This is a genomic window from Micromonospora sp. KC723, from assembly GCF_004348595.1.
Classification (GTDB): domain Bacteria; phylum Actinomycetota; class Actinomycetes; order Mycobacteriales; family Micromonosporaceae; genus Micromonospora.
The window spans coordinates 1-56,697 of sequence record NZ_SMKD01000001.1; the positions used below are offsets into that span (position 1 = coordinate 1).

Annotated in this window: 52 protein-coding genes and 3 pseudogenes (1 of these 55 only partly in view); 30 read left to right on the top strand and 25 right to left on the bottom strand. The window is 70.6% G+C overall.

The features are described from left to right. Positions 1-485, bottom strand: a 485-nt coding sequence (locus tag E1165_RS00005) for a hemerythrin domain-containing protein (RefSeq protein WP_132386358.1), incomplete at its 3' end; no start/stop codon positions are given. Then, complete coding sequence (locus tag E1165_RS00010) at positions 478-1,695, bottom strand: hypothetical protein (RefSeq protein ID WP_132386360.1); 1,218 nt, start codon at positions 1,693-1,695, stop codon at positions 478-480. The genes E1165_RS00010 and E1165_RS00005, both read right to left, overlap by 8 nt. Before the next feature lie 406 nt (positions 1,696-2,101). Between E1165_RS00010 and E1165_RS00015 the strand changes: the two genes are divergently transcribed. Continuing rightward, positions 2,102-5,029 carry a hypothetical protein gene (locus tag E1165_RS00015; RefSeq protein WP_243704506.1) on the top strand — a complete coding sequence of 976 codons (2,928 nt, stop codon included), beginning with the start codon at positions 2,102-2,104 and terminating at the stop codon, positions 5,027-5,029. A gap of 61 nt (positions 5,030-5,090) precedes the next feature. Here the strand turns inward: E1165_RS00015 and E1165_RS00020 are convergent, their stop codons facing one another. Continuing rightward, a complete protein-coding gene (locus E1165_RS00020) occupies positions 5,091-7,919 on the bottom strand; it encodes a BTAD domain-containing putative transcriptional regulator (protein WP_132386364.1) in 2,829 nt (942 codons plus the stop codon). Positions 7,920-8,086: 167 nt separating this feature from the next. Between E1165_RS00020 and E1165_RS00025 the strand changes: the two genes are divergently transcribed. Next, the gene (locus tag E1165_RS00025) at positions 8,087-8,548 is read left to right on the top strand and encodes a hypothetical protein (protein ID WP_132386366.1); all 462 of its coding nucleotides are present in this window, start codon (positions 8,087-8,089) and stop codon (positions 8,546-8,548) included. Between the two features lie 226 nt (positions 8,549-8,774). Here E1165_RS00025 and E1165_RS00030 read toward each other — a convergent pair whose 3' ends face one another. Beyond that, positions 8,775-9,416 carry a maleylpyruvate isomerase N-terminal domain-containing protein gene (locus E1165_RS00030; RefSeq protein ID WP_132386368.1) on the bottom strand — a complete coding sequence of 214 codons (642 nt, stop codon included), beginning with the start codon at positions 9,414-9,416 and terminating at the stop codon, positions 8,775-8,777. After that, positions 9,413-10,297 (bottom strand): NAD(P)-dependent oxidoreductase, encoded by an 885-nt coding sequence (locus E1165_RS00035; RefSeq protein WP_132386371.1) that lies wholly within the window; start codon positions 10,295-10,297, stop codon positions 9,413-9,415. Before E1165_RS00035 ends, E1165_RS00030 begins: the two co-directional genes overlap by 4 nt. 129 nt (positions 10,298-10,426) lie before the next feature. On the opposite strand from E1165_RS00035, the gene E1165_RS00040 reads away from it, so the two are divergent. Then, positions 10,427-11,455 carry a helix-turn-helix domain-containing protein gene (locus E1165_RS00040; protein WP_132386373.1) on the top strand — a complete coding sequence of 343 codons (1,029 nt, stop codon included), beginning with the start codon at positions 10,427-10,429 and terminating at the stop codon, positions 11,453-11,455. 91 nt (positions 11,456-11,546) lie between these two features. Here the strand turns inward: E1165_RS00040 and E1165_RS00045 are convergent, their stop codons facing one another. Beyond that, positions 11,547-12,044 carry a DinB family protein gene (locus E1165_RS00045; RefSeq protein WP_132386375.1) on the bottom strand — a complete coding sequence of 166 codons (498 nt, stop codon included), beginning with the start codon at positions 12,042-12,044 and terminating at the stop codon, positions 11,547-11,549. 579 nt (positions 12,045-12,623) lie between these two features. Here E1165_RS00045 and E1165_RS00050 point away from each other — a divergent pair. Both E1165_RS00050 and E1165_RS00055 read left to right on the top strand, forming a co-directional pair. Continuing rightward, on the top strand, positions 12,624-13,067 hold the full coding sequence (locus tag E1165_RS00050) for an MmcQ/YjbR family DNA-binding protein (RefSeq protein WP_132386377.1): 444 nt from the start codon (positions 12,624-12,626) through the stop codon (positions 13,065-13,067). A gap of 83 nt (positions 13,068-13,150) precedes the next feature. Further along, positions 13,151-13,381 carry a preprotein translocase YidC gene (locus tag E1165_RS00055; RefSeq protein ID WP_132386379.1) on the top strand — a complete coding sequence of 77 codons (231 nt, stop codon included), beginning with the start codon at positions 13,151-13,153 and terminating at the stop codon, positions 13,379-13,381. A 131-nt stretch (positions 13,382-13,512) separates the two neighbouring features. On the opposite strand, the gene E1165_RS00060 is transcribed toward E1165_RS00055, so the two are convergent. From E1165_RS00060 to E1165_RS00080, 5 genes are all read right to left on the bottom strand, one after another. Next, on the bottom strand, positions 13,513-14,151 hold the full coding sequence (locus E1165_RS00060; protein WP_132386381.1) for a GNAT family N-acetyltransferase: 639 nt from the start codon (positions 14,149-14,151) through the stop codon (positions 13,513-13,515). An 80-nt stretch (positions 14,152-14,231) separates the two neighbouring features. Beyond that, positions 14,232-15,113: a Gmad2 immunoglobulin-like domain-containing protein gene (locus E1165_RS00065; RefSeq protein WP_243704507.1), complete on the bottom strand. Its 882-nt coding sequence runs from the start codon at positions 15,111-15,113 to the stop codon at positions 14,232-14,234. Then, a complete protein-coding gene (locus E1165_RS00070; protein WP_132386384.1) occupies positions 15,110-16,570 on the bottom strand; it encodes a HAMP domain-containing sensor histidine kinase in 1,461 nt (486 codons plus the stop codon). The genes E1165_RS00065 and E1165_RS00070 overlap by 4 nt, the downstream gene beginning before the upstream one ends. Positions 16,571-16,582: 12 nt before the next feature. After that, entirely contained in the window at positions 16,583-17,263 is a 681-nt protein-coding gene (locus E1165_RS00075) for a response regulator transcription factor (RefSeq protein ID WP_132386386.1), read from the bottom strand. A gap of 87 nt (positions 17,264-17,350) precedes the next feature. Then, a complete protein-coding gene (locus E1165_RS00080) occupies positions 17,351-17,932 on the bottom strand; it encodes a hypothetical protein (RefSeq protein WP_132386388.1) in 582 nt (193 codons plus the stop codon). A gap of 234 nt (positions 17,933-18,166) precedes the next feature. Here E1165_RS00080 and E1165_RS00085 point away from each other — a divergent pair, with 234 nt between their 5' ends. The 3 genes from E1165_RS00085 to E1165_RS00095 all read left to right on the top strand — a co-directional run bounded on the left by E1165_RS00085 (position 18,167) and on the right by E1165_RS00095 (position 21,560). After that, positions 18,167-18,865, top strand: coding sequence for a response regulator transcription factor (locus E1165_RS00085; protein WP_132386390.1), 699 nt, complete (start codon positions 18,167-18,169; stop codon positions 18,863-18,865). Further along, positions 18,862-20,565 carry a cell wall metabolism sensor histidine kinase WalK gene (locus E1165_RS00090; protein ID WP_132386392.1) on the top strand — a complete coding sequence of 568 codons (1,704 nt, stop codon included), beginning with the start codon at positions 18,862-18,864 and terminating at the stop codon, positions 20,563-20,565. The genes E1165_RS00085 and E1165_RS00090 overlap by 4 nt, the downstream gene beginning before the upstream one ends. Before the next feature lie 92 nt (positions 20,566-20,657). Continuing rightward, positions 20,658-21,560, top strand: a complete 903-nt coding sequence (locus tag E1165_RS00095; RefSeq protein WP_132386394.1) for a phytanoyl-CoA dioxygenase family protein — start codon at positions 20,658-20,660, stop codon at positions 21,558-21,560. A gap of 191 nt (positions 21,561-21,751) precedes the next feature. Here E1165_RS00095 and E1165_RS00100 read toward each other — a convergent pair whose 3' ends face one another. The 4 genes from E1165_RS00100 to E1165_RS00115 form a co-directional block, all read right to left on the bottom strand. Then, positions 21,752-22,732 (bottom strand): serine protease, encoded by a 981-nt coding sequence (locus E1165_RS00100; protein ID WP_371687284.1) that lies wholly within the window; start codon positions 22,730-22,732, stop codon positions 21,752-21,754. Between the two features lie 1,156 nt (positions 22,733-23,888). After that, positions 23,889-25,613: a class I adenylate-forming enzyme family protein gene (locus E1165_RS00105; protein ID WP_132386398.1), complete on the bottom strand. Its 1,725-nt coding sequence runs from the start codon at positions 25,611-25,613 to the stop codon at positions 23,889-23,891. After that, a complete protein-coding gene (locus E1165_RS00110; RefSeq protein WP_207916321.1) occupies positions 25,597-26,910 on the bottom strand; it encodes an aminotransferase class I/II-fold pyridoxal phosphate-dependent enzyme in 1,314 nt (437 codons plus the stop codon). Before E1165_RS00110 ends, E1165_RS00105 begins: the two co-directional genes overlap by 17 nt. Before the next feature lie 19 nt (positions 26,911-26,929). Beyond that, positions 26,930-28,267, bottom strand: a complete 1,338-nt coding sequence (locus tag E1165_RS00115) for a phenylacetate--CoA ligase family protein (protein ID WP_132386400.1) — start codon at positions 28,265-28,267, stop codon at positions 26,930-26,932. A 505-nt stretch (positions 28,268-28,772) separates the two neighbouring features. On the opposite strand from E1165_RS00115, the gene E1165_RS29630 reads away from it, so the two are divergent. Together E1165_RS29630 and E1165_RS00130 are read left to right on the top strand one after the other, a co-directional pair. Next, complete coding sequence (locus E1165_RS29630; protein ID WP_243704508.1) at positions 28,773-29,696, top strand: hypothetical protein; 924 nt, start codon at positions 28,773-28,775, stop codon at positions 29,694-29,696. Positions 29,697-29,789: 93 nt separating this feature from the next. Next, positions 29,790-31,070: an MFS transporter gene (locus E1165_RS00130; RefSeq protein ID WP_132386402.1), complete on the top strand. Its 1,281-nt coding sequence runs from the start codon at positions 29,790-29,792 to the stop codon at positions 31,068-31,070. A gap of 32 nt (positions 31,071-31,102) precedes the next feature. On the opposite strand, the gene E1165_RS00135 is transcribed toward E1165_RS00130, so the two are convergent. Next, the gene (locus tag E1165_RS00135) at positions 31,103-32,485 is read right to left on the bottom strand and encodes an XRE family transcriptional regulator (protein WP_132386404.1); all 1,383 of its coding nucleotides are present in this window, start codon (positions 32,483-32,485) and stop codon (positions 31,103-31,105) included. Positions 32,486-32,895: 410 nt separating this feature from the next. Between E1165_RS00135 and E1165_RS00140 the strand changes: the two genes are divergently transcribed. Genes E1165_RS00140 through E1165_RS00150 form a run of 3 tightly spaced genes read left to right on the top strand, consistent with a single transcriptional unit; the run spans position 32,896 to position 36,376 of the window. Next, positions 32,896-33,228, top strand: a complete 333-nt coding sequence (locus E1165_RS00140; protein ID WP_243704509.1) for a chorismate mutase family protein — start codon at positions 32,896-32,898, stop codon at positions 33,226-33,228. A 17-nt stretch (positions 33,229-33,245) separates the two neighbouring features. Next, the gene (gene pabB, locus E1165_RS00145; RefSeq protein WP_132386405.1) at positions 33,246-35,402 is read left to right on the top strand and encodes an aminodeoxychorismate synthase component I; all 2,157 of its coding nucleotides are present in this window, start codon (positions 33,246-33,248) and stop codon (positions 35,400-35,402) included. A 47-nt stretch (positions 35,403-35,449) separates the two neighbouring features. Next, positions 35,450-36,376 carry a prephenate dehydrogenase/arogenate dehydrogenase family protein gene (locus E1165_RS00150; protein ID WP_256370624.1) on the top strand — a complete coding sequence of 309 codons (927 nt, stop codon included), beginning with the start codon at positions 35,450-35,452 and terminating at the stop codon, positions 36,374-36,376. Positions 36,377-37,017: 641 nt separating this feature from the next. Here the strand turns inward: E1165_RS00150 and E1165_RS30285 are convergent. Further along, positions 37,018-37,536 carry a GNAT family N-acetyltransferase gene (locus tag E1165_RS30285; protein ID WP_132386408.1) on the bottom strand — a complete coding sequence of 173 codons (519 nt, stop codon included), beginning with the start codon at positions 37,534-37,536 and terminating at the stop codon, positions 37,018-37,020. On the opposite strand from E1165_RS30285, the gene E1165_RS00160 reads away from it, so the two are divergent. After that, positions 37,519-38,172 (top strand): dihydrofolate reductase family protein, encoded by a 654-nt coding sequence (locus tag E1165_RS00160; protein ID WP_132386409.1) that lies wholly within the window; start codon positions 37,519-37,521, stop codon positions 38,170-38,172. The genes E1165_RS30285 and E1165_RS00160 overlap by 18 nt on opposite strands. Before the next feature lie 93 nt (positions 38,173-38,265). Here the strand turns inward: E1165_RS00160 and E1165_RS29340 are convergent, their stop codons facing one another. Next, positions 38,266-38,655 (bottom strand): PLP-dependent transferase, encoded by a 390-nt coding sequence (locus E1165_RS29340; protein WP_207916327.1) that lies wholly within the window; start codon positions 38,653-38,655, stop codon positions 38,266-38,268. Here E1165_RS29340 and E1165_RS29345 point away from each other — a divergent pair. Next, positions 38,642-38,797: pseudogene (locus E1165_RS29345) on the top strand (RNA polymerase subunit sigma-24); the annotation flags it as partial. The gene E1165_RS29340 and the pseudogene E1165_RS29345 sit on opposite strands and share 14 nt — an antisense overlap. A 12-nt stretch (positions 38,798-38,809) precedes the next feature. Here the strand turns inward: E1165_RS29345 and E1165_RS00175 are convergent. The 4 genes from E1165_RS00175 to E1165_RS00185 form a co-directional block, all read right to left on the bottom strand. Then, positions 38,810-39,253 carry a DoxX family membrane protein gene (locus E1165_RS00175; protein WP_132386411.1) on the bottom strand — a complete coding sequence of 148 codons (444 nt, stop codon included), beginning with the start codon at positions 39,251-39,253 and terminating at the stop codon, positions 38,810-38,812. Between the two features lie 21 nt (positions 39,254-39,274). Next, positions 39,275-39,430, bottom strand: coding sequence for a hypothetical protein (locus E1165_RS28710; RefSeq protein ID WP_165945080.1), 156 nt, complete (start codon positions 39,428-39,430; stop codon positions 39,275-39,277). Positions 39,431-39,465: 35 nt separating this feature from the next. Further along, positions 39,466-39,960 carry an iron chaperone gene (locus tag E1165_RS00180; RefSeq protein WP_132386413.1) on the bottom strand — a complete coding sequence of 165 codons (495 nt, stop codon included), beginning with the start codon at positions 39,958-39,960 and terminating at the stop codon, positions 39,466-39,468. 168 nt (positions 39,961-40,128) lie between these two features. Continuing rightward, positions 40,129-40,485, bottom strand: a complete 357-nt coding sequence (locus tag E1165_RS00185) for a VOC family protein (protein WP_132386415.1) — start codon at positions 40,483-40,485, stop codon at positions 40,129-40,131. Between the two features lie 284 nt (positions 40,486-40,769). On the opposite strand from E1165_RS00185, the gene E1165_RS00190 reads away from it, so the two are divergent. From E1165_RS00190 to E1165_RS00195, 3 genes are all read left to right on the top strand, one after another. Then, entirely contained in the window at positions 40,770-42,548 is a 1,779-nt protein-coding gene (locus E1165_RS00190; protein WP_207916330.1) for a hypothetical protein, read from the top strand. Next, a complete protein-coding gene (locus E1165_RS29350) occupies positions 42,523-43,281 on the top strand; it encodes a hypothetical protein (RefSeq protein ID WP_207916333.1) in 759 nt (252 codons plus the stop codon). The genes E1165_RS00190 and E1165_RS29350 overlap by 26 nt, the downstream gene beginning before the upstream one ends. Before the next feature lie 116 nt (positions 43,282-43,397). Beyond that, complete coding sequence (locus E1165_RS00195; RefSeq protein WP_243704510.1) at positions 43,398-44,177, top strand: DJ-1/PfpI family protein; 780 nt, start codon at positions 43,398-43,400, stop codon at positions 44,175-44,177. Between the two features lie 147 nt (positions 44,178-44,324). Here the strand turns inward: E1165_RS00195 and E1165_RS00200 are convergent, their stop codons facing one another. Next, the gene (locus E1165_RS00200) at positions 44,325-44,867 is read right to left on the bottom strand and encodes a DapH/DapD/GlmU-related protein (protein ID WP_132386417.1); all 543 of its coding nucleotides are present in this window, start codon (positions 44,865-44,867) and stop codon (positions 44,325-44,327) included. A gap of 244 nt (positions 44,868-45,111) precedes the next feature. Further along, positions 45,112-45,211, bottom strand: a pseudogene (locus tag E1165_RS30560) (ATP-binding protein); the annotation flags it as partial. 68 nt (positions 45,212-45,279) lie between these two features. Here E1165_RS30560 and E1165_RS00210 point away from each other — a divergent pair. From E1165_RS00210 to E1165_RS30565, 9 genes and pseudogenes are all read left to right on the top strand, one after another. Continuing rightward, positions 45,280-45,432, top strand: coding sequence for a hypothetical protein (locus tag E1165_RS00210; protein ID WP_207916335.1), 153 nt, complete (start codon positions 45,280-45,282; stop codon positions 45,430-45,432). Positions 45,433-45,606: 174 nt separating this feature from the next. Then, on the top strand, positions 45,607-45,807 hold the full coding sequence (locus E1165_RS00215; RefSeq protein ID WP_132386419.1) for a hypothetical protein: 201 nt from the start codon (positions 45,607-45,609) through the stop codon (positions 45,805-45,807). A 743-nt stretch (positions 45,808-46,550) separates the two neighbouring features. Next, positions 46,551-47,756, top strand: coding sequence for an aspartate aminotransferase family protein (locus tag E1165_RS00220; protein ID WP_207916339.1), 1,206 nt, complete (start codon positions 46,551-46,553; stop codon positions 47,754-47,756). After that, complete coding sequence (locus E1165_RS00225; protein WP_132386423.1) at positions 47,753-48,817, top strand: zinc-binding dehydrogenase; 1,065 nt, start codon at positions 47,753-47,755, stop codon at positions 48,815-48,817. The genes E1165_RS00220 and E1165_RS00225 overlap by 4 nt, the downstream gene beginning before the upstream one ends. Beyond that, positions 48,810-49,964, top strand: coding sequence for a glycosyltransferase (locus E1165_RS00230; RefSeq protein ID WP_132386425.1), 1,155 nt, complete (start codon positions 48,810-48,812; stop codon positions 49,962-49,964). Before E1165_RS00225 ends, E1165_RS00230 begins: the two co-directional genes overlap by 8 nt. A gap of 1 nt (position 49,965) precedes the next feature. Beyond that, on the top strand, positions 49,966-50,823 hold the full coding sequence (locus tag E1165_RS00235) for an inositol monophosphatase family protein (protein ID WP_132386427.1): 858 nt from the start codon (positions 49,966-49,968) through the stop codon (positions 50,821-50,823). Beyond that, positions 50,820-52,445, top strand: coding sequence for a glycosyltransferase (locus E1165_RS00240; protein ID WP_132386429.1), 1,626 nt, complete (start codon positions 50,820-50,822; stop codon positions 52,443-52,445). The genes E1165_RS00235 and E1165_RS00240 overlap by 4 nt, the downstream gene beginning before the upstream one ends. A 121-nt stretch (positions 52,446-52,566) precedes the next feature. After that, positions 52,567-53,439 (top strand): LLM class flavin-dependent oxidoreductase, encoded by an 873-nt coding sequence (locus E1165_RS00245; RefSeq protein WP_132386431.1) that lies wholly within the window; start codon positions 52,567-52,569, stop codon positions 53,437-53,439. A gap of 378 nt (positions 53,440-53,817) precedes the next feature. Continuing rightward, a pseudogene (locus E1165_RS30565) lies at positions 53,818-53,988 on the top strand (hypothetical protein); the annotation flags it as partial. A gap of 78 nt (positions 53,989-54,066) precedes the next feature. Here the strand turns inward: E1165_RS30565 and E1165_RS00255 are convergent. Next, the gene (locus E1165_RS00255) at positions 54,067-54,969 is read right to left on the bottom strand and encodes a LysR family transcriptional regulator (protein ID WP_132386433.1); all 903 of its coding nucleotides are present in this window, start codon (positions 54,967-54,969) and stop codon (positions 54,067-54,069) included. A gap of 129 nt (positions 54,970-55,098) precedes the next feature. Here E1165_RS00255 and E1165_RS00260 point away from each other — a divergent pair, with 129 nt between their 5' ends. From E1165_RS00260 to E1165_RS00270, 3 genes are all read left to right on the top strand, one after another. Continuing rightward, positions 55,099-55,464, top strand: coding sequence for a DUF1801 domain-containing protein (locus E1165_RS00260; RefSeq protein WP_132386435.1), 366 nt, complete (start codon positions 55,099-55,101; stop codon positions 55,462-55,464). Further along, the gene (locus tag E1165_RS00265; RefSeq protein WP_207916346.1) at positions 55,461-55,850 is read left to right on the top strand and encodes a VOC family protein; all 390 of its coding nucleotides are present in this window, start codon (positions 55,461-55,463) and stop codon (positions 55,848-55,850) included. Before E1165_RS00260 ends, E1165_RS00265 begins: the two co-directional genes overlap by 4 nt. A 183-nt stretch (positions 55,851-56,033) precedes the next feature. After that, positions 56,034-56,697, top strand: partial view of a helix-turn-helix domain-containing protein gene (locus E1165_RS00270; protein ID WP_132386437.1) — the 5' portion only. The gene runs 47 nt beyond the window's last position; the window shows 664 of its 711 coding nt (coding positions 1-664); it begins with the start codon at positions 56,034-56,036; its stop codon lies beyond the right edge, outside the window.

Below are 56,697 nucleotides of genomic sequence, written 5' to 3' on the forward strand. Positions count from 1 at the left end.
GGTCGGGTGGGGGCTGTCGCTTCGGCGGCCCGCACGGCGGCGGCGAGGCCGCGCAACTGGTCGGCGGGGACGTGTTGGCGTAGCCGGGGGAACTCGTAGCGTTCCTCGTAGCGGGCGTGCGTGAGCACGGCGTCGCGCAGCAGGATGACGCCGGTCTCGAAGCCGTCGGCGTCCACACCGCCCGCGATCAGCGTCCGCAGCGTCTCCTTGGCCTGACGTTCCTCGGCCAACCGCTCGTCGACCATCGCGTCGCCGCCACCCCCGGGCAGGCCTCGGGCCAGCGGATGGACAACCTCCTCCTCGGCGGTCTCGTGCGCCGCGAGCAGCCTGACCAGGTCGTCGAAGGCTTCCCGTCGGGTGTCGCCGGTGCCGCCGATGACGAGCAGGAACAGTTGCTCGATCCGCGCGTGCTGGGCGAGCAGCAGATCGACCACGTCCTCCTCCCCCGGGGAGTTCGGCGTGGCCGGGGCGCCGGTGTCAGTCATGGCTGCCTCCGTCTCCGGCGCGCAGACCCGCCACCGGGTGCGGGCCCTCGGTCTCGATCCGGTACTCGTCGCCGAAGCGGTCCCGGTGCATGTCGATGACCTGCTCGCTCGGTGGCTGCTGGCCGTCGTGCAGCTGCCGCTGCATCCACTCGAAGCGCTCGTGCGCCTCCCGTACGTACCCCTCGCCGAGCTTGGTGAGGTCGATCTGGGTCGCCAACAGGTGGCGTAGGTACTCCTTGTTGGGTTCGAAGGTCAGCGGCTCGGGCAGGCCCGTGCCGCCGACGATCTCCTCCGGTTCCCGGCCGTCGTGCCGGCGCAACAGGTCGGCGGCCTGCTGGAGGTGGGCCAGCTCCATCTGCAGGTGCAGTTCCCACACCGCCTTGATCCGCGGGTCGCTCTCCTGCTGGAGGAAGGAGTAGTAGAGCCAGCATTCGTTGTACTCGTGGGTGAGCAGCCGCTCCCACCAGGTCTCGCCCGGGTCCACGAGGGACTCGTAGTGGGTGACGTGTTCCTGTTCGATCAGGCTGATCTCCTGGTAGAGCTGGCGGGCGATCGGCTCCATGTACTGCGGGCCGACGTTCATGTAGTAGAACATCACCTGCTGCTCGGCTGACAGGATCGTCAGTGCGTTCAGCTTCGACCGTGGGTCGACGCCGTTCCGGTCGTAGGGGGTACGGACCTCGTCGAACGGGTGTCGGTGCTCCCGCACGGTGGGTCGACCCGGCATGACCTCGGTGAGCCCGTCGACGACCTTCTCAGCCTTGCGGCGCTCGACCATCTCGTACAGGTTGGCGTAGCGGTACAGATGGTCGAAGTCCTCCAGGACACCGAACTCGTACGCCTGCTTCAGGTACGGGTCGGGTTCGTGGCGGGCAACCCAGGCGGTCAGGTCCACCGCCACCTGTTCGTAGCCCAGGGTCGTCTCCAGCACGCTGGCCACGCCGGGCAACAACCAGTTCACCACCCGCTGCTGCTGGCTCTCGACGTACCGGACGTACGCCAGCTGGCGGCGGACCTCCTGGTCGGGGCAGTTGCGGGCGAACTGGTGCTGGAAGTTGATCGCCTCCACCTCGATGCCGTTCATCGTGATGATCCGACAGCGGGTGTAGGGGTCGACCGCCTCCGGGTCGATCGGTTCCACGTTCAGCTCGCGCCAGTTGCGGATCTGGTTCTCCAGGGGAATCCCCTTGTGGTCCAGTGGATTGAACATCGCCTCTCCGTTCACTTCGGGGTCTACCAGGGCGTCACCGGCCTTGCTCCACCTTGGGTCCTACCCACAGTGATGTGTCTTACACGAAGAGCGTCACCGCACGCCGGAAGCCAGTCCGGCGATCCCTACGTGGGGCCCACCCGACGAGGTGCGGAAAGGACCGTGAGGTCAGCGGATTTTCAGTGGTCGATCAGCGGTGACCGGTACGTTCCGTCGGCCCAATGGCGGGCACGCCAGTTCCGCACCACCAACGCTCCGTCGACATCGGCACGGGCCGGGCCTTCTCGTCGAGGCAATGAGGTCCTGACGTCAGCCTTCCCCCGCGCGGACCCGACGGTGTCCGGTGCCGGTGCGCCCGCCTCGCCCACCCCCGGCAGCGAGGAGCAGCGTGAGACACATCCTGGCAATGGGTACAGCCGCGGTCACCCTGGCCGCGACCGTACTGGTCGGCGGCCCGTCACAGGCCACACCGCCCGACGGCGCCGCACGCCCCGTCGGCGCCCGACCGGCGCCGTCGGCGCCCGAACCCACGCACGACACCGGCCAGTACGCGCCGCAGCGCGCGAAGCCGTACCAGCCGGTGACCCCGGACCGCAAGGCCAAGCGGCCGAAGGCGAGCCCGCCGGACTTCGGGCCGCACGAGAGGATCGTCCGCGCCTACCACCGTGGCCAGCTCTCCCTCGACGAGACCGTGCGGTACGGCACGATGTCGATCGACTCCCCGGCTTCGGTGCCCGCGCGCCTGCGTCCCACCGGCCCCGTCAAGAACCCCACGACGTACCTGAAGTACCTGTCGATGCTGTCGGCCAGGGCGACGCCGGACGCGTCCCGCGCCATGACACCGACGATCACCGCGCCCGCACCCGCCGCCGCGGCCGCCGCGTACGACGACTGCGGGGCCGAGGACTACGAGTACCTCGACGTCAACTACAAGTGCCGGGCCAGCGCCGGCGAGTTCCTCATCCTGTACAACGTCGCCGGCGGCGGCCAGCCCGGCATCCCGCCGGTGTACAACCCGAACGGGCGGCCGGAGGCCGTGCAGCACATGCTGAACTCGCTGTCGATCGCGGTCGGCGAGTACCGGGAGATGGGGTACCCCCTGCCGGTTCGCGCCGACAAGCCGTACGTGCTCGTGTACGGCGTGGACAAGCTCGGCCGGGCGGAGGTCACCGCGCCGATGGTGTTGCCGTTGGGCATGAACCAGCAGCCCACCATCCTGGTGCCGACCAGCGAGACCGAGTGGGACTACATGCCCCGGCACGAGCTGTTCCACGTCATGCAGTACCAGTACTGGGACCGCTCCGACGTCGTCGCGGACTGGCTCTGGGACTTCGTGGGCGGCAAGGAGTTCGGCTCGATGAACTGGTGGATGGAAGCCACCGCGGAGTGGGCGGCCCACCAGACCTACGCCCGCACCGGCGGGTGGAGCCCGCTCGGCGAGGACGACCTCTACGCCCGCAACGTGCCCGACGTGCTGAGAAAGCCGGGGCAGGCACTGAACTCGTGGGGCGGGCTCGGTACCGGTTCACAGTACGGATCGTTCCTGCTTCCCGCGTATCTCACCGAGCGAACCGACGGCGCGTTCGTTCGGCACACCTGGGAGAGCGTCCGGGACCACGACCACCTGCCGATCGAAGCGATCCGTAACGCGGTCGCGGGCTACGGCATGAACTTCAAGCACATGCTGCTGGGCTACCACATCGCCAACTACCGGCTGGCGAAGGCGAACAATCCCTCCCTACCGACCCCGCCGGGCAGTTGGGACCTCTACGGCTACCAGGACTCCGACTCCACCCTGTGGCGGTCGAACCTGTACGGCTACACCGAGACCAACGACGACGGGTTGGGTGATGCCCGGCCGGCGCGCAAGAAGCACACCGTCGCGGCCGGTACGCACACCGAGTACCAGGACATCCTGCGCAAGGGCGGCGCGGTCTACCACGACTTCTGGGCCAAGGCGCAGTCCGGCGACCCGAGCTGTGGTTACTGCTCCACCCTGCTGGTGGACACCACCAAGGACCCGAACCGCAGCTCCGCCATCATCATCTGGTCGCCCAAGGGCAGCCCCGGCTCACTGGCCGAGTACCCGACCATCGAGACGGTGAAGTACCCCGACGCCGGCGGGCTCATCACGGTGTCGAACTTCGCGTACCCGATGGTGGCCACGCTGGTGACCACCTGGACCGAGCTGGAGGTCCACTCCCAGGACGCCGCCGACTCCCCCAAGACGTTCAGCACCTACATGGAGACCACGCTGCCGCTGAAGGAACGGCAGTGCTCGCTGCGGGCCCCCAACGTCACCAGCCTGAGTCTGAACGTCGCCCCCGAGTCGACGTTCAACAACTACGCGGCCAGCACCCCGGACGGCTGGACCGGCGGCGACTCCACCTACTCGGTGAAGCTGCCGGACGGCCGCATCATCTGGCTGTTCTCCGACACCTGGCTCGGCCCACTCAACGCCAACGGCACCCGGCCAACGACGGCGCCACTGGTGAACAACACGTTCGTGGTGCAGAACGGCAACAACCTCACGACGTACCACGGCGGGACGGCCGGGGCGCCCAGACCCATCATGGGCCCCACCTCCACGACCACCTGGTTCTGGATCGGTGACGGCCACCTCTCCGGCGGCCGGTTGCAGGCGGTGTACCAGGAGTACCTGAAGTTCGGCCCCGGGTCGTGGGACTTCCGGTTCAACCGCAACGTCGTGGCGGACTTCGACCTGAGCAACCTGCGCACCCCCGTCCGGGTCCGCGACCTGCCCTCGGCCAGTGGAGTGGCGTGGGGTTCGGCGCTGTTGCCGGCGAGCCGAAGCGGTGACGGCTACACCTACATCTACGGCGTCGACGACTCGCCGACGCACAAGCAGATGCGCATCGCGCGGGTCCAGGGCGACGACCTCGGCTCCGGCACCTGGCAGTACTACACGCCCTGGGGCTGGTCGTTCCGGGAGCAGAACGCCCGCAACACGCTCACCGGCATCGCGAACGAGTACAGCGTGACGCCGTGGAACGGCCAGTACCTGCTGCTCAGCCAGGACAGCACGGAGGCGTTCAGCGGCCGGATCATGGCGTACACGTCGTGCTCGCCGTTCGGGCCGTTCACCAACCGCACCGAGGTCTACCGGATGCCCGAACCGGGCCCGTACGGCAGCTACTGGGACGGTGACATCATCTCGTACAACGCGCACGTCCACGCGTCACTGAGTTCGGGCAACACCTTCGTCGCCTCGTACAACGTGAACAGTATGGACACCAGGGTGAGCCCCGAAGGGGACCACTACCGGGACCCGGGGATCTACCGCCCGAGGTTCTTCCGGTTCACGCTCGGATAGCTCGGCCGGCGGTGTGGCGGCGCGGGACCCGCGCCGCCGCACCGCCGCCGTGGCCGACGGGTCATCCCGGCCCAGTCTGCCGGGCCGGAGGCCGGGGTGCCTCCTCCGACACCCGGGCGGATCCCTGCCGCGACAACCGCCGCATCCGCTCGGCCAGCGCGGCGGCCGCGGCGGCGTCCAGGCCGTGCAGCAGGGCCAGCGCCCGTCGCCACGCTCGCCCGCACTCGGCCACCTCGCCGGCGGCGAGCCGGCTCTCCCCGAGGCTGATCAGGGTGCGCGCCGAACCCATCCGGTCGCCGCACTCCTGCCACATCTCCAGGCTGTGCTCGTAGCACCGGATGGCCAGGGAATACGCGCCGCGCTGGTGGTGGATGTACCCCATGCTGTCCCATCCGGCCGCCTCGCCGTGGCGGTCCGCGCTCGCCCGGAGCAACGCCAGCCCTGCCCGGCAGTGCACCAGCGCCTCACCGTACTCGCCGAGCTGGGCGTGCTCCCAGCCCAGCGCGGCGAGGGTCCGGGCCTCGCCGACGTCATCGCCCTCGGCGCGGAACAGGTCCAGGGCGAGCTTCAGATGGCCGACCGCCTCCCGGTGGCGGTTCTGCCGGTCGCGCATCCTGGCGACGTCCAGTTGCACGTGCGCCTGCCCGGCCCGGTCGTCGACCGCCCGGTAGCGGTCGAGCGCGTACCGGTAGTTCGTTTCGGCGTCGTCGTGCCGACCGAGCCGGTCGTAGCCGTCGGCCAGGTACCGGTACGCCACCGCCTCTGCCGCGGTGTCCCCGACCTTCGTCGCCATCGCGACCGCCGTGCGCTGGGCCCGCACCTGGTCGTGGCGGTGCCACTGCCGGCTCAGCCACGGCTTGATCGCCCAGGCGAGCTGCCAGGCGTGGGCGGCGAACCCCTCGGCCGCGGCGCGGTCGATCGCGGCCAGGACCGCCACGCGTTCGGCGGCGAACCACGCGAGGGCCTGCTTCCGGTCGGTCGGTTCGTCGACGTGCACGTCGTCGACGCGGGGCTCGAACCGGACCGGCGGGCGGTTCGGCTCCACGAGCGTGGCGACGTGCCCGGCGCTGTGCAGGTAGTGGTCGAGGAGCCGGCGTAGCGCCCGGCGGCGGTCCTCCGCCGGCTCGGTGGCCCGCGCCAGTTCTTCCGCGTACGCCCGGAGCAGGTCGTGGAACAGGTACCGGCCCGGGGTGTGCTCCTCGATCAGGTGTGCCCGGATCAGCTCGCCGATCAGTGCCCGCGCCCGCGACACCGGCAGCCCCGTGAGGTTGGCCGCCGCGGACAGGCTGATGTCGGGGCCGATGTGCAGGCCGAGCCACCGGAACACCCGGGCGGTCGCCGGCCCGAGCGACCGGTAGGACCAGGAGAAGACGGTCCGCACGTCGGTGGCGGAGTCACCGTTGGCCAGGGCGTCGAGGCGGCCACGGCTCTCCCGCAACTCGGCCGCGAGCGAGGCCAGCGTCAGCCGGGGATTGGTGGCGGCGCGGGCGGCGACCACGGCCAGCGCCAGATGCAGCCGCCCGCATGATTCGACGATCTCCGCGGCTGCCCGCGATTCGCCGGTCACCCGCTCGCCACCGAGGCGCTTGGCGAGGAAGGCTCGCGCCTCCACCGCGGAGGGGCGCCCGAGCGGAAGCGGGGTTGCGCCGTGTCCGGCCACCAGTCCGGCCAGCTGGTCACGGCTGTTCACCAGGACGAAGCAACCCGGCGCTCCCGGCAGCAGCGGGCGGACCTGCGCCGCGTCCCGTGCGTTGTCCAGCACGATCAGGACGCGTCGCTGCGCGACGACCGTGCGGAAGAGGGTGGACTGCTCGTCCACGCTCGCCGGAAGTCGTTTTGCCGGGACGCCCAGGCCGGCCAACAGCCGGCGGAGGGCCTCCGCCGGATCCATCGCGGCGTCCCTGGTGTCGAAGCCGCGCAGGTTCACGAAGAGCTGCCCGTCCGGGAAGCGATCGACGACCCGGTGGGCCCAGTGCACGGTGAGTGCCGTCTTGCCCGCTCCGGGAGCGCCACTGACCACGGCGATCGCGACACCGGCGTGCCGCGACTCCAGCAGCGCGTCGAGCGCGGCCAGCTCGGCGGTACGACCGGTGAAGTGGGGTACCTCCGTGGGCAACTGCCGGGAGCAGGGAGTGTCCCGGACCGGCGGCGTCACCGGGAGATCGTCTGCCAGCACCGCCTGATGGACGCGGTGTAGTTCGTCGCTCGGCTCGATGCCGAGATCCCTGGTCAGCCGGAGCCGGGTTTCCCGGAACACCTCCAGAGCTTCGGTACGCCTGCCCGCGCGATGCAGCGCGGTCATCCACAGCGCTACCGCGTTCTCCCGCATCGGGTGCTCGGCGACGACAGCGGCCAGCCGGGCCACCGCGTCGGCGGTCCGCCCCGCGCTCAGCTCGGCCCGGGACAGCTCCTCGATGGCGGCGACCCGCTCCTGCTCGAGCGTCTGCCCGAGGGTCGCCGGCAGCCACTCGCCGGCGACGTCGGCGAACGCCGGACCGCGCCACAGGCCGACGGCGGAGCGCAGCAGTTCGTCGGGCGAGGTGAGACCGTTCTGCGCCTGCTCGACCAGCCCCCTGAACCGGTGCAGGTCCACCGATTCACGCGGCACGGTCAGCTGGTAGCCGTGACCCGCCGTCGCCAACTCCACTCCCGGGATGCCCCGGACGAGCCGACGGAGTCGGGACACGTGCCCCTGGATGGCGTTGCGCGCGGAGGCGGGCGGACCGTCGCCCCACAGCGCGGTGACCATCTGGCCGAGGGGCACCACGTGCCCCGGGGCCAGCAGGAGCATCGCCAGGATGGTCCGCTGCTGCGCGTTCGTCGGACGTAGCTGTTGCCCGTCCCGCCACGCGCCGACCGGCCCCAGCACCCGGAACTCGACACCGTCCACCGTCCCCCGCTCCCGAGCAGACCGCCTCGAGCGGCTCAGCTTACTGTCCACACCCGATTCGGCGTTGGCCCGACCGCGTCATGTTCAGCGGGATTTCAGGGCCCTTTCACGGGTCGCCGGTACGGTTCCGGCGATCCAGATCGGACACCGACCACGGGAGCACCACTATGACTTTCCGTACCCTTCGTCGTGCCGGCGTGCTGGCCGCCTGCCTCACCACCCTGGGTGCCGCCAGTCTGGTCACCGCCGGTCCCGCCCAGGCCGCGGTCTCCTGCTCGGGCACCGTGACCTTCAGCAAGACGGTGCCGAGCAGCAACCCCGTCGGCGAGCTGGTCATCTACTACAACAGCAGCAACGGTGGCACCAACAGCGCCTGCTTCTACCACCGGGGGGCCACCTACGGGAACTCCGCGTTGACCGGGGTGCAGATCGCGCGGTGCACGCAGCGCTCGGGTGAGGGACGGCCCTGCGACTTCGCCGCGATCTCCGCCCCGGACGAGGGCACCTACGCCTACCACGCCGGGCCGGTCGGCGTCACCGGCACCGCCAACTACTGCGTTTCGGCGAAGGGCTGGATCGCGTGGGGCGGCCGGGTCCACTCCGTGGACAGCCTCACCCAGGGTTGCTGACGAGCGCCATCTCGCACGCCCGCCGGCAGCGGCTCCCAGACGCGGGGCCTACGTCAACGACGTGGAGGTGACCGCTGACTCCGACGCCACCGTGGGACGCGACGCGTCGACACCGAGGGCACCGCCCCGCGTAGCCACTGCGGCGGTGCCGGCTCGGGGATGTCGACCTCCCGCGAGGTACGGCGACCAGCCCACGCAACTCCCCCGACGGGCCAATCAGGTCACGTCAACCGGCGATCCCAACCCGTCGCCCGACACCTGGCGGGCGAGGTGGCCCGCCTGGCCGTCGCTGCACCCTCCCGTTCCACTGCCACTGCTTGCGGCGACCGAGGTGGGGCAGGGCGATCCGACCGGTGCACCACAGCAGGGTGTCGGCGGCGGTGGGACCGGCCGGGGCGTCCGGGAACAGCCGCTCGACGGCGGGGCCGCACAGCCAGTCCGGTGGCGTCCAGTCGAGTTCGAGGGCCCGGGCGATGTCATGGGTGTGCACGACCAACTCGACGATCCCCATCGCGGCGAAGCCGGTGCCGTCGGAGTGCCCCCACGGGTGCCAGGCGCGGACATCGGGGGTCGCCTCGCGAACGGCCCAGGCGAGGACGGTTCCGGCGATCCGGAGGCCTTCCAGGCAGACCGGGGTCGGTGCGTGCGGGTCGAGCGAGGCGAAGAGCGCGATGTACCGGTCGGCTGGCTGGGCGATGAGCAGCCCGGCGTAGCCGACGACGCCGAGCGCCACGTGGTCGAGCGTCTCGCGACAGGTCCACTCCAGTCCGGCGGCGTTACGGGACCAGTCCTGGTCGGTCGCCTTCTCCAGCACCCGGATGCATTCGCCGGCCGCCGACAAGACCAGGTTGGGCCAGGAGTTGTTCATGCCCGGCGTGCCGGCGCGAAGTGCTCGACGATGCGCGCGTAGCTGTCGAGGGCATGACCGTCGGCGACCGCCTCTTCGACGAGCCTCTTGGTGTACTCGGCTGCCGTGGCGTCGATGCCCCGGGCCCGGCTCTCCTCGATCAGGTGCTCGACCGGGGAGAGATGGGTCTCCAGCGTGGCGTCGCTCGCCGGGTAGTCGCCGGTGTCGATCTGCTCGGCGTACGGCGTGAGGAACGAGGCGACTCCGGTGAGCCACTGCCTGGCCAACGGCAGGAAGGCGGTCGCCGGGACGTTCTCGCTGCCCACCAGCGCCGCGGCGTGCATGAAACCGTTGAAGGTGCTCCACATGATGCCGAGCAGCGCCACGTCGTACACCGACGCGAGACCCACGTCGGCACCCAGGTGAGTGGTGCCACCGCCAAGGGCCGTCAGCGCCGGCCGGTGTGCCGCGAATGTCTCCGACGGACCGCTGTAGAGGATGAGCGCCTCCGCAGTGCCGATGCCCGGTGGGGTCATCATGATGGCCCCGTCGAGGTATCCGGCGCCGCGTTCGGCGGCCCAGCCGGCCATCGCCCGCGCCTGCGCCGACGTGCCGGACGTCAGGTTGACCAGCACCCGGCCGGCGAGGGTATCGCTCACCGGGCCGAGGATCTCGTACGCGGCCTGGTAGTCGCGTACGCAGACCACCACCAGCGGACTGGCCGACACGGCGGCGGCGACGTTGTCCGTGCTTGTCGCTCCGGCGGCCACGAGTTCCTCGGCCCGGCCAGCCGTACGGTTCCACACCGTCGTCGGGTGCTCGCCGGACAGAAAGGCCCGGGCCAGCGCCCGGCCCATCATGCCGAGGCCGATCACCGTCACCGGCACACGTCCGTCACCCATCTTCATGTCCCCACTTCGTACGGGGCCGCTTTCCGGCCCGGCGGGAACAACGCTCGCATCGGATCACCTCGCCGGACAGTGGCAGGCCTGACGACATTCGCCAGTTTCCTGCCAACTACTCTGGCGATCATGAACCGGCACACGGTGGCGGCATCCGTCATCGACGACGCACCCCTGACCCCGTGGGACGTGTACGAGTTGGGCATCGCGTGCGCGGTCTTCGGCGGGTCGCACAACGACCTGGCCGACCCCTGGTACGACTTCCGGCTGTGCGGGATCCGACCGGGCAGCGCCCACGGCGGGCCGGGCCTCGTGGTGAACACCAACCACGGCATGGCCGAGCTCGCCGACGCCGACACCGTGATCGTGCCGTCGGTGCCGGACGACTGCGTCACCGGCGACCGACCGTTCCCACCCGAACTGATCGAGGCGCTCCGTCGCGCCGGCACCGCAGGGGCGCGGATCGTCTCGCTGTGCAACGGCGCATTCGCCCTCGCCGCCGCCGGCCTACTCGACGGCCGTCGGGCCACCGCCCACTGGGCCCACACGGAGTTGCTGGCGGAACGCTATCCGGCGGTCCACGTCGACGACTCCGTGCTGTACGTCGACGAGGGGCAGGTCCTCACCAGCGCCGGGCTCAGCGCGGGGCTCGACCTTTGCCTGCACCTCGTACGGCGCGACCTCGGTGCGCACGTCGCGAACCAGTTGGCCCGCCGCATGGTGGTCCTCGCCCATCGGCCCGGCGGGCAGGCGCAGTTCATCGAGCGCCCGGTCATGCCCAGCGACGACGACAGCCTCACCCCGGTGCTGCACTGGGCCATGGAGAAACTCGACCGGCCGCTGTCGGTGGATGCCCTGGCCGCGCGGGCACGGATGAGCCCCCGCACCTTCCACCGCCGGCTGCTCGCCGCAACCGGACTCACGCCGATGAAGTGGCTGCTCACCCAGCGCATTGCCCGGGCGCAGGCGCTGCTGGAAACCACCGACCTACCGATCGACGAGGTCAGCCGGCGGGCCGGGCTGGGCACCGCGAACAATCTGCGCCGGCACTTCTCCCTCCATGTCGGGCTGTCACCGACGGACTACCGGCGGGGGTTTCCCGCTGCCGGGGAGCGCCCACCGCCGCCGGTCGTCATGGCGGCGCTCCGGGCCGCCTGAACCAGGGCGAGCGGGAGCGGGCCGGCCAGCCACACCGGCAGGCGATGCCCGCATCGTTCGCCGGGCCGGAAGATGTCCCGACGACGGCGCGCTACCGGTGCGACAGCTGCTCGCGCAGGATGTCCGCGTGCCCGCAGTGCTGAGCGAGCTCACGCAGCACGTGGAGGTACACCCAGCGCAGCGGGAGCGGGCCACGCCGGTTCCCGTGCACCGTGTCGTCCAGCCCGAGCGACGACGTCGCGCGACGGGAAGCCGCACACGCTTCACGATGCGCGTGCTGGACGGTGGCGATGGTGTCGTCGTCGTGCAGGACAAAGGACTCGTCCGGCGTGGCCGGAATGCCGATCTCGGTACGCGGCCGGCACGTGATGGCCTCGTCGAACCAGACCTTCTCGACGAACGTGGCGTGCTTGACCAGGCCGAGCAGCGTGGTCCGGGAGGGCACCAGGGACCGGCGAGCCTGTTCCTCGGTCAGCCCGTCCAGGCAGTCATGCAGCGCCCTCCGGTGCTCGTCCAGGAACGCCTCGAACTGAACCCGGGCCGGCTGACCGATGACGTCTTCGGCGAACGTGGCGGGTGGGGAGGACATGCGGGAAGCATCGCAAAGGCCTTCGCCGCAGAGCAACTGCTGCCACCGACCCGCCCATGGACGTCGGGCACTCCCGGTCAACCCAGAATGGGCGGTCGCAGCACGGGTCAGTCACTCAGCTGCCGCACAAGACCCGCCCGGTCGATCTGCATCCAGTACTGCGTGATGACTCCGTCCTCCACCTGGTAGACGACGGAGTTGATCTGCCGGACGACCTTTCCGTGGCGGCATGGCCGTCGACGGTCGCCAGGTGACGCCCGGTCTGCGTCACCCGAACGTACGCCCGCGCGCCGTCCACCAGAAACTCGTCGGCTTCGAGGCGGAAGTCGCCCCAGGCCGTCCGCGTGAGTTCGACGCCGGTCAGGTACCACCAGGCTTGCGCCGACATCGCACCGCGGTCCGGCGAACGCCGCCCAGGTCGTCACCGCGACCAGGGGAGCGCCGAGGCCGACCGCCACCGGGGCGCGAGAACACCCCGGACAGTCCGCTCCCCGCAAGGCCATCAGAGGTGTCCCTGTGGTCACGGGGAGAACAGCTAGGCTGTGCGGGTGCGTGCAGTGGTGTCCTGGAGCGACCTCGATGACTGACGCCGGGGATGTCCGCCGGCTGGCGCTGGCACTGCCGCACGTGGTGGAGATCGACAGTGACGGCTTCGACTTCCGGGTCGCCGACAAGGGCTTCGTCTGGTCCTACCCCGAGCGCCGGCCCGGGATGTCGCGCCGCATCCGCACCGACATCGCCGTGCTGTACGTCGGCGACGAGGCGGAGAAGCAGGCGTTACTCCTCGGCGAGCCCGAGCTCTTCTTCACCACTCCGGCGTACGACGGGTCTCCCCTGGTCATGCTACGGCTGGCAGCGGTGAGCGTTGACCGCCTGGCGGAACTCGTCACCGACGCGTGGCGCATGCGAGCCCCGGAGTCGCTCGTCGGTGACCTCAACGATGGAGTGGACGGGTCAACGGGTCCGGACAAGCCGTTGGTCGCCATTGCTCCTGCCGCCTATCCGCGTGCCGATCCGGGCTGACCCTGCGCCCGAAATCGACGTTTCGTCGCGATGCTCCCGGGTAGCCCCACGACGGACGACACCGACGCAGCGGGAGGTAGCGCATGGGATATCGGGCGCGCGACGGTGAGCTGCCGGTCGACCCGGAGCACGCCGAGGACGAGGCCGGCCAGGCGCGGCTGGTCCAGGTCGAAGCGGACACCGAGGTGCCGACACCGGACGGGGCGCAGCCGGACGTGGTCACCGAGGACGACGGCTCAGGTGTGGCCGGTGGCGCCTCGGGCGGCAGCGGCGGCGGCTCCAGCATGCCGGGGCACCCGGACGCCGCCCGCTGACGACCGGCAGGACCGTGGACGTCGGCGAGGCGGTGGGCATCATCGCCGCCGGGTCGATCCGCGGTTCGACCAGCGCGGCGACGAGCCGGCTACCGCCGCCATGATCCTGCCCGGTCTCGCCGGGCGGCGGGCTACCCGGTGGTCGGCCGGCCGAGGTAGGTGACCGGGCCCGGATCGGGCACCGGAATCTCGTGGAAGCCCAACCGGTCGTAGAAGCCACGGGCCCGCACGTTCGCGGTCACCATGCCGACGTGCAGTGCGCCCGCCCCGGCCCGCGCGACGGCGGCGAGGAACGTCTCGATCAGCCGGCGACCGTGGCCCCCGCCCTGGGCCTCGGGCAGCAGGTCGATGTGCAGGTGGGCCGGGTAGTCGGCCAGTTGCGGCAGCAGCATCCGCTCCGGCCGGTGGTGCAGGGCGATCATCTCCTCGTCAGGCGTCCGGGGCGACCGCGTGGGTGCCGGGTACCGGTGGGCCAGTCGGGGAATCCACTCCGCACGGCAGGCGCGTACGAAAGAGGCGGTGTCCGCCGTGCCGAGGACGTACCCGACGACCCGCTCTCCCCGCGCCAACACGAAGGCCAGATCCGGTTCGAGATGGAGGTAGGGGCCGGCGAACAGATCGGGCATCAGGTCGTCGCTGGCGTACTTCCCGCGGGCGTCACCGCCCGCGTCGGCGGTGCGGACGCAGATGTCGTAGACCGCGTCGTGGTCCTCGTTTCGGTATCGCCGGATCACCGTGACCGGCCGTTCGCCCAGCGGCGTGCTGTCCATACGGGGACCGTAAGCGGTGTAACCGGTTCCAGCGCAAGCGGCTGATCGGCGCCGGCAGGAGGTTTCCCGACCCCCGACGGTCACCGACTCGCGGTGAGCCGTACGGGCACCGCGACGAGCTTGGTCCGTGACCCGTCCGCCGGCGACACCTCGTAGACCTCGACCGTGCCGGCCTGCTCCCGGTCGAGCCGGTAGCCCACGGAGACGTGGTAGTCGCGCCGGCAGCCGGTGCCGCAGGTGGCGGTGGTGAACGTGGTGGCGATCTCGCGGCCGGAGGCGTCCAGGACGCGGACGTTGACGGTGGCCTCGAACACGTCCGCCGTCCCGGCCACCGTGACCGGGCTGGTGACGAGCGCGCCGATCGCGGGCGTGGCCACGACAATCGGCGGAAGCAGGTCGGTGTAGTCGGCGCGGTCCACCGGGGCGGCGGTGCCGAAACGGACCCGCCGCACGGTGGGGAACTGGGTCAGCGTCCAGACGATCTGCGCCTCGCGCAGCCGTGCCGCGGCCGGCCCGCCGGGCGTCGGCACCGTCGCGAGCAGCGCCGTCCCGTCGGTGATCCGGGTGACCTCGACGCCGGCGGGCACCAGCGTGCCCAGCCCGACGGACGCCTCCACCGCCGTCGGTCCGGCCGCCAGTTCGTCCAACGCCAGGCGGGAGGTGGCCAGGGTCGCCGGACGGGTACGCCGGGTCGGCGTGATCCGCCCGTCCCGGACGTACCACAGCTCGACGGCGACCGTACCGGCCGGCGGCCGGGGCGGAGCCGGCGGCGTGCTGCGGGCGGTCGGGCGTGACGGTGCGGGTGGGCTGGTTGGCGGCGGTTCCGGGGTCGCGGCGGGCGGCATCGACGTGGTCGCCGGCGCCACCGTCGGGGCCGGCCCGAGAGAGCCCGACCGGGGCTCGCCACACCCGCCGACCAGGACCAGGGTGACGACGCCCAACGCGACCGCCGCGCGCCTCACGGCGCACCTCCCGGCCAATCGGCGCGCGGTTCCCCGACGGTAGTGTCCGGAGGGCCCGCGGTGGGGAGCGCGAGCCGGAACAGGGTGCCGCCGCCGGGTTCGCTGTCCACACTCAACCGCCCGCCGAGCAGGCGGGCGTTCTCCCGGGCGATCGCCAGTCCGAGCCCGCTGCCAGGCCCGCAGCGGGCCGGGTCGACCTTGTAGAAACGGTCGAAGAGCCAGGGCAGGTGCTCGGCGGGGATGCCAGGGCCCTCGTCGGTGATGTCGAAGACGACGTCCGCGCCGGCGCGGCGGGCACCGACGCGCACCTCGCCGCCGCCGTGCTCGACCGCGTTGGCGAGCAGGTTCCCGAGGACCCGTTCCAGCCGGCGGGGGTCGGTGCGCAGGTCGACGCGGGCCGCGTCGACGGCCACCCGCTCGGTCCAGCCACGGGCGCGCAGGATCGATCGCAGCAGCGCCGAGGCGTCGACCGTGGTCACGGCCAGTGGTTCCCGGCCCGCGTCCAGGCGGGAGATCTCCATCAGGTCCTCCACCAGTCGACGCAGCCGGACCACGTCGGTGACCAGCAGCTCCCCGGCGCGCCGGGTGTCGGCCGGAAGTTGGTCCAGGTGCTCGCGCAGCAGCGAGGCGGCGGCCACCAGGGCGGTGACGGGGGTACGCAGTTCGTGCGCGACGTCGGCGGTGAACCGCCGTTCCCGGGCCTGCGCCCGGGACAACGCCTCGATTTTGGTCTGGAGCGCCTCGGCCATCTCGTTGAACGAGGCCGCCCAGACGCTGAACTCGTCCCGACCGCGCACCGGTAGCCGGGTGGCGAGCAGCCCCTCGGTGAGCGCCCGGGCAGCCCGGCTGGCCCGGCCCACCGGGTCGAGGGTGCGGCGGGCGAGGGTGTGCCCCACGGCGGCGGCGAGCAGCACGACCAGCACCCAGCCGGCCAGCAGCGCGGTGCGGAGCTGGTCGAGTTCGACGGCGATCTCGTCCTCGACGGTGACCACGTACAGCTCGGCGGTCGAGCCGGGGACGCGACCGCCGACCACGAGCAACCGGGGCCGGGCCTGCGGGGCCGCGCGTTCGTAGCCGAGCTGTCCGGCCGCCACGGTTGCCCGCAGCCGTCCGCCCAGCGACGGCGCGTACCCGGGGTTCGACGGGTAGGTCCCGCCGTCGACGAGTACCACGTGCCGGCCGCTGCCCTCGAAGCTGTTCAGCAGCTCACTCCGACGCTCCGCGGTGAGCGGCACGAACTGCGCGGCGAGCACCAGCCGGTAGCGAGCGTCCGCCGCGGCCTGCTGGACCGACGCGTCGAACCGGGCCTGCCGCAGCAGCGTGTACGACCCGCCGGCGAGCAGCCCGGCGGAGACCCCGGCGACCAGCACGAACGCCACGGTCAGCCGGCGGCGCAGGCGATCGGGGACGACCGGATCCGCTGTCGGGTGCCCGCTGCTCTGCTGCCATCCACGCACCGGGCACCTCCCTCACGCCGGCGACAGCTTGTAGCCGACACCCCGCACCGTCCGGACCAGCCGCGGGTGGGCCGGGTCGTCCTCGACCTTGGCGCGCAGGCGCTGCACCGCCACGTCGACCAGCCGGGAGTCGCCGAGGAAGTCGTGTTGCCACACCCGCTCCAGCAGCAGTTCGCGGGTGAAGACCTGGCCGGGCCGGCGGGCCAGCTCCAGCAGGAGCCGGAACTCGGTGGCCGTCAACGCGAGGTCCCGCCCGTGCTTACGGGCCACGAAACTGGCCGGGTCGATCTCCAACCCAGCGACCTCGATGGCGGTCGGTGCGGGCGGCTCGGTGGCCCGACGCAGCACCGACCGGACCCGGGCGACCAGCTCCGGCAGGTCGAACGGCTTGCGCAGGTAGTCGTCGGCGCCGCACTCGAGCCCGACGACCACGTCGATGGTGTCCGTACGGGCGGTCAGCATGAGGATCGGCACCCGGCTGGTCCGCCGGATCTCCCGGCAGACCTCGAACCCGTCCAGGCCGGGCAGCATCACGTCGAGGACGATCAGGTCGACCGGCCTGGCCCGCCACCCGGCCAGCCCCGACCGACCGTCGGCGGCGGTGTCCACCCGGAAGCCGGCGCGTCGCAGGCCGAGGGCGGTGACCTCACGGATGGAGGCGTCGTCCTCGACGATGAGCACCCGGCCTTCCATGCGCTGAGCGTAGCCCGGTGAGCCTCCCCGCTGACCTGCCGAAACGGTTGGCGTGGCGGGCCCGGTCGGGACCGGGCCCGCCAGTCGTCACTCCTGCCACTGGTGGGCGACGTCGAGCGCGATCCGGCTGTGCGAGCCGGGGCCGGCCAGCACGAGCACCCGGAACGGCAGCCGCGCCCGCACCCCGACGGCGAAGGTGGTGTAGCCCTCGAAGCTGCCGCCGAACACCACGTCCCGCAGCGTCCGGTGGCGCAGCACGTTGGCCGTGTGCTCGCCGACCCGGTAGGGGACGGTGGCGGCGTGACCGTCGTCGTACGCCGGGGCCTGCAACGAGACCCGCAGCAGCTCGTCCCCGGCGGTGTACGGCGACAGCGGCAGCCCTTCGCCCTCGGTCCACGTCTCGCCGTAGGTGACGGTGTAGCCGCTCACCGGGCCGGCGAACTCGAAGACCACCCGGTCGAAGCAGTCGTGCCGGCCCGTCCGCACCTCCACCAGGGCGGCGCTGCTCAGCGAGCCGGCCGCCTTCGTCCCGCTGCCCCAGGTGATACCGCAGTACGGCGAACCGGTCGCCGCCTTCGCCGTCGCGGCGGTGCGCGCGGCCGTGCCGGTGCCGGCGACCAGCCCGGCGGTCACGACCACCAGCACCGTGAGTCCACTCCTGATCCGCATCTGTCTCCTCCTTGTCCGGTCCGTTCCGGCACCGAACTCCGTCGCTGCGGCACCGTGGGTCCACGATGGAAACGGTTCACGGCAGCGACTTCGCCGGGGCGTAACAGCCGGGTAACAGCCAGTCGGCGGCGTCGGGTCCCTGATCCGGCGCGGGCGGTCTCGCCTGGGGCGTGTCGTGGGGCAACCTTCACGACTTCTTCACCCCCGCCGCGGTCCCGCCGGCCAGAATGAGGCATGAACGCCCGGATCCTGATCGCCGAGGACGATCCCAAGCAGGCCCGTCTGATCCAGCTCTATCTGGAACGGGAAGGACACCGCACGCTGGTGGTCGGCGACGGCCGCTCCGCACTCGAGCAGTGCCAGGCCCGCCGCCCCGACCTGGTCGTGCTCGACATCATGATGCCCAGGGTCGACGGGCTGGACGTGTGCCGGAGGTTGCGGGCGGAGTCGGACATGCCGGTCCTCCTGCTCACCGCCCGGAGCACCGAGGACGACGTCCTGCTCGGCCTCGACGTCGGGGCCGACGACTACGTGACCAAGCCGTACAGCCCACGCGAGCTGGTGGCCCGGGTGCGGGCTCTGCTGCGGCGCTCCGGAGTGGTCGGCGCGGGCAACCGGGAGGTGCTCGCCGTGGGCGACCTGGAGGTCGACGCGGGCCGGTTCGAGGTACGGGTGGCCGGACGGCCGGTGACGCTGACGGCCAAGGAGTTCGGCATCCTGGAGGTGCTCGCCGCGGCCCCGGGCCGGGTCTTCACCCGATCCCAGATCATTGACAAGGCCTTCGGGTTCGACCACTTCGTGCTGGAACGTACGGTCGACGCGCACGTGATGAACCTGCGTCGCAAGATCGAGGCGGACGTCTCCCGACCGCGCTACGTGCAGACCGTCCACGGTCGCGGATACCGGCTGGCGGAGCACAGGCCATCCCGATGAGTTTCCGCCTCCGGGTGCTCGCGCTGGTGGCGCTCGTCGCGTTGACCGCCACCGCCGCGACCGCGTGGCTGGTCCTGCGACAGGCGTCGCAGCAGATCACCGAGTCGGTGACGGCCGACCAGAAGACCACCGCGATGATCACCGACGAGCTTCGTGGGTACGGGATGCGACACGGCACCTGGGAGGGCGTCGCCAGCGTCGTGGAGCGGCTGCACGGGCAGACCGGGCAGCGGATCCGGCTCATCACCGAGGGTGGCGAGGTGTTGGTGGACACCGACCACCTCCAGGGGAGAAGGGCCCGCGAGGTGACCGACCCGCCGATCTCGGTCAACCCCCGCCACGTGCTGCACCTGCCGGAGACGGAGCTGCCACCCGGCATCGTTTCCGCGGTCACCGCCCAGATCGACGACTACCGGCAGGGCATCTTCCACGCCGCCTGCCTCACCCGCAGCGGCGCGCAGGTTCTCGTGACCGACGGCCCGTACGGCGTGCCCCGGTACTCGGCCAGCCCCGCCGACGGTCTCCAGGCCGTGGCCGACTGCGCGGCCCCGACGTCGTCGGACGTCGCGCGCCGCCGTGACCAGGAGATGGTGTCGGCGTGTGTCGGGCCCACGCGCGCGCCTGCCGTGTTCCCCAGCCCAACGCCGGGGAAACCGAGGGATGACGAGCCCGCCGACGGGAAGCCGCTCACGCGCTGCCTCCGGCAGGCTTTCAGCCAGCGCGTCGTCGAGTTCGCCCCGCAGACGCTGGCGGTCTACGTCGGCGCGCGCGACGAGCCCACGCCTTCACCGCTGGCGGTGGGGCCGGTGCTGGTTGCCACCGGCCTGGTCGCGGTGCTCGCGATCGCGGGCTCACTGCTGGTCAGCCGGCGGGTGCTGCGCCCGATCGAAGCGCTCACCAGTGCCTCCCGCCGGCTCGGGGCAGGCGACCTCACCGAGCGGGTGCCCGTGGTCGGCCAGGACGAGTTGGCCGTGCTCGCCCGCTCCTTCAACCGGATGGCCGACTCGCTACAACGGGGTGAGGAACGGCAGCGCCGGCTGGTCGCGGACGTGGCGCACGAGCTGCGTACCCCGCTGGCCAACCTCCGGGGATATCTGGAGGCGCTCAAGGACGGGGTGGTGCCGCCGGACCCGGCGCTGTTCGCCTCCCTGCACGAGGAGGCGGTGCTGCAGCAGCGGATCGTGGACGACCTGCAGGACCTGGCCCTGGCCGAGGCGGGCACCCTGGTCTACCACCGCTCGGTGGTGGACCTCGCCGAGCTGCTGGAGACCTGCCGGATCGCCCATCAGGCGGTGGCCGACGCCGCCGGGGTGCTCCTGGTGACGTCGGCAGCCGATCCGGTTCATGTGAACGCGGATCCGGACCGGCTGCGGCAGGTGCTGGGAAACCTCCTCAGCAACGCGCTGCGGGCGACCGCCGGCGGCGCGGTGACCCTGGCCGCCACCGGGGCAGGGCAGCAGGCGGTGATCACCGTGGCCGACACGGGCACCGGTATCACGCCGGAACACCTGCCGTACGTCTTCGACCGGTTCTGGCGCGCCGACGCGGCGCGTGGCCGGAGCACCGGCGGCAGCGGTCTGGGACTCGCGATCGTCCGCCAGATCGTGGCCGACCACGGCGGCACCGTGTCGGTCGCGAGCGAGTTCGGGGTCGGGACCACGTTCACCATCCATCTACCGCTTCTTCTGACGGTCCACTGAGGCCGCACTCCATCCGCACGCGCTCTTGACGGCTTCTTCACGACCGGTGACTAGCTTCGGCGCCACCGAACGGAACGAAGGATGGGCGAGAGATGGAGCTGGCGACCGAGTACCCGCGTTTGACCGGGTTTGAGCCGATCACCGAGGTGGACCGTAAGGAGTTCCATGCGCAGGGCTTCCTGCTGCTACGTAACGTGCTCACCGAGCGTCACCGGGAGCGGTTGGCGGCGGCGGTCGACCGGATCCACGCGGAGGAGGTCGCGGCCGGTCGATCGACCGAGGACGGCACGGTGCACCTTCTGGGGTTCCTGGACCGGGACGAGCTCTTCGCCGACCTGCTCGTCCATCCGACCACCTTCCCGTACGTGTGGGGCCTCCTGGGCTGGAACATCTACACCCATCACCACCACCTGGACGTCACGCCGCCGGCTCGGGAGCCGGAGCGGCCGTACTGGGGCTGGCACCAGGACGGCTACCGGCAGAACTCGGATCCGGAGACGCTCGACGGATCCCCTCGGCCGATGTTCTCCCTGAAGATCGCGTACGTGCTCTCGGACCTCTCGGAGACCGGCCGTGGCGCGACCAAGGTGATCCCCGGCAGTCACCTGCAGAACACGCTCGACCGGCCCGCCTCGCTGCCCCACCCGGATCCCGCCGGGACGGTGGAGATCACCGCGAGGCCCGGCGACGCGTTCGTCTTCGACCGCCGGCTGTGGCACTCCCGGTCGACCAACCTGTCCTCGATCAGCCGGAAGATGCTCTTCATCGGGTACACGTACCGGTGGATCCGGCCGCTGGACGAGCTGTCGATCGACCGGGCCGGCCCGTGGTGGGCGCGGCGGTCGCCGCTGCAGCGCCAGCTGCTGGGTGACGGTACGCACACCGCGAACCACTGGGGCGTCGGGTGGGACGGGTACGTCGATGAGGAGATCCCGCTGCGCCGGGAACTCGTGCAGCGGGGCCTGCTCGACCGCTCGGTCCCCTGGCTCCGCTGAGGCCCTCCGGGCCGCCGGGACCGCCCTCACCGACATCCTCGCCATCGCCGCCCCGGCGAGGCGGTGACGACCCGGGCAGGGGCAGCACCTGGTCCTCCGTCGCCACGGCTCGACCCGTGGGCACCGTGCGACCGGGATGGGAACGGGGGAAGCCCCGGCCCGTGGGCCGGGGCTTCCGATGAGCACGTGACTCACGCCGGGGAGAGAGCCTCGGCGTAGTCGTACAGGCTCTTGATGTCGTTGTCGAAGTACGGGCCGTCGAACTGTCCGTTGCCCGGGTTGTCGCCGTGACTCACGACGCTGTTGATGTACCCGTAGCCGGTCTGGTCGTTGTACTCCTGCAGCCAGGGTCCGCCGCTGGAGCCGTAGGTCATGTTGCAGTACATCCGGATCTGCTGGCCGCCGGCGTGCCAGGTGTTGCCCTGGCAGTAGTACTGGCTCTCGCCGCCGCCCAGGTTGGAGGGGTAGCCGAGCGCGGTGACGTAGACGTTGTAGCCGTAGTTCCAGCGCAGCCCGTTGCCGCCGACCGTCTCGACCACCTTCGCGCCGTAGATACCGCCGTTGTTCATGATGGCGATACCCATGTCCTCGTCGAGGTTGCTGTTGCTGACCCAGGCGGTACGAGCCGTCAGGTTGTACGCCACGAACGTGCCGAACGGACGCGCGCCGTTGCGGTACCGCGGGACGAACTGCCAGTTGCTGTACCACTGGCCGCCGCGGCCCTGGTGCACGCAGTGCCCGGCGGTGACGACCAGGCGCCGCTTGCCGCTGGCAACGGTGCTGGCGGAGCACGAGGCGAGCCCGCCGGTGGGAGTGGTGAAGTAGACCTTGCCGACGGTCTGCGACTCGTTGAGCATGACGCGGACGTCGTCACCGCTGGCGATGCTCGGCTTCACCGGCGCGACCGCGCCCACCGGTCCGTCGGGCTTCGGCGCACGGAGCGACGACTCGGTGGAGCGGGCGGGCCTGGCGAAGTCCAGGTTGACGGCCTTCGCCATGCGCTCCGGGGTCCAGAACGCGGCGACCTCCTTCGCGACGGCTTCGTTGGTGATCGCCCGACCGTCACTGGTGCGGGCGACGCTGGTCGTGTTGCCGTTCCGGTCGGTCGTGGACGGCTTCGCCTCGACGGCCGGTGCGCCGGTCACGATCAGCGCGAGGGCCAGGCTGGCCATTGCGGACCATTGCAGAGCGGGTTTCAAGAGGTTCTCCCTTGTCCGTGGTGCTCCATTCGGGCTATCGCAGCATATTGAACGGACTGGATTGATCGGAATACCAACGCGATGACGGATCACCGACATTTTCTTTCCGGCAACCAGAAAGGTCAAAAGCGAGATCGCGTGGCGCTCTCCCGCAAACCCGCCAGAGGACCAGCAGTCGGGACCGAAACAACTGACTGGCCACATTCCATCCAAACAGGAACGAGGCAGCGAGCCGAGCCAGCAGGAGCGATCGGCGCCAATCGGGCGCTTCAATCACTTCTATCAACAAGTCGACCCGCCCGCCCGGCGACAGTCGAATGACGCGACCAAGAAACAGTTGACCCAATTAATGCCAATGTCACATGCCGGTTGCGTAACGCAGATTGCGGCCCGCTCGAGGGAAACACCGGCGCCATCGAAACCTGCATCCACACAGTTATTGCAACGGCGTGGATTCCCGTGGGGACGGGCTCTTTCCCACCGGGGAGTGGCCGTGGCGTTAACCGGCGAGGCCACGCACGCGCGTCACCGATGATGTCGAGACTGAGCCACACTGGTCGTCGGCGGCGGATGCCTTCTGCGGCATGACGGGTGAGGACGGCTCGCGCGACCGGCGTCGCCTGCCCGGGTGACCGCATAGCCTGACCCGGGCCGGGCCCTTCCAGGTCCGTCCCCCGATGCGGTCACGATGTCGCCTGCCCGGGGGTGGGTGGGAACGGCGCGCTCACCGAGGCCTCGGATCTTGGGGCGGTGCCGTCGACCGACTCTGGCCAGGGCGGCGGGTGCGGCGACATGTCACCCGGGGCCCAGACGGTGCGCTCGCGGCCTGGTCGCCCTTGTCCACGAACGTCGGCACGGTCCTGCCGGCCAGGGCATCGACCAGGCCGTGGATGCGCGTCGTGGTGGGATCGTGGACCGCGCCGGGCAGTGTGGCCGACGTCCAGCTCAGCCGTCCACGGTGGCGGTCAGGACCTACACGTCCACCCGTGGTGCTGGTGCCTGCCGGGGCAGGAGGGCCGCTGGTCGGCTACGCGACCGATCGGAATCGACGTGTCTCGGGGGTGGCCTACACCAACGGGGCGACCGGTCCGTCGGGCGGGTGACCACGCCGCCCGACGGACATCGGGCATCAGATGCCGGCGGCGGTGTCGACCCGCTCGGGCGCGGCCGAGGCGAGGGGGACGGCCCCCTCCGGGGTGGCACGAGCGATCATCCGACCGTCGCCATGCCAGGCCTCCGGACCGGCGTACTTCTCGCGAAGCTGACGCTTGAGCACCTTGCCGGTGTAACCGACCGGCAGGTCGGCCTCGCCACGGGCGACCTCGAGCAGGGTCACCGCAGGCTGGCCGGCGGCGACGAGTTGCTTGTTGATCCGGTTGAGCAGTTCCGGGGCCTCGGCGTTCGAGGCGTCGGAATCCGGACGAACCACCGCCACGGCGACCGGCTCGCCGTCGTATCGCGCCGCGACCACCGCGCATTCAACGATCTCCGGCAACTCGGCGAGGATGACCTCCTCCATCAGGACGGAGTAACCGGTGCCAGCTGCGGTGGGTACCACGTCGACTGCCCGGTCTACCTGGTAGAACAGGTTCTCCTCGTCCTGGAACCCGACGTCTCCCGTGAGCCAGTAGCCAGCCAGACGGCTACGGACCGTCGCGTCCGAGTCGTTCCAGTAGCCGGGGGTCAGGCTGGGACTGCGCACCCCCAGGAGCCCGTACTCGCCGACATCGGCCCGGGTGCCGTCCTCGCGCAGCACCGCGAACTCGGCCAGCGGATCCGGGGTGCCCATGCAGCGATCCCGCCGGGGCGTGTCGAGGGTACGCATCCGCACCATCAACCCCCAGCCCAGCTCGGTGCTGCCGAAGCGATCATAGAAGGCGGCTCGCGGCAGGTGCGGGCTGCGCAGGCTCAGGATGCGGCGCATGTGCCCCTCGTGCACCGCGTCGGCCATGCTGACCCAGCCGTCGACCGAGTCGACCGAGCCGGGCGCCAGGCGCTCCGCCGCCAGATCCGCATAGACATGAGCGAACGCGAGCACCATCGTCGGCTGGTACCTGGCGATGGCGGCGGCCAGTTCGGGCCCGGTCGGATCGAACAACGGCACCAGCGGTGTGCCGGCCAGGATCGCGTACATGCTGTAACCGATGAAGCCGGTGTGCGACTGCGGCTGGGCGGCCAGCATCAGCGAACCAGGCTGCTCGGTGAAGTGCGCCAGCCGGTACCGCGGACCGGCGAAGCTGCCGGCGTGCGTCTGGATCACTGGTTTGGGCTGCCCCGTGGTCCCCGAGGAGTGCAGGATCACCACCGGGTCCTCCGGCGCGTGCCGGAAGTAGGCATTCTCGGGCAGGGCCGCGGCGGGCGGCGCGGGCAGTTCCTCGGCGAGCTGGACCCAGCGCAGGCCGGACAGCGCGTCACCGAGCCGCTCGCTGCGCGCCCGGTCGGTGTACATCCCGACCGGGGCGGTCCGGCGCAGGTGCTCGGCTGCGACGGGCCGCGACATCCGGCTGTTCATCAGGACCGGGATCGCGCCGATCTGCGACAGCGCGTAGAAGTGCACCGCGTAGGCGAAGCTGTCCTCCAGGAAGACGGCGACCCGGTCCCGCGGACGCACGCCCTGCTCCCGATACCACACCGACCAGCTCTGCGCGAGCCGATCGAGGTCGCGCAGGCTCAGTTCGTCACGCGCCTGCCCCGTGGAGTCGACCACCGGCCGGCCGAGCCGCAGGAACGGGACGTCTGGCCGAGGGTGTACCGCCATCGCGTGACGCAGGACGTTGCCACCACCGAGTTGCTCGTTTCGCGCCAGGGTGAGCCGCAGGTCGGCTGGGAGGAGGGCATCAGCAAGCAGCGACATCGCTCACCTTCTCGGAGTCAGAAGAGGGGGAAGAAGACACCGGGCCCGACTCGGACCTGTCCTGGCCCAGCACCCGCGCCGCGAGGGCCAACTGGTCGGGCTCGTGCAGGCTGGACAACGCGAAGCGCAGGAGGCCGGTCCCGGCGGCCACGGTGGGATAGAACGCGGGGAGGATCAGGATCCCGGCGTCCCGGAGCCGCTCGGCGAGGGCGAAGGCGCTGTCCTCGTCGTCACAGTGCACACCCCGGATGGGGCACCGCAGGCCAGCGTTGACCAGGGTGCCCCCGGTCAACGCGTCGAAGCTGGCGGCGTTGGCCCAGAGCTGTTCCTGCCGGCGTGCGACCTCGCCGCTGAGGTGCAGCCGCGCCGCGGCCACCGTCGCGGCGAGCATCGGCACCGGCACCGACTGGCCGAAGACCAGGGGGTTGGCGAACTTGCGCAGCACCAGCATGTCCGCGTCGCCGCTGACCAGGACGAACCCGCCGATCCCGCCGAACGCCTTGGACAACGAGCCGGTGATCAGCACTCCCGGCGGCAGCGCGCCGCCGAAGGCCTCGAACGCGTAGCCGGCTCCGTGCCGGCCGGTGATCGAGGTGCCGTGGGCGTCGTCGACGTAGAGAATCCCGCCGTAGGGGGCCACCACCGAGTGCAGGTGGCGAACGTCCACCAGGCCGCCCATCGACCCGACCCCGTCGACCAGCAGCACCGGCGTCCGGTCGGCGACGCTGGCCTCCCGCAGCTCGTGCGCCAGCCCGTCCGGGTCCCCGAGTTCGAACCGGCGTACCGGCCCGAGCTGTTCGAGCATGCCCCTGAGGACCTGCATGGACGCGTGCGCGGTCTTCTCCACCAAGAACGTCACGCCCCCCGGGGCGATCGGGTAGCCGGGCAGCGCGCCCGCGCCGAGCAGCGGGAGGGTGCCGAGATGGGTGCTGCTGACCGTGCCGAACACGACCGCCCGGCTGCCCGGGTAGATCTCCCCCAACAGTTGCTCCAGTTCGGCGAGATACACCGGTCGGGCGCGGTTACGCGCGATGGAGAAGTGCACCCCGAAGCGCCGCAGCGCCTCGTGCGCCGCGTCGACCAGTTCGGGATGCTGCTCCAGCCCGAGGTACGAGCAGGACACGAATTCGATGGCCGAGCTGCCGTCGGCGAGGGTCACCCGCTTGCCGGCACGTTCGGCGATGACGTGCCCGGTCAGTCCGCGGTCGAAGGCGCGGTCCAGCACGTCGGAGGTCTTGCTGATCCGCGCAGCCACCCAGTTTGTGGGCTCGGCCGCCGTGACGCTAGATTGCCCCACTCCTGCTCCCTTCGGTCGTTCAGAACCGCTGGTAGAAGACGGGCACCTTGCCCCGCTCGTTCTGGGCGAAGGCGCCCAGGTCGACGTACTCGACGGTGACGCTCGCGCTCCGTCGCCCGGTGAGGACGGCGTTCAGTTGGAAGTGCGCCCGAGCCTGCTCCAGGAAGGCCTCGGGTGTCGCGCCGGCCGGGACCGACGGAGCCAGCAGCAGCCGTACGGCGTACCGGGGGAAGTCCCACAGGATCTGTAGTTGACACTGACTGATGTCGCTGACACCCAGCGGTCGCAGTGCGGCGAGCAGCTGATCCGCCGAGATGGTCCAGACGTCGATGGTGGCGGACTGACCGGCGCGTCCCATGAGGGTGAGAAGCCGGGCCGCGCTGCCGCAGGCGCACGGGGCCGTCTCGATGCGTGCCCGGTCGCCGATCCGGTAGCGGAACAGCGCCATCCCGGTGTCCTTCAACGGGGTGATCAACAGCTCGCCGACCTCACCGTCGGGCACCGGACGCCCGGTCTCCTGGTCGACCACCTCCACGATGACCGCGTCCTCGTGGATGTGGTGGGTGGCGCCCGACTGCCGTGCGCACTGGTAGCCGATCGGGCCGGTCTCGTTGGTGGAGTACGCGACCGATCGCACGGTGACGTCGGGCAGCGCCTCGGCAACCAGCCGTTCCCGCTCCTGGCCGATCGCCTCGCCCAGGTAGAGGAAGTGACGCAGCGACCGGAGCTGGTCGGCGGGGGTGCAGGTGAGCACCTCCGTGCCGTAGGCCGGGCTGGCGACGATGGTGTCCACCTGGTGTGCGGCGATGACGGCGGCGGTCTCCTCCGGGCGGGCGATGCTGCCCAGCGGGAAGGCCAGGGCACCGAGCCGCTCGGCGAGCCCCAGCACGAACATGAACGCACCGTTGAGGTTGCCGGGGTACATGCAGTTGGCCAGCCGCCGGGGCGGATCAGGCAACAGGGCCCGCAGGCCCCGCATGCCGAGAGTGTCGACCTGGTGCTTGAACTCCCACGAGTGGAACATGGTCTTGGCCTCGCCGGCGGTGCCGCTGGACCGCAGCACCATGCCCCCGTCCGGCCCGAGGAGAAACTCGGTCGACCGGGGCGGCGAGCCGGCTGCCAGCGCCGCCGGGGTCAGGATCGGCATTCGGGGCAGGTCCGCCGGCGTACGCACCTCGGCCAGTTCCGGGTACCGGGCGCTGACCGCCTCGACCGCACGGGCGGCTGCCACGGTACGGGCGAAGTTCGCCGCCCGGAGGGCCTCGACCTCCTCCGCGCCCAGCACGTCCAGGTCGGATGCGAGGCGGACCCCCGCCGAGGCTGCCGGGACCGCCTCCGGAACAACCGTCGTGACCATTCTGCTCCCCCGTAATCCCCGAACCGTCGGTGTCATCGGGTCTGCCCAGGCCCGACGTCGGACCAACAGTAATATGACGCCCGCCATGGATGACGAAAATCAGTGAGCGGATCAACCAGCGGCTCCGGAATTGCCGAGGGGCGGGCGGAGCCATCTGTGTATAACGGGGCCCCTGGCGTCGAGTCAAGGCCTTCGCGATCATTCCCACCGGCGCGCGATCATCGGAATTGATTGGCTTTCCGACCAATCAAACAACCGCACCACGACTGCCTGCGGCGGCACCGGGCAGGCGGCCCCACCAACCCTTGAGGTCTTGGCGCGCCCGCCGGCCCTGCTGTACGCTCCCGATGGTTTGCACCGAAATTGCCGCGAGTGCCGTCCGATACGACCCGGCGCACATTATTCGAGTGGTCTTATTGGTGACAGATTAACGCATGCTGATGTGCGTGCTCTTCTCGTACGTCCTGCGCGCACCGCTGTCACCAGTCGAGGAGGGACGCTGACCGTGACGCTGCCCACCACCGCCGAACGGCGTCTGCCGGAATGGGAGTTCGGTGGCTACCCGTACGGCCTGATGCCGTTGACGCTGCCCGCGCCCGGACTGCGGTGGCTCTGCGGGGACATGAGTGGGGTGCTGCGTCAGCAGTCGCTGCTGGATGCCGACGCCGACGCTCCGCTGGATCCCGAGCCGGATTCGACCGACCAACTCCTGTGGTTCCGCTGGATCATCGGCAACCAGGCGTCGTCGGCGCTGTGGCAACTGCTCGACGACGAGTTGGGCCTGGTGCTCGGCGAGGAGCTGCCGACCGCCTGCCGTAACGCCGCGGCGCTGCTCGACGGCTACTCGGCACTGCTGATCTACGCCGGGGTGCCCACCCGGGAGGCCTACGCCCGGCTGATCCGCCCGGCGATGGCACTCCAGCACCGCTCCTTCTCCGGCCGCTGGGCTGTTGACTACGTCCCGGTCATGGCGAAGCTGCAGGCGCTGCGGGCGGCCTACCGGAGCCGACCGGCCCCGGCGGAGGTCGCCCGGACGATCGAGGCGAGCCGGACCAACCACCGGGTGCATGTGGCCGTTGCCGCGAAACTCGTGCCGAGCGACGACTCGCTCCTGCGGGCGAATGACGGCCTGGCCCTGGGCAAGGCCACCGATGAGAACGTGGCTCTCTACGACGCCTTCTACAGCACCGCCCGGGCGGTGACCTCCCGGGAGCGGGTGGTGGAACAACTTCTCCAGCGGGTTCGCGCCATCAAGCGTGATCTACGCGTCAACGGTTTGTATCCTGACGGCTCCCCCAGTCAGGACGAACGGCCGGCGCACCTGTGGGAGACCAAGGTCGAGAACGTCGAGGTACGCGTTGAGGAACTGCTACACAAAGCCGCCACGGCGGCGGTCGCCGCACTGCGCAGCCACCCGGCATCGAGCTGACGGGAGCTCACGACTGTCGGCGCCGCGCGTCGGACCACTCGACGCAGACGTGCGGAAATTCCACAAGTGTGCGGCGAGGAAAGGATTCGGCCGGTGAAGATTGGCATAGGCAAGTCTCTGGGCGCGTACCGGGAACTGCTGAAGATCCGCGGTGCTCCCGGCTTCGTCATCGCCGGCCTGATCGGCCGGTTTCCCATCTCGATGCGGGCGCTGGCCGCCATGCTCCTGGTGCTTGCCGCCACCGGCTCGTACGCCACCGCCGGCGCCATCGGCTCCGTGGTGACCCTCTCCAACGCGTTCGCGGTGCCGGCGCTGGGCCGCCTGTCCGACCGGCGCGGCCAACGCTGGCTGATCTTCACCGCGTTGATCGTCCATGCCGGCGGCCTGATCGCACTGGTCCTGTTGACCCGGCTGGGCGCCCCGCTGTGGACGCTCTTCGCCGCCGCCGCGGTGTTCGGCGCGTCCGGGCTACCCCTGGGCTCGCTGGTACGTGCCCGGTGGACGGCCCTGGTCGGCGGCACACCCCGGCAGTCCACGGCGTACGCCCTGGAGGCGTTCATCGACGACATCATCTACCTGACCGGGCCGGTCATCGTCACGCTGCTCGCGGGATACCTCGCGCCGACCGCCAGCATGCTGGTCATCCTCGGCATGGTGCTGGTCGGCTGGACCGCGCTCGCGCTGCAGCGTTCCACGCAACCCGAACTGGCACCGGTCCCCGCCGGCCCGCGCAGGGGCGCGATCAGCGAGCCGGGGCTCCGGGCGCTGCTGCTGGTCTGCCTGGCGCTCGGCGCCTGGCTCGGGGCCAGCAACGTGGCTCTCGTCGCCTTCGCCGACGAGCAGGGCAACCGGAGTCTGGGCGGCATCCTGATCGGCCTGACGATCCTCGGCGGCATGATCGCCGGCCTGGTCTACGGCGGCATCACGTGGAACATCCCCCTGGTCCGGCGCCTGCTGGGCACGGCGGTGCTGCTGGGTGTGGGTACGCTGCCCCTGATCTTCGCGGCCTCTTTCTGGTGGATGGTGCCGTTCGCGGTGATCGCGGGCCTTGCCATCACGCCCACCTTGATCGGTATCTACTCCGTGCTGTCCAACGTCGTACCGAAGTCCTCGGTCACTGAGGGGTTCGCCTGGATCGCCTCGTCGATCGCGGTCGGCAGCTCCGCCGGCGTGGCCGTCTCCGGCTGGCTGGTCGAGCGCTTCGACAGCCGTAGTGCCCTGATCTTCATGGCCGCCGCCGGGCTCCTGTCCCCCCTGGTGGTCGCTGTCAACGAGCGTCTGCTCGGCCGTACCCCGCACGCGGAGGTCGTGGCGACGGGTGCGCCTGACCGGGTGCCGGTGAAGGAAACGGCGGTCTCCCCCTCGGGGGAGTGAGAGGTGGCCCACCCCGAGGGTTGGTGGCGGGCTCAGCCGGCCCGAGCCACCATCGGGGTGGGCCCGAAGTGCAACGGAAACGTCTGCTGCGCGGCCATGTCGGCGGCGAAGAGCCGGAACAGGACGGGCATCCGGTAGCTGCCGGGCACTGGCGTGCCGATCAGCAGACCGACGTCGACCAGGGACTCCAACAGCTCCTCGGCGCCGTGCCACGACAGCCGCATCCTGCTGGCCAGTGTTTTGGCGTCGGGTTCGCACCCCTGCGTCGCCGAGATCACCCGCCAGGCGGAGGCGGGCAGCGGATCCAGGGTTGCGTACGTGTCACGCAGCCTTCTGCCCAGTGCCATCTCCCCACAGTCGAACTGCGCCAACCTGCGGGACCTGTCCCGGAGCTGCTCGACGGCGTAGCCGAGACTCCAGCCCGGCCGCATCGCGACACAGCCGGCAGCCGTCCAGAGTGCCAGCGGCAGGTGGTCGCAGAGCTCGGCGAGCTGACAGGCCGCCTCGTACTCGGCGGCCACCTGCTCCGGCCCGACGACCGCTCCGATCAGCGTGAGCGACTGATCCAGCGGCAGGGCGTCGAGGGCGAGGCGTTCCACGCCGTCCAGCCCGGCCAGCCGGTCGCGACTGGTGACCAGGACCTGGCTGCCGGACGATCCGGCCAGCAGCGGGCGGACCTGCGCCTCGTCGACGGCGTTGTCGAGCAGCACCAGCACCCGGCGGTCGGCCAGTAGTGACCGGTACAGGGCGGACCGGTGCTGCTCGCTGGTGTTGATCTGGTCGCGGTGGCAGCCGAGGGTCTGGAGGAAGTGCGTGACGATGTCGCGCGCGTCAATCTGCTGGGACAGATCGGCATACAGCACCCCGTCCCGGAAGTGCGCACCGTGCTGCTGGCCCCAGCGGATGGCCAGGGCGCTCTTGCCGACACCGACTGGGCCGCTGATCATCAAGGGTGTCCGGTTGCCGCCGCCGAGGACGAAGCCGCTCAGTCTGGCCAGCTCGGCGCCCCGCCCCGCGAAGTGCCGTGGCCCGACCGGTAGCTGGGCCGGGATCAGCGGCGCGGCCTCCGCAACCCGCCGGTGTTCGGAGGCGATGTCCTCGCCGACGGCGAACGCCTCGGGCGTGCGCCGCTGGCGGGATCGGGAGCGTCGTTCCCACCCGGCAACCTCCCGCCAGCGTCGGGCCCATTCTTCCCGGTCGCCACCGCATGCCTCCACCAGCGCGAGGGTGACCTGAAGGGTGGGCAGGCTGAAGCCGCTGGCCGCGGCGGACAGCACCGAGGGCGAGAAGTTCGCCCGCCCGGACAGCTTCCGGTACGACGGATTGCCGGCTTGTTCCCTGAGTCGCCTCAGATCGAGGGCGAACGCCGCGATCGGTCCACCCGCAGGATCCACCGGCCGCTCCGGTCGGCCCATGCCTAGTCCCCCCGGATCATCGTGCCTCCGCGATGCGCCCCGACCTGCGCCGCGATACACCGTCGGATGGCGGCAGGGCCGGAGGCGGGCGCGATGGCGCAACTTCCACTACGCCGTCCACTGCGGATAGTAGTCCAGACAGGGCAACGTGTAACCACACAACGACATTCCTCGCAATCGCTATTTATTGGTGCAGAAGAATCATTGCGCGCCATTCAGATTGATCAGTTGGTTGGTTTGATCAAGCTGCGCTTCGGGCGCTTTCGGTCAACAACCCACTCTGGTCTGATCGCTGCGATCGCTCGTGAGCTGCACCTCGATACCGCGAAGTCACGATCGCGCCTCTTGCGTTCCGCTGTGGACGCGGCCGGCCGAGGCTCACCCACGGCACCCCGATCGGAAGGTAGGACGTGACCAACGACACCATCACCGGGTCGCCCGGCGGTCCGGTGGCACCGCCACCGGAACTGGAGAGGCTCCGCGCGGAGCTCGACCGGATCGACGCCGAACTGCTGGACCGGCTCCAGGCCCGAATCGCCTGCTGCGTCCGGATCGGGCACGTCAAACGCGCGCACGCGGTACCGATGATGCAACCGCACCGCATCGGCATCGTCCAGGAACGCGCCGCCGCGTTCGCGGACCGGCACGGCATCGACCGGGAGTTCATGCGCCGGCTCTACGACCTCATCATCGCCGAGACCTGTCGCATCGAGGACATGGTCATCGGAGCTCAGGACCGCTGAGGAAGGGAGGGGTCATCATGCGTACCCTGCTGGTCGACAACTATGACTCGTTCACCTACAACCTCTTCCAGCTACTGGGCGAAGTGAACGGCGAGCCACCGGTGGTCGTGCCCAATGACGCCGATCTCCCCATGGCGGACCTCGCCGCCTTCGACGCCGTGGTCATCTCACCCGGGCCGGGCCGGCCCGACCGGGAACGAGACTTCGGCCTCAGCGCCCGGGTGATCAGGCAGAGCGAGCTTCCGATCCTCGGTGTCTGCCTCGGCCACCAGGGAATCTGCCACCTGTACGGCGGCGCGGTCGGTCTGGCCCCCGAGCCCATGCACGGCCGGATCTCCGCGGTCCACCACGACGGCACCGATCTGTTCGCCGGGCTGCCGTCGCCGATCGACGTGGTGCGCTACCACTCACTCCTGGTCACCGATCTACCAGACGACCTGGTGGAGACCGCGCGGACCGCCGACGGCCTCCTGATGGCCGTCCGGCACCGCTCCCGGCCCGTGTGGGGCGTGCAGTTCCATCCGGAGTCGATCAGCAGCGAGCACGGGCGGGGGCTGCTGGCGAACTTCCGCGACCTGGCGCTGGCCCACCGCACACGTCGGCCGGATGCCTCTCCCGCGGCGGCACCGGTTCCCGGCCCGCGGACGGAACCCTTGCCGGCGGCACACACTGCGGCGCCCACCGAGGCCGCGTACGCGCTGTTGGTGCGGGAGCTGCCGTTCCTCCCCGATCCCGCGACGGCCTACCGCGAGCTCTTCGCCGCCGGGCCGCACGGGTTCTGGCTGGACAGTGGGCAGGTCATCGACGGGCTGTCCCGCTTCTCCTTCCTGGGCAACGGCGCCGGCCCGCTCGCCGAGTACCTCACCTACCGTCTCGACAGGCAGGAGCTGACCATCAGCCGGGGCGGGACGACGCGTCGCGAGCGGGGTCGTTTCTTCGACTACCTCGACGACCAGCTGCGTTCCCGGGCGATCCCCATGCACCCGGACCTGCCGTTCGACTTCAACCTCGGCTACGTGGGCTACCTCGGCTACGAGCTGAAGGCGGAGGCCGGCGGAGACCAGGCGCACAACGCCAGCACACCGGACGCCGCCCTGCTGTTCGTCGATCGGATGCTGGCGCTGGACCACCGGACGCACCGGTCGTACCTGCTCACCCTGGCCCAGCCTGACGACCCCGGGCCGGCGGAGTCCTGGCTGTCGGACACCGCCGCCCGCCTCGCCACCCTGCCGGAGCAGCTCACACTGGACGAAACGGCACCCGTCCACGGCAGCACGTTCACCGACGCTGCCACCGGGCTCGGAATCGAGCTGCGGCACAGCAAGCACGGGTACCTGAAGCGCATCGACGCCTGCCTGGAGGAGATCCGCCAGGGCGAGTCGTACGAGATCTGCCTGACCAACATGGCCGAGGTGCCGACGACGGTCGACCCGTTGGAGACGTACCTGCACCTGCGCCAGATCAGCCCGGTGCCGTACGGGGCGTTGCTGGACTTTCCACACGTGGCGGTGCTCAGCGCCTCACCGGAGCGGTTCCTGTCGATCGGTGCCGACCGGGTCGTGGAGTCGAAGCCGATCAAGGGCACCCGGCCGCGCGGCGCGACGCCGGACGAGGACGAACGGCTGCGGCTGGAGATGCTCGGGCAGGAAAAGGACCGGGCGGAGAACCTCATGATCGTCGACCTGGTCCGCAACGACCTGAACCGGGTCTGCGAGGTCGGTTCGGTACACGTTCCGCGCCTGTTCCACGTCGAGACCTACTCGTCGGTGCATCAGCTCGTGTCCACCATCCGGGGCCGGCTACGCCCCGGCGAAACGGCCGTGAGCTGTGTCCGGGCGGCCTTTCCGGGCGGTTCGATGACCGGAGCGCCCAAGGTGCGCACGATGGAGATCATCGACCGGCTGGAGGAGGGTCCGCGCGGGGTCTACTCCGGGTCACTGGGCTGGTTCTCGCTGAGTGGGGCGGCCGACCTGAGCATCGTCATCCGTACGCTGGTCAGCACCCCCGACGGCGTGTCGTTCGGGGTGGGCGGGGCGATCGTGTCACTGTCCGATCCGGACGAGGAGTTCCAGGAGACGGCAATCAAGTCGCGTGCCATGATCAACGCGCTGGTGGCGGTGGCCGGCAAACCCGCGGTGGCGGAACAACTGAGCGCCGCGGACAACCGGTCATGATCCCGTCCGGGCTGCGACGTTGCGTCGTGGTGGGTGGCGCGGGTGCTGTGGGCAGCATGATGGCGGAGTCGCTGTGGCGCGACGGCGCGGACGTCACCGTGGTCGATCTCGTGGCCGAGCCGGTCGGCCGGCGTGAAGCCGGCCGTTCCCGATGGACGCACCTGGTGGCCGACATCGCCGCGCCGTCGACCGCGCTCACCGAGGTGGTCGGTGCCGCCGACCTGGTCGTGCTCGCCCTGCCGGAGCCGGTGGTGTGCGCGGTGCTGCCGAAGGTGTCCGCAGCCATGCCCGCCGACGCCCTGTTGGCGGACACGTCGTCGGTCAAGAGCAGGGTGACCGCCGTCGCGCCCGCCGGCCGGCAGTTCGTCAGCCTCAACCCGATGTTCTCCCCCGCGCTGGGCATGTCCGGGCGACCGGTGGTCGCCGTCGTCCCACAGGGCGGCGCGCGGGCCGACTCGCTCGTGGGCGTGCTCGCCGACTGGGGCGCGCGGGTGGTCGCGATGACGGCGGCCGAGCACGATCGGGTCGTGGCCGCCAGCCAGGCGCTGACCCACGCCGCCGTGCTGGCCTTCGGGCTGGCGCTCCAGTCCCTGCAGGTGCCCGTCGGGACGCTTTCGGCGACCGCGCCACCGCCGCACCGGACCATGCTGGCGCTGCTGGCCCGGCTGCTGTCGAACAGCCCGGAGGTGTACTGGGACGTGCAGGCGGCCAACCCCTGTGCCCCGTCGGCCCGGGCGGCACTGGCGGCCGGACTACGCGACCTGGCCCGACTCGTGGACGAGGAGGACGCCGAAGGGTTCGGCCGCGCTTTCACCGGCATCCGTGAGCTGTTCGGACCCGACCTCGACCTGCACCAGCAGCGATGCGCCGAGATGTTCGCCGGGTTCGTGGAACCGACGACCGGTCACCCGGCGGCAGCCGTGTCCCACCTGCCGCCGAGCGTGACGGTGGGTGGGGATCCGGCTCGCCACTGAGAACGCCGGGGGGGTGGGCTCTGTTCGAGTCCCGGTCTCGTCGCACCGCCATCGCCGACCACGGTCATCCCGACCGTGGTCGGCCCACCCCTCCGGTGCCTACAGCGACCCGCGTAGCCGTCCACGCCGTGGTCGAATACGACGAAGAGACTCCCGACGATCGCGCTGGGAACGAGGGGCCGGCGGTGGGCAGCACCCGGGGTCGAGGTGTGTGCGAGCGCGACGAAAGCTGGACGCCCGGGACCGGGGCCGGTGGTCGTGATCGCACAGCGGCCAATCTCGTCGGCCACCCCTCAGTGGGAACTACCCGCAGTGGTCGCGACCACCGGTTGCGACGACCCCGGGTACGTGGTCGGCACGGCGTTCCCGTCCCGGATACGGGGCTTGAACCCGGGACACTCGATGAGTGGAGTGTGGGTGCAGGCGGAGGCGTGGCGGAGGCGTGCCGGAGGCTGTCTCGCATGCGGGTGAGCCGGGCGAGGTCCTGCTCCAACGCTTCGGCCTTCTGCGCCATCCGCTCGCGCAACTCGGCGTCGCCGGGGATCGCGACGAGGAACCGCGAGATCTGCGCCAGGGTGAACATCCCCGGGCGGCGATGAGGGGGTCGGCAGCGGTGAACCGGTGCCGACCCCCTCAGGCGGTCACTGCCGGGCGGGTGGTACGACGCGGTACCGCGCGATGTCCTGCTCGGTGCGCGTCCGCTGGAAACCAACCTTCTCCAGAACCCGGACCGAGGCAGGGTTCGACAGGTCCACGTTGGCGTAGACGCCGTCGACGCCCGGTGCGGTGAAGGCGCGTTCGGACAGGGCACGTACGGCCTCGGGGGCATGGCCGCGGCCACACCGGGAGAGCACGACGCCGTACCGGATTTCCAGCGCGCCGTCGATGGGCGGCCAGAACAGACCGATCGACCCGCCCACCAAGCCGCTGTCCCGCTCGATGATCTGGCGGTGGCCGGCGGGCGCGATCCCGAGGTTACGGCTCCGACGAGGATGAGCAGCACCTCGATCTCGGCGCGTTCCGGCATCCGCCCTCCCACCGTCACGTCGTACGCGACGATGGGAGCCGTAGGCGTTCTTGATGCCTTCCCGCGTGCACGCAAAGCAATGCGTCACTGATCGTGTACATGTCAGGAGAGAGTCATGGAACTCATCGTTCATGCCTTCATCAGTCTCGACGGCGTCATGCAGGGCCCGGCCGGCGCCGAGGAGGACTCCCGCAACACCTTCGAGCGAGGTGGCTGGCTCGTGCCGCACAGCGACGCCGGCCAGCTCAGCCCCGTTGAGGGATGGATGGCCAAGGCCGACGCCATCCTCCTGGGCCGCACCACCTTCGAGGTGATGCGCAGGTACTGGCAACAGGTGACCGATCCTCACAACCTCGTGGCCACGGTTCTCAACAGGGGACGGAAGTACGTCGTCAGCAATACCCTGTCCGACAGTGACGCGGCGTGGGGGAACACCACGGTCCTACGCGGCGACATCATCGAACAGGTGCGGCGTGTCAAGGAGCAGCCGGGTGGTGAGCTGCAGGTGCACGGGAGCTGGCAGTTGGCACGCGCCCTGCACGACGCCGGGCTGGTCGACACCTATCGGTTGCTACAGGTACCGGTCTTCGTCGGTGAAGGCAAACGCCTGTTCGCCGACGGCGGTATCCCCGCGACGTACCGGATCACCGAGTCGCAGACGCTCAACAAGGGTGCCGGCGCGCTGTCGCTCGTCCTGCGTCAGGCTCAGTTCGGCACCATCGGCACCGGCGAGTTCGTGGTACGCGAGGGCCAGGAGGCGATCGCTTGAGTCCCTCGTGAAACGGTTTCGGACGACCACCGGCCGAGCACGGTCAGTCGGGCGTTACGGTGGGCCCTGGGACCTCCGGTTTGGTGGTGGGCGTCAGCACCTCGCACCTCGCCGGAGGTCTCGTCTCGTACCAGCCCCACACCGTGGACAACGCCCGGCGTCGATGGGCCGCAGGTCGTCCACGTCTTCGATGCCGACCGAGATGCGGATGGCGCCGGCGCTGATGCCGACGGCGCTCAGTCCGCCGGCGCCGAGCTGAAGGTGGGATGTGCTCGCCGGATGCAGGACCAGGGTCTCGTGCCGCCGAGCGACGGGGCAAGCCGAAGCTTCTCCGGGAAGGACCGGCCGGCCGCGTATCCCGCCGCTCGCGTACGCCTTTGCCGAAGGTGTTCCAGGGATGTCGAGATCCGGTAGCTTGCGCCGTCCCCGTGGTGAACGTGACCAGAATGGGTCGTACCAGCATCGAGGAGTGCCCCGCCACACCGCGGCGGCGGCGTACCTCCACGAGCGCGACGGCGACCTGGTCAGGGCGGCACGGCTGTACGCCGAAGCGGCCCACGAGGCACCCAACCTCGCCGAACGCGACCACCTGACCCGTCAGGCAGCCCGACTCAACGCCCACCGGCCGCGCTGTGGTTCAGCCCGCGACGACGGCCACCGCCAGGGCGATGAAGAGCACCTGCTCCACGCTTCGCAAGCCCAGCGGGGTGGCCGGTTCGCCGCCAAGGGTGAGCTTGCGCCGGGCGGCGTGGATGTTGGCCGGGAACATGGCGACCATGAGCAGCGCCAGCCCGGCGGCGGCCCACCGCGCGGTCGTCGGAACCAACAGGCCGGCGGCACCCGCGAACTCCAGGATGCCGGTCGCGGTGACCAGTAGGTCGGGGCGGGGCAGCGGCGGCGGCACCATCGCGATCAGGTCGCCGCGGAACGACGGAACGAAGTGGGCCACGCCGGTGACGACGAACATCAACGCGAGGCCGACCCGCAGCGCGGGGTGCCAGCCGTCCAGACCGGCCACGCCGAGCAGGCCGGCCAGACGGGCGGCGCCGAAGCCGAGCAGCAGTGAGATCAGGGGAGCCATGATCCGCCCTCCGGTGCGAGACTAGCCGCTGTAAAGATTCCAGGCGAGAATCATCTTGTCCATGGCAAGATAGATTGCCGGTCGTGCCGGGAAGAAGGCGGCTGCCGTCGAGAGGCCGACCACGCCTCCGGCGATGAGCCCGAAGGGCGCCGGTGACCTGTCGGTGATGACAGACATCAGCGCCCTCTCGCCGTACCAGAACGCACACCTGCTCAACGGGCCGGGTGAGCACAGCTCACCGCTCGCTCTACGAGCCCGGCGATCCTCGCCTCGTCGGCGGGGGTCAACCGCGTCAGGGCGAAGGCGGTCGGCCACATGGTGCCCTCGTCGAGGTTCGCGGTGTCGTTGAAGCCGAGCGTCGCGTACCTCGACTTGAACTTCTGGGCGCTCTGGAAGAAGCAGACGACCTTGCCGTCCTTGGCGTACGCCGGCATCCCGTACCACAGTTTCGGAGACAGGACCGGCGCGGTGGCTCTGATGATGGCGTGCAGCCGCTCGGCCATGACCCGGTCCGTCTCGGGCATCTCGGCGATCTTCGCGAGCACGTCCCGTTCCCCGTCCGCCTTGGCCGCGCGCGGGCCCCGCCGCGTGGCCGCCTTCAGCTCCTCGGCGTGCTCCTTCATCGCGGCGCGTTCCTCGTCGCTGAATCCCTCGTACGCCCGGCCGGTCGCGGTGGCGTTCTTGACGGGCTTCTTCGCGTCCTTCATGGAATCCCTCTCCTACTGGTTGCTATCCAATTCCAACCGGCCGGGTTCGCTGTCCGTCCGGCGGTGGCGAGGCCCGACGGCTGTCCACGGGCACGTTGGTGGTGGTGACCGACCCGGCCGATGCTCGGCGACGTGCTGACGCCGAGCACCGAGCGCGAGGGGCCGCTGTCATTCGTCCTGGAGCAGTCCGAGGATGTTGCCGTCGAGGTCGGCGACGGTAGCCACCAGGCGGCCACCACCGACATCGCGCACGGGCTCCTTGACGGTGGCGCCCGCGGCGGTCACCTCGGCCAGCTTCGCCTCGATGTCCGGCACGTGCCAGTAGGTCACCGGTGAGGTCATCCCCTGCGGTCCACCGCCCGGAACCAGTCCGATCTGCTGACCCTCGGCCTCGAAGCCGACGTAGTAGGAACTGTCGGTCTGCGGCGCGACCCCGAGCAGGGCGGCATAGACCGCCTTGGCCGCCGCCAGGTCGGAGACGGGATGCAGCACGGTCTTGATCCCCTGGGTGGAAGAGTTCGTCATGATCGCTCCTGAGGCTGGCGGGTCATCCGAGTTGGGAATCTGCTCGGTACGTGGCCGGTGACGACCACGGGTAGAGCCTCTCCCAGCACAGACCGGGGACACATCCGTGGCGACCACGGGGACCACCACGGAGCCGACCACCGGTAGGGCAGGATGAAGCCCGTGGTGACTCAGGGAGGGATCTCGGTCCGGGAGGCTGAGGTGCTGTCCCTGCTCGGGGAGCACCTCAGCAATGCGGAGATCGGCCCCGCCTGTTCATCTCCGTACGCACCGTCGAGACGCACGTGTCCTCGCTGCTGCGCAAACTCGGTGCGTCGGATCGGCGAGGGCTCGCGCAGCTCGCGGCAGATTGGAGCCGGGCGGCACGCGGGGGCAGGGTCGCCCCGGGACTGCCGGCGCCGGTGACCTCGTTCGTCGGCCGGGCACGAGAGCGGGCGGCGCTGGCCGAGGCGGTCACCGCGCACCGGCAGGTGAGCGCGGTCGGCCCGGGAGGGGTGGGGAAGACCCGGTTGGCGCTGGCGGCCGCGGCGGAGGTGGCCAGCGACTTCGCCGACGGAGTGTGGTTCGTCGATCGGGTCCCGGTGACCGACCCCGCGATGGTCGGAGCGGCGGTGGCCGGGGCTGTCGGCATCGGCGAGCAGCAGGGTCGTGGCGTGGACGAGTCGGTGATCGTCGCGCTGGCCGACCGGCACGCCCTGCTCGTGCTGGACAACTGTGAGCATGTACGAGACGGCGTCGCGCCGTTCTTGGAGCGGCTGCTCGCCGGCTGCCCGCGGGTCACGGTGCTCGCCACCAGCCGGGCCCGGTTGATGGTGCCGTTCGAACGTGTCCATCCCATCCCGCCGCTGTCACTCGCCGGCGACAGCGACTCGGACGCGGTCGCCCTGTTCCTCGACCGGGCGGCGGCGGTGGGCGCGACGGTGGCGCCGGAGCAGCGCGACCAGGCCGCCGAGATCTGCCGTGGCCCGGACGGCGTGGCGCTCGCGATCGAGCTGGCGGCCGCCCGGTTGCCCACGCTCGGCCTGGACGGCCTCGCCAACGTGCTCTCCGACCAACTGCGGCTGTTGACCGGCGGCGCCCGGGCAACCGACCGGCACCGGTCGGTACGGGCCATGTTGGACTGGAGCCACGCCCTGCTCGAGCCGGCCGACCGTACGCTGCTGCGTCGCATCGCGGTGTTCGTGGCTCCGTTCACGGTAGACGCCGCCGGGCAGGTCGCCGGGTTCGCACCGCTCGAACCGGCCGCGGTGATGGACGGGCTGGCCCGCCTCGCCGAACAGAGCCTGCTGACGGCGACACCGTCCGCCGGAGGTACCCGTTATCGCACGGTCGAGACCATCCGCCAGTACGGAGTGGAGCAGCTGACCCACGCCGGCGAGCTCGTCGATGTCCGTTCTCGCCACCTGGGCTGGTGCCTGGCGACCGCCACCGAGCTGGTGCGGATCACCCCGCCGGGCACCGGTGGGTGGCGGGCCACGTTCGACGCGGCGGCCGACGACATCCGGGCCGCCCTCCACTGGGCGGCCGACGAGCCCGATCACCGCGCCGATGCCTGCGGGTTGGCACTGTCCCTGGCTCAGCTGACCTTCACCAGGAATCTGGTCGGCGAGGCGCAGCAGCGGTACGAGCAGGCGGCATCGCTCACCGGCGACCCGGCCGCCGCGGAGTCTGCACTCCGGTCCGCCGCAGCGGTGGCGGGTTCGCACGGACGCCGTCGATTCCGACCGGGTCGAGCCGGAAACGGCCGTACCGGAGGCGGTCGCGCTGGCCCAGCGGGCAGTCGACCTGGCCGACCGGACCGGGGATCCGCTGGCCCAGAGCGCGGCGCTCGACGCGCTCACCGCTGCCCTGTGCTGGGCGGGCGACACCTTCGCCACCACGGACGCGACCCGTCGGCGAGTCGAGCTGCTCGCCGCCGGGCCGGTGACGCCCGCCAGCGCGCACGAGCGGGCGAACGCGCTTTCCGAGGCGGCCGAGACCTGCGTCGGGGTGGGCGACCTGGCGGGGGCACGCCGGTGGGGCGAGCAGCTCCGCGACTTGCCGCTACTGGCCGAACGGGGTGACTTCGCCACGTCCCGGCTGCTGGTGGCGGATGCGCTGATCGGCAACGTCGACGAGGTGCTCGCCAGCAGCAGGCGGTTCCTCGACGCGTGGGAACGCTCCGGGAGCCGGCACGCACCCCACCTCGCTATGGCGGCGGCCGCGGTGGCTATGGTCCACGGCCTGCGTGGTGACGACGGGGCGAGAGCCGAGTGGCTGGCCATCGTCGACGGACTCGAGACGGCACCAGAGCAGAAGGCCGGCTACAACAGGGTGTTCGACGCGATCGTGCTGCTTCACCACGGTCTGGCCGAGCGGGCCTTGGCGGGGCTGCTGGCCGAGCCCGAGGAGATGGACGAGCGGGTCGTCTGGGTGTGGCGGCACTGGTACCTCGCGCTGCGTGCCGAGGCAGCCGCGCTCACCGTGAACCCAGAAGCACGCCATTGGATCGCCGCCGCCCGGGCGATCGTGGCCGGCAATCCGATCGCCGGCGCCCACCTGGAGCGGGCAGAGGCCCTGCTCGACGGCGACCGGGACCGGATGCTCGCCGCGGCGGCGTTCCGCGCCGCCGGCTGCCGCTACCAGTGGGCACGGACGCTCGCGCTCACCGATGGTGACCATGCCGCAACCGGCGTGACGGCCCTGGCCGACCTCGGTCTGGCCCCGATGACGGAGGCCGCACGCCTGATCCCGGCGGGCGTGCCGATCCCGCCCACGGTGTCCGATCGCGTCGTCCACGAGCCCTCGCTGCCGTGACCACCCTGCGTCTCCCCGCCACGACTGGTCCTCGACCTCTGTGGCACGGTCGGGAACTGGCCCGAGTTCCGGACCGACTAACCGCAGAAGGTGTTGCCGGAGAATGGGGCTCAGTGGTGGCGAGTGTGGATGGTGGGCGGCGGGCGGTGCTGCGGGCAGCGGCGGCCGGTGCCGTGGGAGCGGGACTGGGCGCGACCGGGGTGGCGGTCCCGGCGGTCGCGGACCGTCGCCAGTCGGAGCGGGCTAAGGGTCCGCGCATCGTGATCCTGTTGTACGACGGGTTGACGGCATTGGACGCGGTGGGCCCGTACGAGGTGTTGTGCCGGGTGCCGGACGCCGAGGTGGTGACGGTGGCCAAGCGGGCCGGTGAGTTGCGCACCGACACCGGCGTGTTGGGACTGGTGGCCGACCGGGCGCTGCACCAGGTCCGGCACGCGGATGTGCTGCTCGTGCCCGGTGCCGGCAATCGCGGCGTGATCGCGGCAATGGGCGACGCCGAGATCGTCGACTGGGTACGGCGCATGCACCGGCGGACGACGTGGACCGCCTCGGTCTGTACCGGCACCCTGATCCTCGGTGCGGCGGGCCTGCTGCGCGGGGTGCCGGCCACCACGTACTGGGCGTCACGCTCCTACCTGGAGGCAACGTTCGGGGCGGTCATCACTCCTGGCCGGTTCGTCGAGTCCGGCAAGATCATCACTGCGGCGGGTGTCTCCGCGGGCATCGACATGGCACTGCACCTGGCAGCCAAGCTGGCCGGCGATCGGGTGGCGCAGGCCCTACAGCTCGCCGTCGAGTACGACCCGGATCCGCCGTTCGACACCGGGAGCCCGGAGAAGGCTGGACCTGAGCTGCGGCAGTTGGCGCTGGAACTGCTGGAGGCGGCCGCCCGCTAGCCGAGAAGGGCTGGTTGTCAGGTTGCGGTGGGTGGCCGGCGGCGGGCCAGGGCGGCCCCGCGGCCACCCACCGAATCGGGGGCGCGCAGGAAGATCCACACGGTGGAACCCTGGATCGGGTTGGAGTCGGTGACCCCGAAGAGTTCGTCACCACCGCCGACGCAGGGTGGCCTTACTGCCGGTCACCAGGCTTGCCGGCGGAACGTCATCGGCCACGACCGCGCCCGCGGCGACCACGGCATCGCGGCCAATGCTGACGCCGGGCAGGATCGTGGCACCTGCGCCGATCCATACGTTCTCCGCCACGTCGATGGGTGCGCCGCTCAGCCACCCCCGTCGATCCTCAGGATCGACCGGGTGACCGACGGTGATGAAGGTGGCCTTCGGGCCGACCATCACGCGTTCGCCGAGCCGGATGCCGGCGTAGTCCAGGAACGTGCAGTTCTGGTTGATGAACACGCGCTCCGCGAGGTCCAGGTGAAGGCCGTGGTCCGTGTAGAAGGGCGGATAGATCGTGACCCTCGCCGGCAGCGGCCGGCCGAGGATCTGTTCGAACAGTTCCGCCTTGCCCTCTTCGTCCTCGAAAGGTAGGACGTTCAGGCGGGAGGTGAGTTCGGTGACCCGCAGGACCCTCTCGGCCATGGCCTGGAACTCGGCGCTGTGGATGCGCATGAGACGGTCACTGGACATGGTTGCCCTCCTTCGAGGTGCACCGGCAACTGGATGAGACTCACTTGGCGATCGAACCTCCGTCGGCACCCCGCTCCAGGCCGCATGCCCGCTGCTGGTTCGACCGCCTGGTGGTCGAGCGGGTCTAGCCGGACACTACCGGTGACCCGGTGGTGGACTGTTCCACCGGATGAGAGCAGGCGCGATACTGCCCGAAGTGCGGGCAGCCGGCGGCCCGGGTCAAGCAACGGGCCATGGGGGTGCGGGGGACGCGGCCGAGGTTCGCTGTCTTTGAGTCGGTAGCTGTCGCCCTCGAGGGAGATGACTGCGGTGTGGTGGACGAAGCGGTCGGTCATCAACGCCGCGGCGTGGTAACGCGCAGCAATGGCGGCTGGGGCATAGGTGAGGTCGGGACCCCGGCCCAGGGGCGATGATGGAACCCGAACTGGTCGTCCGGTGTGCGACCAACATTGCCGGACTCGACATCGAACACCTCGGCCCCGCCGGCCACCACGCGCCCGAGGACCAGCCGGAAGCAATCGCGGCCGCGGCGCGTGACTGGGCCGACCGGCAGGCGCTCCTGTAGCCCCGATGTTGGGTCAGCGCCCGTGGACTCGCCGGCTCTGGCGGGTTGCGGTCCTCACGGTGGATCGGAAACCAGACCCGGCCGCGAGAGGCGGAAGGCTGCCGGCGTCCCGCGTCGTTGTCGGAGACGTACGACTCGTACGCTTCCTCGTCCTCGTCGTGTGCCTACGGACGCGTGCCCATCTACGTGGTGGCCTTCGAGAGCAAGGATCCGGTCCTCGTGACCGGCGGCGCGGACCGGACGGCCCGGTTGTGGAACGTCGACCCCGAGCAGGTGGCGGCGTATGTATGCGCCACGACCGGTGACGACATCAGTCGGGGGGAGTGGGAGAAGTACCTGCCGAACGTACCGTACGCCCCGCCCTGTGCTCGCTGACCGGCCGGTCAGCGGACTCCGCGCCGCCCCCAGCGGGCCAGCCCGGAAGCAACCAACCCCTCAACTCCGGTCGCCGAGTACCGCCGGTCGGCATGCCTGGCGACGGCCACGCCCGGATCGCCCCGGTTTCGACCGGCCATGATCGTGAAACATATCGACGGGTTTACGGCACCTCATGCCGCACCAGCAGTCAGGCCACATTTTAGCCATTCGCCGAAACAATTCGTTCTCGGGGCGGAAATGTCTGATCAACCCGCGAGAAACATGCGGGAACAGCGCGCGGACAAATCCAGGAACGCGAGCGTCCGCACACCACTCACGTGACCCATGACACATGCCTTTCCTTGGCGACATAACTACTGCCCAAGGCCACTCCGGGCACCGGCTCGGCCGATATACGCCTTGACACCCATTCGGCGGAAGCGCAATCTAATGGCACCCATGGGAGCGCTTCCAACTGCGGCCGGCAAACCGGAGGCAACACGCGGGTGAATCAATCTGGAGTGCGGAGGCAAGGTCGACCGGCCTCGACCGAGCCCTCGCTCCAGCCGACCACCCGAGACGGCCACACCGCACCTGACCTGCGGCCTCACAGGTCAGGTGAGCTGCGGATACACGGAGCCGCAGCTCAGTGGCGGCGCAGACCGGCCCGCCTCACGGCCGCGTCCGCCGCCTCGACACGAAAGGAGCGACCAATGACTTCTGCGGTGACTCAGACGCCATCGACAGCATTAAGTGGATACGTGGGCCAGGGAATCTACCTGCATGCCCAGGGAACGCGATACATCGACTGCGCCTCAGGAACGTTCAACCTTTCCCTGGGGTATTCCGCGAAGGAGGTCATAGCAGCCCTACACGAGCAACTGGACCGCTGCTCCCACCTCTCCTCGGACTTCACGAGAAGCAAGTCGGCAGACATCTTCGAGTCGATGCGGGAGTTCCTTCCGGCCCACATCAAGTCCTTCTGGTTCCGAGACGTGACCGGATCCGGCGCCAACGAGGGCGCGATCCGGATCGCGCAGAAGGCCACCGGTAAGACCGACATCTTCTCGCTGTTCCTGTCGCATCACGGTCAGACCGTGGGGTCGACCGGCGTGTCCGGGAACGCATTCCGGCACCGGAGCTTCTCGCTCCCCTTCACCAACTCCGTCAAGATCCCCGCGCCCGACTGCGCGAACTGCTTCTACGCCCAGACCCCCGACCGCTGCGGCATGCTCTGCGCGCAGCGATTGGAGGACTTCGTCGAGTACGCCTCCAGCGGCCGGGTGGCCGCCCTGATCGTCGAGCCGGTGCTCGGCAACGGCGGCAACATCGTGCCGCCCGACGGCTGGTTCGCCGCCGTCCGGGAGTCCTGCGACAAGCTGGGCGTCCTCATCATCGCCGACGAGGTGCAGACCGGCTTCGGCCGAACTGGGTCGTTCTTCGCCTCCACCGGATTCGCCGCGGACCTGCGGCCGGACCTCATCACCTTCGCCAAGGGGGCCGGCGGAGTAGGCATCCCCGTCGCCGGCGTGCTCATGCGCCCGGACCTTGACGTGCTCGAACCCTGGGAACACTCCACCACCTCCGGGGCGAACCCGCTCGCCCTGGTCGCTCTGGAGGAGACGATCAGATACATCAGGAACCACGACGTGCTGGCCAACGTGGTCGCCGTCTCGACGCCGCTGCTGCGCGGGCTCGGCGACCTCTCCCGCCGGTTCCGTTGCATGTCGAACGTCCGGGGGGTCGGCCTGATGCAGGCCTTCGACCTGCCCACCAGTCTCGACGTGCGGACCTTCATCGAGGTGGCGAAACGGCATGGGTTGATCCTGCGCGGCAGCCGATACGGATTCGGCAGGACAGTCAAGGTCCGCCCCCCGCTGATCATCACCGAGGACGAGGTGGGCGAACTCCTCGTCCGCCTCAGCGACGCCCTGCGCGCGTACGAGAAGGAGATCCTCCAGTCATGAGAGCACTGACGTACCTCGGTCCGTGGAACGTCGAGCTCCGCGAGGTGCCCGACCTGCACGTGGTCGGCGACGACGACGTGGTGGTCGAGGTGAAGTTCTGCGGAATCTGCGGCACCGACCTCGGCATCGTCTCGGGCACCTATCCGGTGGCCGTCCCCGGCGTGACCCTCGGGCACGAGGCCAGCGGCGTCGTGGCCGAGATCGGCCCGGCCGTGACCGAAGTCAGGGTCGGGGACCGGGTGGTCATCAACCCGACGCCATTCTGTGGCCGCTGCCGTATGTGCCGGACCCAACGGATCAACCACTGCGTCAACAAGCACGGCACCGAGAGCGGGGTGAGTTACGACGGCGCATTCGCCGGCCGGTACCGCACCACGTCCGCGTTCGTCCACGTCGTACCGGACCACATCAGCCTGGAGGCCGCAGCGCTGACCGAACCGCTCAGCTGCGTCCTGGCCGGCGTCCGGAAGATCCGACCGCCGTCGCTGTCCGCGTTCACCTACGTGTTCGGCGCCGGTCCCCTCGGTCTGCTGTACGCCTGGGCGCTCTCGCTGAGCGGCCTGACACCGGTCGTCGTCGAACGCTCACCGGCCCGGCTGGAGTTCGCGCGGGACCGGCTTCCCACCGGCACCCGGGCGTACGCCTCACTCGACGAGGCGCGGTCGGCGTTCTTCGGCGACCCGAAGGCCCCGCTGGACGTCGTCGTGGACACCACCTCGGTCATGCTGGAGCCGCTCTTTCCGGAGCTGGCCTGCGGCGGCACGTTCATGTCCATCGGCCTGAAGCGGCAGCGGGCGTCGATCGACACGATGCTGCTGGCCGACCGCAGCCTCTCCGTCATCGGTTCGATCGACTCCCTGCACGGCTCGTTCGTCGAGGCGTTCCATCTCGTCACCTCCGGCCGGATCCCGACCGGGCGCCTGGTGACCCACGTCCTGCCTCTGGACGACCACCGGAAGGGCTTCGCGGCGCTGGGCTGTGACATCGCCGGCCAGGCGATGGGATCGACCGACGAGGCGAGCTGCAAGGTCCTGCTGACCCCTGGAGACGGTGATGGTTGACCCGAAGATCAGCGTCGTCATCCCGTACCGGAACCGACTGGACAACCTGCGGATCGCGCTCGCGGCCCTGGCGGACCAGACCCTCGACGCGGGCGAGTTCGAGGTCGTCGTCGGCGTGCTGGAGCTCGACGACGAGTATCTGGCGCTGTGCCGCGAGTACGCCGACCGGCTCACTCTCGTCTCGGTGCTCGCGTCACGACCATGGCAGGTCGGGTATGCCCGGAACCTCGCCATCCGGCAGGCGGCCGGCGACGTGCTGGTGCTCATGGACGTCGACATGGCGCTGCCGTCGTGGTGCCTGGAGAACCTCTACGACCAGCACTTCGCATACGGGCAGCAGGTGTGCGTGGTCGGCCAGATGATCGACTACGACAACAACACCGGCGACGTCGTCGAGGTGGAGGTCAAGCCGTACGAGCACTACCGGAAGGTTCTCGACGACCTGGGGGCCGGCGATCCCGTCCAGGCGGATCCGCGCCTCGCCGCCCGGCACGTCATTCCCTGGTCTTTCGCCTGGACCGCGCTGGTAGCCCTGCCCCGAGTCCTGGTCACCCGCCATGACCTGCTCTTCGACCCCGGGTTCCACGGTTACGGCGTGGAGGACCTGGAGTGGGCCTACCGGGTGTGCCGGACCGCCACGCCGATCGTCATGGGCCGTGACTTCCTCGGCATACACCTGCCCCACGTGCGTAGCGTCGCCGCGAACAGACGGACCGAGACGGCCAACTACCGGTACTTCCTGCGGAAGTGGCCGGGGACGGACGTCGAACTGGCGGGGGCGCTCGGTGACTTCGAGGCCAACGAGGCGTACCTCGACTTCCGCCGCGAGGTCGCCCGGGCTGCCGGTGCCGGCGCTTCCCTCGCCGTGGTGCGGGGTACGGTCGCCGGTGAACACCGCCTGGTGGTCGGGGTGACCGTCGACGCGCGGTCACGGTGGGACGATCCCACCGTCGCCGCGCTGCTGGGTCGCGACGCGGCTGTCGAGGTCCTGCCGATCGCCGGGGTCATGCTGCCGTACGACGACGACAGCGTGCGGCACTGCACGGTGCTTCCGCCGGCACTGCGGCTGACGGCCGCGTACCGGGACCGGGTCCTGGCCGAAGCACGCCGCGTCAGCGCGACGCCCCTCTCCCTCCCGGAGGGCTGACGTGCCGACGGAACAGGAGCGCCAACTCGTCGACGTGGCCGTCGAGGCCGCCCACGCGGCCGGCGCGGTGCTGCTTCGCCAGGCCGGCGCGGTACGGCTGCTGCACCACAAGTCCACCGACACCGATCCCGTCACCGAGGCGGACCTGGCGGCGGAGCGGGCCGTCGTGGCGGTGCTCGGCCGGGCCAGGCCAGACGACGGCCTGGTGGGTGAGGAGGGTGCGACGCGCCCGAGCGGCACCGGACTGCGCTGGGTCGTCGACCCGATGGACGGCACCACCAACTACCTCTACGGTCTGCCGCACTATGCGGTGAGCATCGCCTGTGAGCGGCAGGTGGGGGCGGAACCCGACGGCCGACCCGCCTGGCGACCGGTCGTCGGCGTGGTCTACGACCCGGTGCTGACCGAGCTGTTCACCGCGATCCACGGCCAAGGCGCCCGGCTAGACGGGAAGCCGATCAGGGTCAACGACCCGGTGCCGCTGGCCACGGCGCTGGTCGCCACCGGCTTCGCGTACGACCCGACGTCCCGGGCCCGGCAGGCAAGCACGGTCGCGTCGCTGCTTCCCCGGGCCCGGGACATCCGCAGCCATGGCAGCGCCGCCCTCGCGCTGTGCTGGGTCGCCGCGGGCCGCTGGGACGCCTACTACGAGGACGAGCTGGCGACCTGGGACTGGGCTGCCGGCGCCCTCATCGCACGGGAGGCCGGCGCCGCGGTATCCCCGCTCAACACCGGCGTGCTGGCCGCCAGCCCCACCCTGCACCGCCACCTCGCCGGCCTCGTCACCCGCCCCGACCAGGTGACGACCGCGACCACCACCGGCATGACGGCCCCACCGACACCCAGGAGGCAGGGATGACCACCCTGAACCCCTACCGCGTCCGACAGGTCGCGGACCGCGATCCCCGCTACTTCCCGCTGCTCTTCGTGGCTTTCCTGGCCCTGGCCGCGATGTACGTCGTCTGGCGGACGGCGGTCGTCAACTGGGGCGTCTGGTACGGGCCGGTCGCCTGGCTGGCGGAGATCTTCGGCCTGACCACGGCGATCATGTTCGTCGTCACCCTGCGCCGGAGCGCCCGTCCGGTGCCCCGGGCCGCCGGTGCGCCGAGGTCGGTTGACGTCCTGATTCCCACGGCCAACGAGCCGCTGTCCGTTCTGGAACCGACCGTCATCGGGGCCACCCGGCTGCGCGGTGTCCGCCGGGTGTTCGTCCTCGACGACGGCGACCGGGCCGAGGTACGCGAGATGGCCCGGCGGCTCGGCACGGAGTACCTGGCGAGGGCGGGCAACGAGGGCGCCAAGGCGGGAAACCTCAACCATGGCCTGACCGCGACCGACGCCGAGTTCATCGTCACGCTCGACGCGGACCACGTGCCACTTCCCGGGTTCATCGAGCAGACCCTCGGCTACTTCGACGACCCGCGGGTCGGGTTCGTCCAGTCTCCGCAGTCGTTCTACAACACCGAGTCCTTCACGTTCCGGCACCGCCGGGGCAGGGCGGCCGGCTGGCACGAGCAGGGCATGTTCTACGGCGGCATCCAACCCACCAAGAACAGCACCAACAGCGCGATCTACACGGGCACCTCGGCGATGCTGAGGCGCAGCGCGATCGACTCGGTCGGCGGCTTCGCGCCGGACACCCCGACCGAGGACATCCACACCTCGTTGCGCCTGCACGCCCGGGGTTGGCGGTCGGTCTACCTGAGGATGCCGCTGGCCTACGGGCTGGAGGTGGAGAACCTGGAGGAGTACTACCGGACCCGACGTCGCTGGGCCGCGGGCAGCCTCCGCCTGCTGTTCCGGCACCCGGACTCCCCGCTGCGGGTGCGCGGGCTCAGCGCCTTCCAGCGGTTGAACTACCTCAGCGCGATGGTCACCCATCTACAGGGCCCGAACCGGGTGCTCTACCTGGTGGCACCGATCGCCGCGCTGATCACCGGCGTACCGCCGGTGCACGGCCCGTATGCCTGGTACGGTTTCGCGTTCCTGCTGTTCACGGTGCTATCCATCTGGACCGTCGTGGTGTTCGGCCGGGGTCACTACCACCTGGTCCACAGCGAGGCCTTCGGCATCGCGGACACCCTGCCAATGATCACCGCCCTGGGCAGCCTGTTCTACCCGGATCGGTCGTTCGGAGTCAGCCGGAAACGGACCGGACGCACCGGCGGCGGCCGGCTGAAGGCCGCGTACCAGCTGTTCGCGGCGGTCAACCTGGCCGGCCTCGGACTCGCCGTGGTCCGGCTGGTCCGGGGCGAACACGTGGTCATCGCCGGCTGGTCGGCGGCCTTCCTGGCCCTCGGCACCGCGTACGTCCTGGTTTTCCTCGTGTCGTTGCACCGGTACGAACGCCGGGCGGGGGCGCCGTCGTACATCCGGTTCACTCCCGAGCAGCTCTACCACCACGTCGTCGCGCTCTCGACCGATTCCGCGGCCGTCCGCTCGGTCCGCGCGGCCGAGCCCGAGCCGGTACCGACGCTCTAGCTTCCTCTGCCGATCGGGCCGGCCATGCCGGCACCGCCCGACCGGCGTACCGCGTTCCGGCGCGGTGGCCGGCCCGGTCGGCGACCCATCACCACTTCATCCCGACGTGAGGACCCCTGTCATGACGACCCTCGGTGCCGTGTACCTGCCCCAACTGCCTCCAGAGCGGCTACGCGCCGTGGCCCGGGCGGCCGACGAGGCGGGCCTCGACGAACTCTGGCTGTGGGAGGACTGCTTTCTGAGCAGCGGCATCGCCAGCGCGGCGACAGCCCTGGCCTCGACCCACCGGTTGCGGGTGGGGATCGGGCTGCTGCCCGTGCCGCTCCGGAACGTCGCGTTGAGCGCGATGGAGGCGGCGACGCTGCACCGGCTCTTCCCGGGCCGGGTGCACATCGGCGTGGGGCACGGCGTCCAGGACTGGATGGGTCAGGTCGGCGCTCGGGTGGAATCGCCGCTGACCCTGCTGCGGGAGTACGTGACGGCGTTGCGCGGGCTGCTCGCCGGCGCACCGGTGACAGCGGCCGGCCGGTACGTCCGGCTGGACGAGGTGGCGCTGGACTGGCCGCCCGCGGGTCCGGCGCCGGTCCGGGTCGGCGCGGTTGGCGCGCGTACCCTGCGCCTGGCCGGTGAGGTGGCCGACGGCACGATCCTGACCGGCGGCACCACCCCGGAGCAGGTACGCGAGGCGCGCCGGTGGGTGGACGAGGGCCGTCGTACGGCGGGTCGGACCGACGATCATCCGATCACCGTCTACCTGCACGCCGCGACCGGGCCGGACGCCGACGCCCGGATGGAGAAAGAGCGGGTCCGCTGGGGGTACGGGTCGGCCGACGACCGGATGGTCACCGGCGACGCCCCGGCGATCGCCGGCCAGGTCCGGCGCTGGGCAGCGGCCGGCGCGGACACGGTGGTCCTGCAACCCACCCCGGACGACCCAGACCCCGAGGGTTTCGTCCGGTTCGTCGCCCGGGAGGTGCGTCCGTTGCTCGGCTGACCGCGTCCGCGTTGCGGTGATCGGGTGCAGGAACGTCGTCCGCGCGGGTGGTGGTGACCGACTGTTTGTTGGTCGAGGTGAGCCGGAGGTGGTTGTACCCGCGCCCGGCGGGGCAGCAGCGCCGCCCGGCTCACCGTCATCGACGGAGTCCCGTGGCGCTGCCGCGGTCACCAGGGCCGTCCTGCCGATCAGATGACTCAAAGCGTGAGCGTCACCGATGACGGTGTACCGGCACTTCGCGACGAAGGAGGACCTCGTGCCGGTCGATCAGAACGGCCCGCTGGTCGCCGAGCGGATCACCGCCACGCCAGCCGGGCAGCCCTTGGCGCGCCGCATCGGTAGCGCGCTCATCGACTCGGCACGGACGCTGACCGCAGGGAACGACCGGTTCCGGCCTTCCAAGCCGAGGCTGCGGCCAGCGCCTGCCTGGCCGCCATGCACACGGCACTGATTCGATGGGCGAAGGACGACGGGCGCACCGATCTGCCCGACTTGATCGCGAAGGCGCTAGCGGCGGCTCTCGGCGACGAGGTACCCCGGGAGGGGTAGCCGGAGAAAGCTTGATCGACCGCATGCGACGCGAACACAAACCGCACCCGCGAACGCCTGGTGTGCCGGGACGGTTTCTCAGGCTCTCGCCACGGGGGCAGGCGTGTTGGCGTCGGTCGCGGCGCGGACGAACTCCCGTACCCGGGCGGTCGTGTTCGACTCCAGCCAGACCGGTCCCCGCTCGATCGGCGGGGCGTCGTGGATCGGCACGTAGACGATGTCCGGGCGGGGGTGGTAGCGCTCGGTCTGCTCGCCCACTGGTAGCACACCCCGACCGAACGCGACCAGCGACAGCATCTCCGAGAACGTGTTGCCACGCGGGCCCTTGGGGACGGGTCGACCGGACGGCGTGTGCTCGGGTGTGCGGTCGCGCTTGAACTCGGCCGAGGTCACCTCCGGGTACTGCACGACCGGGTGATCGGCGAGCACTTCCAGCGACACCGACTCCCGGCCGGCCAGCGGGTGCGTGGCGGCCACAGCGAGTACGCGTCGCTCCACCATCAGGGCGGGTCCTCGGGCCATGCCGTCGAAGGGGTACGCGGCGACGAGTATGTCGACCGAGCCGTCCAACAGGTTGGCCCGCGAGTTGTAGAGCTGCGCCTCGCGCACGTCGACCTCGCAGTCGGGATGCCGCGCGGTGAAGAGTTTGACCGCGTTGAGCAGCACCGGCGCGAGGTACTCACCGAGGAACGCCACCCGCAGTTGGCCGGTCACGCCGCGACCCGCGTCGACCGCCCGGTTCAGGGCCGAGTCCATCTGCGCGACCAGCGGAGCCAGGTCGTCGGCCAACTGCCGGCCGATGGGCGTGATGCGGACGACCCGGCTGGTGCGCTCGAACAGCGCAGCACCGACCCGCCGCTCCAGTTTCTTGATGACGCGGCTGATCCGGCCGGTGGTCACCCGCAGGCGCTCGGCGGCACGGCCGAAGTGCATCTCCTCGGCGAGCGTCAGGAACGTCTCGATCTCGTGGCGCTCCAGCACCCGTCCCCCTTTGTTGAATCCGGCTCAACGATCGTAATCCGATCATGGCTTGGTCGCCGGCGCCGGTTGGCGAATCGTGGAGGGCGTCACCGGGGCGACCCGGCGGACAGGCTCTGCGACAGGAGAATCATGAAGACCATTGACATCGACTCCTATCTGACCGGGCTGGACACCGGGCTGCGGGTGATCGGCGAGGCCGCCCGCCCGCTGATCGACGACGCGCTACCCGACGCGACCGGCGTGATGTGGCACGGCCATCCGGTGTGGGGACTTGGCGAGGTGCCCGGACGGCGGCCCATCTGCCTGCTGAAGGCCTACACCTCGTACGTCACCTTCGGGCTGTGGCGGGGGCAGCAGGTCAGCGACCCGTCTGGCCGCCTGATCCCGGGCGCCCGGCAGATGGCCTCGGTACGGCTCACGTCCGCCACCGACATCGACGTGCCGCTGTTCACCGACTGGCTGCACCAGGCCCGCGCCCTGGAGGAGGGGAGGTGACCGCCGTACGGGTCCGGGAGTTCGACCATCTGGTGCTGAACGTCGAGGATGTCGAGCGGTCGCTGGCGTTCTACTGCGGGGTACTCGGCCTCGAACCGGTGCGTGTCGAGCAGTGGCGGGGCGGGCGGATCGCATTCCCCTCGGTACGCGTCACCCCGGACACCATCATCGACCTGGTCCGCCGTGACCGGGGCGAGTCGAACGTCGACCACATCTGCCTGGTGGTCGACCCGCTGGACTGGCACGAGGTCGTCGACTCCGGCGTCTTCACCGTCCTCGAAGGGCCGGTGGGCCGGTACGGCGCCCGGGGCGAGGCCGTCTCCCTCTACGTCCAGGACCCCGACCGCAACACCGTCGAACTGCGCTGGTACCCCGCCGACGCGTAACCGATTCCGTAACTTCCGCGACGCCTTCGGCGATCTGGTAGCCGGCGCTGGTGCGATTGCGCTCGATTGGCCAGACCGCCTGGTCGAGTTCGAAACCCGGTCTAGCGGAGTCTGCACTGCTCTCCGCAGCGCAAGGCCGCACAGCCCGGCCAGCCACCAGAACGTGAGGCGTATCCTTCGCCCGTGGGGCTGCGGTTCGAGACGCGTCGGTCCGACTCGCCGTGGGTCGACACCGTGTGGACATGCACGAGCGAGCAGGTCACTGCGATGACGTCCGTCGCAGGGGTTCGTTGGGGCCTGGTGTTCTGGGAGCAGGCTGGCCGGGCGTACGCGGGCATCACCGGTCCCGAGACCCGGACCGGCACGGCACCGGTGCCGGAGGGCGCGACCTTTACGGGAATCGAGTTCGCCGTGGGCACCTCGTTGCGGGCCGTTCCCACACCGGCGCTGGTCGACGGCGGCATCGCGCTCCCCGACACCACGCGTCGGACGTTCCGGCTGGACGCCGCGCGCTGGGAGATGCCCGGCCCCGACGACGCCGAGGCCCTGGTCGACAGTCTCGTCCGGGCCGGGACCGTGGTCCGTGACATGCTCGTCGCCGATGTGCTGCGGGGTCACTGCCCGGCTGTCTCGGGGCGCACCGTCGAACGCCGGTTCCGGGCCGCGACTGGACTGACGCGAGGCGCGGTCCGGCAGATCGAGCGGGCCCGCACAGCGGCGGAGCTGCTGGCTGCCGGCGACCCAGCCGCCGACGTCGTTGCCAAGCTCGACTACTTCGACGAGCCGCACCTAGCCCGGGCACTGCGCTCCTACGTCGGACGCACCGCCAGGCAGTTACGCGAGGGCG

What these genes read in the sequence shown, in the direction of transcription:
- E1165_RS00115 (WP_132386400.1), bottom strand. Translation starts at nt 28,267, where the DNA reads ATGGTCACGACGGTTGTTCCGGAGGCGGTCCCGGCAGCCTCGGCGGGG.
- E1165_RS00030 (WP_132386368.1), bottom strand. Translation starts at nt 9,416, where the DNA reads ATGAACAACTCCTGGCCCAACCTGGTCTTGTCGGCGGCCGGCGAATGC.
- E1165_RS00085 (WP_132386390.1), top strand. Translation starts at nt 18,167, where the DNA reads ATGAACGCCCGGATCCTGATCGCCGAGGACGATCCCAAGCAGGCCCGT.
- E1165_RS00245 (WP_132386431.1), top strand. Translation starts at nt 52,567, where the DNA reads ATGACGACCCTCGGTGCCGTGTACCTGCCCCAACTGCCTCCAGAGCGG.
- E1165_RS30285 (WP_132386408.1), bottom strand. Translation starts at nt 37,536, where the DNA reads ATGAACGATGAGTTCCATGACTCTCTCCTGACATGTACACGATCAGTG.
- E1165_RS00050 (WP_132386377.1), top strand. Translation starts at nt 12,624, where the DNA reads ATGACTGACGCCGGGGATGTCCGCCGGCTGGCGCTGGCACTGCCGCAC.
- E1165_RS00230 (WP_132386425.1), top strand. Translation starts at nt 48,810, where the DNA reads ATGGTTGACCCGAAGATCAGCGTCGTCATCCCGTACCGGAACCGACTG.
- E1165_RS00040 (WP_132386373.1), top strand. Translation starts at nt 10,427, where the DNA reads ATGAACCGGCACACGGTGGCGGCATCCGTCATCGACGACGCACCCCTG.
- E1165_RS00035 (WP_132386371.1), bottom strand. Translation starts at nt 10,297, where the DNA reads ATGGGTGACGGACGTGTGCCGGTGACGGTGATCGGCCTCGGCATGATG.
- pabB (WP_132386405.1), top strand. Translation starts at nt 33,246, where the DNA reads ATGCGTACCCTGCTGGTCGACAACTATGACTCGTTCACCTACAACCTC.
- E1165_RS00175 (WP_132386411.1), bottom strand. Translation starts at nt 39,253, where the DNA reads ATGGCTCCCCTGATCTCACTGCTGCTCGGCTTCGGCGCCGCCCGTCTG.
- E1165_RS00160 (WP_132386409.1), top strand. Translation starts at nt 37,519, where the DNA reads ATGGAACTCATCGTTCATGCCTTCATCAGTCTCGACGGCGTCATGCAG.
- E1165_RS00080 (WP_132386388.1), bottom strand. Translation starts at nt 17,932, where the DNA reads ATGCGGATCAGGAGTGGACTCACGGTGCTGGTGGTCGTGACCGCCGGG.
- E1165_RS00055 (WP_132386379.1), top strand. Translation starts at nt 13,151, where the DNA reads ATGGGATATCGGGCGCGCGACGGTGAGCTGCCGGTCGACCCGGAGCAC.
- E1165_RS00135 (WP_132386404.1), bottom strand. Translation starts at nt 32,485, where the DNA reads ATGGGCCGACCGGAGCGGCCGGTGGATCCTGCGGGTGGACCGATCGCG.
- E1165_RS00185 (WP_132386415.1), bottom strand. Translation starts at nt 40,485, where the DNA reads ATGACGAACTCTTCCACCCAGGGGATCAAGACCGTGCTGCATCCCGTC.
- E1165_RS00025 (WP_132386366.1), top strand. Translation starts at nt 8,087, where the DNA reads ATGACTTTCCGTACCCTTCGTCGTGCCGGCGTGCTGGCCGCCTGCCTC.
- E1165_RS00180 (WP_132386413.1), bottom strand. Translation starts at nt 39,960, where the DNA reads ATGAAGGACGCGAAGAAGCCCGTCAAGAACGCCACCGCGACCGGCCGG.
- E1165_RS00105 (WP_132386398.1), bottom strand. Translation starts at nt 25,613, where the DNA reads ATGTCGCTGCTTGCTGATGCCCTCCTCCCAGCCGACCTGCGGCTCACC.
- E1165_RS00100 (WP_371687284.1), bottom strand. Translation starts at nt 22,732, where the DNA reads ATGGCCAGCCTGGCCCTCGCGCTGATCGTGACCGGCGCACCGGCCGTC.
- E1165_RS00010 (WP_132386360.1), bottom strand. Translation starts at nt 1,695, where the DNA reads ATGTTCAATCCACTGGACCACAAGGGGATTCCCCTGGAGAACCAGATC.
- E1165_RS00015 (WP_243704506.1), top strand. Translation starts at nt 2,102, where the DNA reads ATGGGTACAGCCGCGGTCACCCTGGCCGCGACCGTACTGGTCGGCGGC.
- E1165_RS00225 (WP_132386423.1), top strand. Translation starts at nt 47,753, where the DNA reads ATGAGAGCACTGACGTACCTCGGTCCGTGGAACGTCGAGCTCCGCGAG.
- E1165_RS00260 (WP_132386435.1), top strand. Translation starts at nt 55,099, where the DNA reads ATGAAGACCATTGACATCGACTCCTATCTGACCGGGCTGGACACCGGG.
- E1165_RS00060 (WP_132386381.1), bottom strand. Translation starts at nt 14,151, where the DNA reads ATGGACAGCACGCCGCTGGGCGAACGGCCGGTCACGGTGATCCGGCGA.
- E1165_RS00200 (WP_132386417.1), bottom strand. Translation starts at nt 44,867, where the DNA reads ATGTCCAGTGACCGTCTCATGCGCATCCACAGCGCCGAGTTCCAGGCC.
- E1165_RS00090 (WP_132386392.1), top strand. Translation starts at nt 18,862, where the DNA reads ATGAGTTTCCGCCTCCGGGTGCTCGCGCTGGTGGCGCTCGTCGCGTTG.
- E1165_RS00075 (WP_132386386.1), bottom strand. Translation starts at nt 17,263, where the DNA reads ATGGAAGGCCGGGTGCTCATCGTCGAGGACGACGCCTCCATCCGTGAG.
- E1165_RS00045 (WP_132386375.1), bottom strand. Translation starts at nt 12,044, where the DNA reads ATGTCCTCCCCACCCGCCACGTTCGCCGAAGACGTCATCGGTCAGCCG.
- E1165_RS00240 (WP_132386429.1), top strand. Translation starts at nt 50,820, where the DNA reads ATGACCACCCTGAACCCCTACCGCGTCCGACAGGTCGCGGACCGCGAT.
- E1165_RS00210 (WP_207916335.1), top strand. Translation starts at nt 45,280, where the DNA reads ATGGAACCCGAACTGGTCGTCCGGTGTGCGACCAACATTGCCGGACTC.
- E1165_RS28710 (WP_165945080.1), bottom strand. Translation starts at nt 39,430, where the DNA reads ATGTCTGTCATCACCGACAGGTCACCGGCGCCCTTCGGGCTCATCGCC.
- E1165_RS00095 (WP_132386394.1), top strand. Translation starts at nt 20,658, where the DNA reads ATGGAGCTGGCGACCGAGTACCCGCGTTTGACCGGGTTTGAGCCGATC.